Origin of the sequence: Paraburkholderia sp. BL21I4N1, from assembly GCF_002973525.1 — a bacterium.
Lineage (GTDB): Bacteria > Pseudomonadota > Gammaproteobacteria > Burkholderiales > Burkholderiaceae > Paraburkholderia.
The window spans coordinates 115,343-173,013 of the sequence record NZ_PVEN01000007.1; the positions used below are offsets into that span (position 1 = coordinate 115,343).

At 61.0% G+C, this 57,671-nt stretch carries 47 protein-coding genes (2 of these 47 running past the window's edge); 27 read left to right on the forward strand and 20 right to left on the reverse strand.

Annotated elements, in window-relative coordinates:
• Window positions 1–807, reverse strand: partial view of a GlxA family transcriptional regulator gene (locus tag B0G83_RS19450; RefSeq protein WP_105509033.1) — the 5' portion only. The gene continues 189 nt to the left of window position 1, outside the view; only the first 807 of its 996 coding nucleotides appear in the window; the start codon lies at window positions 805–807; the stop codon falls past the left edge of the window.
• Window positions 808–1,264: 457 nt separating this feature from the next.
• On the opposite strand from B0G83_RS19450, the gene B0G83_RS19455 reads away from it, so the two are divergent.
• From B0G83_RS19455 to B0G83_RS19500, 10 genes are all read left to right on the forward strand, one after another.
• On the forward strand, window positions 1,265–2,539 hold the full coding sequence (locus B0G83_RS19455) for a serine hydroxymethyltransferase (RefSeq protein ID WP_105509034.1): 1,275 nt from the start codon (window positions 1,265–1,267) through the stop codon (window positions 2,537–2,539).
• 18 nt (window positions 2,540–2,557) lie between these two features.
• Window positions 2,558–3,529 carry a dipeptidase gene (locus tag B0G83_RS19460; RefSeq protein ID WP_105509035.1) on the forward strand — a complete coding sequence of 324 codons (972 nt, stop codon included), beginning with the start codon at window positions 2,558–2,560 and terminating at the stop codon, window positions 3,527–3,529.
• Window positions 3,530–3,578: 49 nt separating this feature from the next.
• Complete coding sequence (locus B0G83_RS19465) at window positions 3,579–4,115, forward strand: DUF5943 domain-containing protein (RefSeq protein WP_105509036.1); 537 nt, start codon at window positions 3,579–3,581, stop codon at window positions 4,113–4,115.
• Window positions 4,116–4,165: 50 nt separating this feature from the next.
• Window positions 4,166–6,229, forward strand: coding sequence for an NADH:flavin oxidoreductase (locus B0G83_RS19470; protein WP_105509037.1), 2,064 nt, complete (start codon window positions 4,166–4,168; stop codon window positions 6,227–6,229).
• A gap of 2 nt (window positions 6,230–6,231) precedes the next feature.
• Entirely contained in the window at window positions 6,232–8,145 is a 1,914-nt protein-coding gene (locus B0G83_RS19475; RefSeq protein WP_105509038.1) for a (Fe-S)-binding protein, read from the forward strand.
• Window positions 8,146–8,149: 4 nt separating this feature from the next.
• A complete protein-coding gene (locus B0G83_RS19480) occupies window positions 8,150–9,343 on the forward strand; it encodes an electron transfer flavoprotein subunit alpha/FixB family protein (protein WP_105509039.1) in 1,194 nt (397 codons plus the stop codon).
• Entirely contained in the window at window positions 9,340–10,134 is a 795-nt protein-coding gene (locus tag B0G83_RS19485) for a drug:proton antiporter (protein ID WP_105509040.1), read from the forward strand. The genes B0G83_RS19480 and B0G83_RS19485 overlap by 4 nt, the downstream gene beginning before the upstream one ends.
• A 73-nt stretch (window positions 10,135–10,207) precedes the next feature.
• On the forward strand, window positions 10,208–11,521 hold the full coding sequence (locus B0G83_RS19490) for an SRPBCC family protein (RefSeq protein WP_105509041.1): 1,314 nt from the start codon (window positions 10,208–10,210) through the stop codon (window positions 11,519–11,521).
• Window positions 11,522–11,554: 33 nt separating this feature from the next.
• A complete protein-coding gene (locus tag B0G83_RS19495) occupies window positions 11,555–12,802 on the forward strand; it encodes a hybrid-cluster NAD(P)-dependent oxidoreductase (protein ID WP_105509042.1) in 1,248 nt (415 codons plus the stop codon).
• Window positions 12,803–12,935: 133 nt separating this feature from the next.
• On the forward strand, window positions 12,936–13,796 hold the full coding sequence (locus B0G83_RS19500) for a glycine betaine ABC transporter substrate-binding protein (protein ID WP_105509239.1): 861 nt from the start codon (window positions 12,936–12,938) through the stop codon (window positions 13,794–13,796).
• Window positions 13,797–13,860: 64 nt separating this feature from the next.
• Here the strand turns inward: B0G83_RS19500 and purU are convergent, their stop codons facing one another.
• Together purU and B0G83_RS19510 are read right to left on the reverse strand one after the other, a co-directional pair.
• Window positions 13,861–14,736 carry a formyltetrahydrofolate deformylase gene (purU, locus tag B0G83_RS19505; RefSeq protein WP_105509043.1) on the reverse strand — a complete coding sequence of 292 codons (876 nt, stop codon included), beginning with the start codon at window positions 14,734–14,736 and terminating at the stop codon, window positions 13,861–13,863.
• Window positions 14,737–14,904: 168 nt separating this feature from the next.
• Window positions 14,905–15,819 (reverse strand): choline sulfate utilization transcriptional regulator, encoded by a 915-nt coding sequence (locus B0G83_RS19510; protein ID WP_105509044.1) that lies wholly within the window; start codon window positions 15,817–15,819, stop codon window positions 14,905–14,907.
• A gap of 166 nt (window positions 15,820–15,985) precedes the next feature.
• Between B0G83_RS19510 and betC the strand changes: the two genes are divergently transcribed.
• The 3 genes from betC to B0G83_RS19525 all read left to right on the forward strand — a co-directional run bounded on the left by betC (window position 15,986) and on the right by B0G83_RS19525 (window position 19,932).
• Window positions 15,986–17,524, forward strand: coding sequence for a choline-sulfatase (betC, locus tag B0G83_RS19515; protein WP_105509045.1), 1,539 nt, complete (start codon window positions 15,986–15,988; stop codon window positions 17,522–17,524).
• 40 nt (window positions 17,525–17,564) lie between these two features.
• Window positions 17,565–18,518: a choline ABC transporter substrate-binding protein gene (locus tag B0G83_RS19520; protein ID WP_181156960.1), complete on the forward strand. Its 954-nt coding sequence runs from the start codon at window positions 17,565–17,567 to the stop codon at window positions 18,516–18,518.
• Between the two features lie 262 nt (window positions 18,519–18,780).
• The gene (locus tag B0G83_RS19525) at window positions 18,781–19,932 is read left to right on the forward strand and encodes a porin (RefSeq protein ID WP_105509046.1); all 1,152 of its coding nucleotides are present in this window, start codon (window positions 18,781–18,783) and stop codon (window positions 19,930–19,932) included.
• Between the two features lie 60 nt (window positions 19,933–19,992).
• Here B0G83_RS19525 and B0G83_RS19530 read toward each other — a convergent pair whose 3' ends face one another.
• Entirely contained in the window at window positions 19,993–20,784 is a 792-nt protein-coding gene (locus B0G83_RS19530) for a CerR family C-terminal domain-containing protein (protein WP_105509047.1), read from the reverse strand.
• 139 nt (window positions 20,785–20,923) lie between these two features.
• On the opposite strand from B0G83_RS19530, the gene B0G83_RS19535 reads away from it, so the two are divergent.
• From B0G83_RS19535 to B0G83_RS39455, 4 genes are read left to right on the forward strand one after another with little or no spacing between them, the layout of a single operon-like run.
• Window positions 20,924–22,066 (forward strand): HlyD family secretion protein, encoded by a 1,143-nt coding sequence (locus tag B0G83_RS19535; RefSeq protein ID WP_258167979.1) that lies wholly within the window; start codon window positions 20,924–20,926, stop codon window positions 22,064–22,066.
• A complete protein-coding gene (locus B0G83_RS19540) occupies window positions 22,059–23,663 on the forward strand; it encodes an MDR family MFS transporter (RefSeq protein WP_105509049.1) in 1,605 nt (534 codons plus the stop codon). The genes B0G83_RS19535 and B0G83_RS19540 overlap by 8 nt, the downstream gene beginning before the upstream one ends.
• Before the next feature lie 17 nt (window positions 23,664–23,680).
• Entirely contained in the window at window positions 23,681–25,144 is a 1,464-nt protein-coding gene (locus tag B0G83_RS19545) for an efflux transporter outer membrane subunit (protein WP_105509241.1), read from the forward strand.
• A 24-nt stretch (window positions 25,145–25,168) separates the two neighbouring features.
• Entirely contained in the window at window positions 25,169–25,405 is a 237-nt protein-coding gene (locus B0G83_RS39455; RefSeq protein WP_105509050.1) for an SDR family oxidoreductase, read from the forward strand.
• Here B0G83_RS39455 and B0G83_RS38210 read toward each other — a convergent pair.
• Window positions 25,339–25,767 (reverse strand): hypothetical protein, encoded by a 429-nt coding sequence (locus B0G83_RS38210; RefSeq protein ID WP_146120260.1) that lies wholly within the window; start codon window positions 25,765–25,767, stop codon window positions 25,339–25,341. The two genes, B0G83_RS39455 and B0G83_RS38210, sit on opposite strands and share 67 nt — an antisense overlap.
• 523 nt (window positions 25,768–26,290) lie before the next feature.
• Here B0G83_RS38210 and B0G83_RS19555 point away from each other — a divergent pair.
• Both B0G83_RS19555 and B0G83_RS19560 read left to right on the forward strand, forming a co-directional pair.
• Entirely contained in the window at window positions 26,291–27,466 is a 1,176-nt protein-coding gene (locus B0G83_RS19555) for a hypothetical protein (RefSeq protein ID WP_105509051.1), read from the forward strand.
• A 127-nt stretch (window positions 27,467–27,593) separates the two neighbouring features.
• On the forward strand, window positions 27,594–28,499 hold the full coding sequence (locus B0G83_RS19560; protein ID WP_105509052.1) for a hypothetical protein: 906 nt from the start codon (window positions 27,594–27,596) through the stop codon (window positions 28,497–28,499).
• A gap of 426 nt (window positions 28,500–28,925) precedes the next feature.
• Here B0G83_RS19560 and B0G83_RS39580 read toward each other — a convergent pair whose 3' ends face one another.
• From B0G83_RS39580 to B0G83_RS19590, 6 genes are all read right to left on the reverse strand, one after another.
• Entirely contained in the window at window positions 28,926–29,303 is a 378-nt protein-coding gene (locus tag B0G83_RS39580) for a response regulator (protein ID WP_105509053.1), read from the reverse strand.
• 171 nt (window positions 29,304–29,474) lie between these two features.
• Window positions 29,475–30,659, reverse strand: coding sequence for a transporter substrate-binding domain-containing protein (locus B0G83_RS19570; RefSeq protein WP_146120261.1), 1,185 nt, complete (start codon window positions 30,657–30,659; stop codon window positions 29,475–29,477).
• A gap of 81 nt (window positions 30,660–30,740) precedes the next feature.
• Window positions 30,741–32,153 carry a DUF2252 domain-containing protein gene (locus B0G83_RS19575; RefSeq protein ID WP_105509055.1) on the reverse strand — a complete coding sequence of 471 codons (1,413 nt, stop codon included), beginning with the start codon at window positions 32,151–32,153 and terminating at the stop codon, window positions 30,741–30,743.
• Window positions 32,154–32,244: 91 nt separating this feature from the next.
• A complete protein-coding gene (locus tag B0G83_RS19580) occupies window positions 32,245–33,012 on the reverse strand; it encodes a hypothetical protein (protein WP_105509056.1) in 768 nt (255 codons plus the stop codon).
• 118 nt (window positions 33,013–33,130) lie between these two features.
• The gene (locus B0G83_RS19585) at window positions 33,131–33,448 is read right to left on the reverse strand and encodes a hypothetical protein (protein ID WP_374954927.1); all 318 of its coding nucleotides are present in this window, start codon (window positions 33,446–33,448) and stop codon (window positions 33,131–33,133) included.
• A 168-nt stretch (window positions 33,449–33,616) separates the two neighbouring features.
• The gene (locus B0G83_RS19590; protein WP_105509058.1) at window positions 33,617–34,399 is read right to left on the reverse strand and encodes a DUF2092 domain-containing protein; all 783 of its coding nucleotides are present in this window, start codon (window positions 34,397–34,399) and stop codon (window positions 33,617–33,619) included.
• Between the two features lie 407 nt (window positions 34,400–34,806).
• On the opposite strand from B0G83_RS19590, the gene B0G83_RS19595 reads away from it, so the two are divergent.
• The 6 genes from B0G83_RS19595 (at window position 34,807) to B0G83_RS19620 (ending at window position 44,158) form a co-directional block, all read left to right on the forward strand.
• A complete protein-coding gene (locus B0G83_RS19595; RefSeq protein WP_258167984.1) occupies window positions 34,807–36,726 on the forward strand; it encodes an SPFH domain-containing protein in 1,920 nt (639 codons plus the stop codon).
• Between the two features lie 56 nt (window positions 36,727–36,782).
• Window positions 36,783–37,841, forward strand: coding sequence for a protease modulator HflC (gene hflC / locus B0G83_RS19600; RefSeq protein ID WP_258167985.1), 1,059 nt, complete (start codon window positions 36,783–36,785; stop codon window positions 37,839–37,841).
• The gene (locus B0G83_RS19605; protein ID WP_105509244.1) at window positions 37,838–38,974 is read left to right on the forward strand and encodes an SPFH domain-containing protein; all 1,137 of its coding nucleotides are present in this window, start codon (window positions 37,838–37,840) and stop codon (window positions 38,972–38,974) included. The genes hflC and B0G83_RS19605 overlap by 4 nt, the downstream gene beginning before the upstream one ends.
• The gene (locus B0G83_RS19610; protein WP_258167986.1) at window positions 38,971–41,031 is read left to right on the forward strand and encodes a cation-translocating P-type ATPase; all 2,061 of its coding nucleotides are present in this window, start codon (window positions 38,971–38,973) and stop codon (window positions 41,029–41,031) included. Before B0G83_RS19605 ends, B0G83_RS19610 begins: the two co-directional genes overlap by 4 nt.
• Window positions 41,032–41,097: 66 nt before the next feature.
• Window positions 41,098–43,065 carry an alkyl/aryl-sulfatase gene (locus B0G83_RS19615; protein WP_219849032.1) on the forward strand — a complete coding sequence of 656 codons (1,968 nt, stop codon included), beginning with the start codon at window positions 41,098–41,100 and terminating at the stop codon, window positions 43,063–43,065.
• Window positions 43,066–43,420: 355 nt separating this feature from the next.
• The gene (locus tag B0G83_RS19620; RefSeq protein WP_258167987.1) at window positions 43,421–44,158 is read left to right on the forward strand and encodes a hypothetical protein; all 738 of its coding nucleotides are present in this window, start codon (window positions 43,421–43,423) and stop codon (window positions 44,156–44,158) included.
• Window positions 44,159–44,166: 8 nt separating this feature from the next.
• Here the strand turns inward: B0G83_RS19620 and B0G83_RS19625 are convergent, their stop codons facing one another.
• The 8 genes from B0G83_RS19625 to B0G83_RS19660 all read right to left on the reverse strand — a co-directional run bounded on the left by B0G83_RS19625 (window position 44,167) and on the right by B0G83_RS19660 (window position 53,122).
• Window positions 44,167–44,565, reverse strand: coding sequence for a YidH family protein (locus B0G83_RS19625; RefSeq protein ID WP_105509060.1), 399 nt, complete (start codon window positions 44,563–44,565; stop codon window positions 44,167–44,169).
• A gap of 73 nt (window positions 44,566–44,638) precedes the next feature.
• On the reverse strand, window positions 44,639–45,502 hold the full coding sequence (locus tag B0G83_RS19630; protein WP_105509061.1) for a bile acid:sodium symporter family protein: 864 nt from the start codon (window positions 45,500–45,502) through the stop codon (window positions 44,639–44,641).
• A gap of 93 nt (window positions 45,503–45,595) precedes the next feature.
• A complete protein-coding gene (locus B0G83_RS19635; protein ID WP_105509062.1) occupies window positions 45,596–47,107 on the reverse strand; it encodes an arylsulfatase in 1,512 nt (503 codons plus the stop codon).
• A gap of 103 nt (window positions 47,108–47,210) precedes the next feature.
• Window positions 47,211–48,203, reverse strand: a complete 993-nt coding sequence (locus B0G83_RS19640) for a formylglycine-generating enzyme family protein (RefSeq protein ID WP_258167990.1) — start codon at window positions 48,201–48,203, stop codon at window positions 47,211–47,213.
• Between the two features lie 281 nt (window positions 48,204–48,484).
• A complete protein-coding gene (locus tag B0G83_RS19645; RefSeq protein WP_105509063.1) occupies window positions 48,485–49,702 on the reverse strand; it encodes a hypothetical protein in 1,218 nt (405 codons plus the stop codon).
• A gap of 30 nt (window positions 49,703–49,732) precedes the next feature.
• The gene (locus B0G83_RS19650; protein WP_105509064.1) at window positions 49,733–50,326 is read right to left on the reverse strand and encodes a YSC84-related protein; all 594 of its coding nucleotides are present in this window, start codon (window positions 50,324–50,326) and stop codon (window positions 49,733–49,735) included.
• 301 nt (window positions 50,327–50,627) lie between these two features.
• Window positions 50,628–51,251, reverse strand: a complete 624-nt coding sequence (locus tag B0G83_RS19655) for a response regulator transcription factor (RefSeq protein WP_105509065.1) — start codon at window positions 51,249–51,251, stop codon at window positions 50,628–50,630.
• On the reverse strand, window positions 51,248–53,122 hold the full coding sequence (locus B0G83_RS19660) for a sensor histidine kinase (protein ID WP_181156965.1): 1,875 nt from the start codon (window positions 53,120–53,122) through the stop codon (window positions 51,248–51,250). The genes B0G83_RS19655 and B0G83_RS19660 overlap by 4 nt, the downstream gene beginning before the upstream one ends.
• 1,010 nt (window positions 53,123–54,132) lie before the next feature.
• On the opposite strand from B0G83_RS19660, the gene B0G83_RS19665 reads away from it, so the two are divergent.
• Complete coding sequence (locus tag B0G83_RS19665; protein WP_258167991.1) at window positions 54,133–55,593, forward strand: class I SAM-dependent methyltransferase; 1,461 nt, start codon at window positions 54,133–54,135, stop codon at window positions 55,591–55,593.
• A 73-nt stretch (window positions 55,594–55,666) separates the two neighbouring features.
• Here B0G83_RS19665 and B0G83_RS38215 read toward each other — a convergent pair whose 3' ends face one another.
• Entirely contained in the window at window positions 55,667–55,870 is a 204-nt protein-coding gene (locus B0G83_RS38215; protein ID WP_146120262.1) for a hypothetical protein, read from the reverse strand.
• Window positions 55,871–56,427: 557 nt separating this feature from the next.
• Between B0G83_RS38215 and B0G83_RS19675 the strand changes: the two genes are divergently transcribed.
• Window positions 56,428–57,671: the 5' portion of an MFS transporter gene (locus B0G83_RS19675; RefSeq protein WP_219849033.1), read on the forward strand. Its footprint extends 244 nt past the window's final position; only the first 1,244 of its 1,488 coding nucleotides appear in the window; the start codon lies at window positions 56,428–56,430; its stop codon lies off the right edge, out of view.

Consider the following 57,671-nt stretch of genomic DNA (forward strand, 5'->3'; position numbering starts at 1 on the left):
CAGCGTCAGATAGTAATGCGTCGGCGTCATCCCCAGATGTTCGCGGAAGAGCCGCTGCAATTGCCGTTGCGACATGCCGGCGAGCCGCGCGAGTTCTTCGCGCGACAGCGGCTCTTCGATATTGTTCTCCATAAGCGAGATCACTTCGAAGAGCGACTTGTTGGCCGACCCGAGCCGCGCCACCAGCGGCATTTTCTGTTGCGCACTAGTGTCGCGCACATGTTCGACGATGAACTGCTCGGCGATCTGCGTGACGCGTGCCGTGCCGACGCGCGGTGCGATCAGGTTCAGCATCATGTCGAGCGGCGCGACGCCGCCGGTGCAGGTCACGCGATCGCGATCGATCACGAATAGCTCTTTCAGAAAGCGCGTGTCGGGAAACTCCTCCTTGAGCGCCGACATGTTCTCCCAATGAATCGCGCACGCGTAGCCGGCCAGCAAACCGGCGCGCGCCAGGGCATAAGTGCCCGTGCACAGGCTGCCGAGCACGCTGCCCATGCGCGCGAAACGGCGCAGCGCGGACAGGTGATCGGGGGTCGTCGCGCGTTGCACGTCGATGCCGCCGACCACGAACACGATATCCGGCTGGCCGACGCAGTCGACCGGACCGGTGTCGACCGAGAGGCCGTTGCTCGCCGCGACCGGACCGCCGTCGGGACTCACGATCGACCAGCGATAAAGCGTTTGCCCCGTCAGATAGTTCGCCATGCGCAGTACTTCGATGGCGTTGGTGAACGCGATCATCGTGAAGTTGGGGAGCGGCATGAACGCGAAGTGCGACAGCGACGCCGTGCGATCGGTGGACATGGGAGGAATGATTCCTTCGAATCTGTAATGTCGCGTCGCCGTGGGGAGCGGCAACTGCTGCAATTCTGAGGACTAGCGCAACTACCGTGCCATCAGGCTAAACCCTCGGTTGGCGGTGGAATGGCCTGGAACACGAAAACAAAGGCACCAGAACGGAGCCGGACAGTTGCGCTCGCGCACCTCGAGCGCGCACGACGTTCAGGTGCAGTGCAGCATGAGCGAGCGACGCATGTCGCTCTGCCGCGCGCTCGTTGTACACAACACGCTCGGCAACCCAGGCCGACTTGTCGAAAAAGGACGTGTATGGCGGAAAAGGCAAAGAACGCGTCTGAATTCGTAAATTGACGCGCGGGGCGAACGTCAAGAATAGACCCAATGCAGAGCGGCGACAGCGCGGCGCAAACGCCGCACCGGGCGGCGCTCACGGCCCTCCCGTCAACGACTTAACGGACTTTCCATGTCGAACCCGAATCCCTTCTTCGAAGAACCGCTGGCCACCCGCGACGCGGCAGTGCGCGGCGCCATTCTGAAAGAACTCGAGCGTCAGCAGTCGCAGGTCGAACTGATCGCGTCGGAAAACATCGTGTCGCGCGCGGTGCTCGAAGCGCAGGGCTCGGTGCTGACCAACAAGTACGCGGAAGGGTATCCGGGCAAGCGTTACTACGGCGGTTGCGAATACGCCGACGTGATCGAAACGCTGGCGCTCGATCGTATCAAGCAACTGTTCAACGCGAAATTCGCCAACGTGCAGCCGCATTCCGGCGCGCAGGCCAACGGCGCGGTGATGCTCGCGCTGGTCAAGCCGGGCGACACGATCCTCGGCATGTCGCTCGACGCGGGCGGCCATCTGACGCACGGCGCCAAACCGGCCATGTCGGGCAAATGGTTCAACGCGGTGCAGTACGGCGTGAAGCGCGACACGATGTTGATCGACTACGAGCAGATCGAAGAACTCGCGCAGCAGCACAAACCGGCGTTGCTGATCGGCGGCTTCTCGGCGTACCCGCGCGAGCTGGACTTCGCCCGCCTGCGCAAGATCGCGGACGGCGTCGGCGCGAAGCTGATGGTGGACATGGCGCACATTGCCGGCGTGATCGCGGCGGGCCGTCACCAGAATCCGGTCGACCACGCGCACGTGGTCACGTCCACCACCCACAAGACCTTGCGCGGTCCGCGCGGCGGTTTTGTTCTGACGAATGACGAAGACATCGCGAAGAAAATCAACTCCGCCGTGTTCCCCGGCTTGCAGGGCGGTCCGCTGATGCATGTGATCGCCGGCAAGGCGGTCGCGTTCGGCGAAGCGCTGCAACCGGGTTTCAAGACCTATATCGACAACGTGCTGGCCAATGCGAAAGCGCTCGGCGAAGTGCTGAAAGCGGGGGGTGTCGACCTCGTGACGGGCGGCACGGACAACCACCTGCTGCTAGTCGATTTGCGGCCGAAGGGCCTGAAGGGTAATCAGGTGGAGCAGGCGCTGGAACGCGCGGGCATTACCTGCAACAAGAACGGCATTCCGTTCGACGCCGAAAAGCCGACGGTCACTTCCGGCATTCGCCTCGGCACGCCGGCGGGTACCACGCGCGGTTTCGGCGCGAGCGAGTTCCGCGAAGTGGGACGCCTGATCGTCGAGGTGTTCGACGCGCTGCGCGATCACCCCGAAGGCCATGCCGCCACCGAACAACGCGTGCGCCGCGAGATTTTCGCGCTGTGCGAACGCTTTCCCATCTACTGAGCACGCCTGGAGCGAACCATGAGTACTCTGCACGACAACAGCATCATCATCGACGGTCTGAACATTTCGAAGTTCGAGCGCTCGGTGTTCGAGGACATGCGCAAGGGCGGCGTGACCGCGGTCAACTGCACGGTGTCGGTCTGGGAGAGCTTCCAGAAGACCGTCGACAACATCGCCGAAATGAAACAGCAGATCCGCGAGTACGGCGAGATCCTGACGCTGGTGCGCACCACCGCCGACATTCATCGCGCGAAGAAAGAGAACAAGACGGGCATCATTTTCGGTTTCCAGAACGCTCATGCGTTCGAGGACAACCTCGGCTATATCGAGGCGTTCAAGGACCTTGGCGTCAACGTGGTGCAGCTTTGCTACAACACGCAGAATCTGGTGGGCACCGGTTGCTACGAGCGCGACGGCGGTCTGTCGGGTTATGGCCGCGAAGTGATTCAGGAAATGAATCGCGTCGGCATCATGGTCGATCTCTCGCACGTGGGCGGCAAGACGTCTTCGGAGGCGATCGCCGCGTCGAACAAGCCGGTGTGCTACTCGCATTGCTGTCCGTCGGGGCTGAAAGAGCATCCGCGCAACAAGAGCGACGAACAGTTGAAGGAGATCGCCGACGCGGGCGGTTTTGTCGGCGTGACGATGTTCGCGCCGTTCCTCAAGCGCGGTCCGGACGCGACCGTCGACGACTATATCGAAGCGATCGAGTACGTGGTGAATCTGATTGGCGAGGACCAGGTGGGGATCGGCACCGACTTCACGCAAGGCTATAGCACGGAGTTCTTCGACTGGATCACGCACGACAAGGGCCGTTATCGTCAACTGACGAACTTCGGCAAGGTCGTGAATCCGGAAGGCATTCGCACGATCGGCGAGTTTCCTAACCTGACGGCCGCGATGGAACGCGCCGGCTGGAGCGAAACGCGCATTAAAAAGATCATGGGCGAGAACTGGGTGCGCGTGTTCGGCGAAGTCTGGACCGTCTGATTGCCGCACCGGCCTGCAGAACCCCACACGTAAAAAACGGAACCCTCACATGCAACCGCAACTGCCTATCAACGTCGATCCCGACACCGGCGTCTGGACCACCGACGCGCTGCCGATGCTGTACGTGCCGCGTCATTTCTTCACGAACAATCACACCGCCGTCGAAGAAGCGCTCGGGCTCGATGCGTATGCCGAGATTCTCTATAAGGCCGGCTACAAGTCCGCCTATTTCTGGTGCGACAAGGAAGCCAAACAGCACGGCATCGCCGGCATGGCCGTGTTCGAGCACTATCTGAACCGCCTGTCGCAACGCGGCTGGGGTCTCTTCAAGATCACCGAGGCCGATCCGTCCAGCTCGCACGCACGCATCGAATTGCATCACTCGTCGTTCGTGCTCGCGCAGCCGGGCAAGGTCGGCAAGCTTTGCTACATGTTCGCGGGCTGGTTCGCGGGCGCGATGGACTGGGTCAACGATACCGCGCCGGAGAGCGCACGCAAAGGTCCGCCGTCCCATTCGCGCGAAGCGCGGTGCGCGGCCGAGCACCACGACCATTGCGTATTCGAAGTGTCGCCGCTCGCGGCGTAGTGCCTGACTGACCAGAGCGCAACAAGCTATTCATTCCGAGGTCGATCGCGATGCGTTACCCGAACCTTTTCAAGCCTCTCACGCTGAACCAGCTGACCTTGCGCAACCGCATCGTCAGCACGGCGCACGCGGAGGTGTATGCGGAACCCGGCGGCTTGCCCGGCGACCGTTATATCCGTTACTACGAAGAGAAGGCGAAGGGCGGCGTCGGCCTCGCCGTGTGCGGCGGCTCGAGTCCGGTGTCGATCGACAGCCCGCAAGGCTGGTGGAAGTCGGTCAATCTGTCGACGGACAAGATCATCGATCCGCTCGCGCGGCTCGCCGAAGCAATGCATCGGCACGGCGCGAAAATCATGATCCAGGCCACGCATATGGGGCGCCGGTCGGCGTTTCATGGCGAGCACTGGCCGCATCTGATGTCGCCCTCCGGCGTGCGCGAACCCGTGCACCGCGGCAACGCGAAGATCATTGAAGTGGAAGAGATTCGCCGCATCATCCGCGACTTTGCCGCGGCGGCGAAACGCGTGAAAGACGCGGGCATGGACGGCGTCGAAATTTCGGCGGCGCACCAGCATCTGATCGATCAGTTCTGGAGCCCGCGCACCAACTTTCGTACCGACGAATGGGGCGGCTCGCTCGAAAACCGCCTGCGCTTCGGCACCGAAGTGTTGAACGCGGTGCGCGAAGCCGTGGGCGCGGATTTTTGCGTCGGCCTACGCATGTGCGGCGACGAGTTCCACGAAGACGGGCTCGATCACGAACAACTCAAGGAAATCGCTCAGGCGATGAGCGAAACCGGCCTGATCGATTACCTCGGCGTAATCGGTTCGGGGGCGGATACGCACAACACGCTCGCCAATTGCATGCCGCCGATGGCGCTGCCGCCGGAACCGTTCGTTCACCTCGCCGCCGGTATCAAATCGGTGGTGAAGCTGCCGGTCATGCACGCGCAAAGTATTCGCGACGCGGGCCAGGCGGAACGGCTGCTGGCGAGCGGCATGGTCGATCTGGTCGGCATGACGCGCGCGCAAATTGCCGATCCGCACATGGTCATCAAAATCCGCGACGGCCGCGAGGACGAAATCAAGCAGTGCGTCGGCGCGAATTATTGCATCGACCGTCAGTACAACGGGCTCGACGTGCTGTGCGTGCAGAATGCCGCGACGTCGCGCGAGGAAACCATGCCGCACGTGATCTCGAAGACACGCGGGCCGAAGCGCAAGGTGGTGGTGGTCGGCGCGGGGCCGGCGGGACTGGAAGCGGCGCGCGTCGCGAAGTCGCGCGGACATGACGTCGTGCTGTTCGAGAAGAACGACTACGTAGGCGGTCAGATCATGCTGGCCGCGAAAGCGCCGCAGCGTGAGCAGATGGCGGGCATCGTGCGCTGGTTCGACATGGAAACGAAACGCCTCGGCGTGGACCGCCGTCTCGGCGTCGCCGCCGACGAAAAAACCATCATGGCGGAGAAGCCGGATATCGTGGTGCTGGCCACGGGCGGTTCGGCGTTCACGTCGCAGGTCGCCGCATGGGGCATCGACGACGGGCTCGCCGTGAGTTCGTGGGACGTGCTGTCCGGCAAGGTCGAACCCGGCAAGAACGTGCTCGTGTACGACGGCGTCAGCACTCATGCCGGCGCGGGCGTCGCCGACTTCATGTCGAGCCGCGGTTCGAACGTGGAGATCGTCACACCGGACGTGAAGGTCGCCGACGACGTGGGCGGCACCACGTTCCCGATTTTCTATCGCCGGCTTTACGCGCAAGGCGTGATCCACACGCCGAACTACTGGCTCGACAAGGTCTACGAGGAAGACGGCAAGAAAATCGCCGTGATCCGCAACGAGTACACCGAGGAGCAGGAAGAGCGCGCGGTCGATCAGGTGGTGATCGAAAACGGCAGCACGCCGAACGACGAGTTGTACTGGAAACTCAAACCGGAGTCGGTGAATCTGGGCCAGGTGGACGTGCACAAGCTGTTCGCGTCCGAGCCGCAGCCTTCGCTCAGCGAAGAACTCGGTAATGGCCGCTTCCTGTTGTTCCGTGTCGGCGACTGCATTTCCATGCACAACATTCACGGCGCGATTTACGACGCGCTGCGCCTTTGCAAGGATTTCTGACGATGAGCCCCGTGTTTGTCATCACCGTCCTGCTGTGGTTGTCGGTGGCGGGTCTGGCGTTCGCACTCGTGAAACGCGCCGCCTACTGGCGCGAAGGCCGCGCCACGGCGGCGGGCGCGTACGGCTGGACCCACTTGCTGACGATCCCGAAACGCTACTTCGTCGATCTGCATCATGTGGTGGCGCGCGATCCGTACATCGCTAAAACGCACGTGGCCACCGCGGGCGGTGCGATTCTCGCGATGGCGCTGGTGTTCGTCAATTACGGCCTGGCGATCTATTCGCCGTGGCTGGATAAGCTGATTTTTCTGGCCGCGCTCGTCATGCTGATCGGCGCCGTGTTCGTGTGGCGTCGCCGGCATGGCGCGAAAGCGGTGCCGGCGCGGCTCTCGCGCGGACCCTGGGATCATCTGCCGCTGTTGCTGGGGTCGTTCGCGCTGGGGCTCGTGCTGTTCATCGCGTTGCCTGCGGGTGCGATGTCGGGCGCACTGGCTGTGGTCGTCGCGCTGCTGATTGCGGCAGGCGCCTTCACGATGACGTTCGGCGCGGCGCGCGGCGGTCCGATGAAACATGCGATGGCGGGCTTGCTGCACCTGGCGTTTCATCCGCGCCAGGAGCGTTTTGCCGAACGCAACGACAACGACGTCGTGCCGCCGACCGCCCTGAAGGTGCCGCTGCTCGATGCGAAAGACTACGGCGTCGGCAAACCGGTCGAGTTTCGCTGGAACCAGTTGCTCAGTTTCGATGCGTGCGTGCAGTGCGGCAAGTGCGAGGCGGCTTGTCCCGCGTTCGCCGCCGGTCAGCCGCTCAATCCGAAGAAGCTGATTCAGGACCTGGTGACCGGCATGGTGGGCGGCACGGACGCTAACTATGCGGGCAGTCCGACGCCGGGCATCCCACTCGGGAAACACGCCGGCGCACCGGGAAAACCGCTGATCTCCACGCTGATCGAAGCAGACACGCTGTGGTCCTGCACCACGTGCCGCGCCTGTGTGCAGGAGTGCCCGATGCTGATCGAGCACGTCGACGCGATCGTGGACATGCGCCGCAATCAGACGCTGGTGGAAGGCAACGTGCCGGGCAAGGGCCCGATTACGCTGGCGAATCTGCGCGAAACCGGCAGCTCGAACGGTTACGACATTGGCGCGCGTTACGATTGGGCGGTCGATCTGCAGGTGCAGGTCGCGCAACCAGGGCGCCGGGTGGACGTCTTGCTGATCGCCGGCGAAGGCGCGTTCGACATGCGCTATCAGCGTACGCTGCGCGCGCTGGTCAAGGTGCTGAACCGCGCGGGGATCGACTATGCGGTGCTCGGCGGCGTCGAAACCGATACTGGCGACACGGCCCGGCGTCTCGGCGACGAAGCCACGTTCCAGCAACTCGCCCGCCAGCTGATCGGCACGCTTTCGCGGTATTCGTTCGGCAAGATCGTCACGGCAGACCCGCACGTGCTGCATAGCCTGCGCAACGAGTATCGCGCGCTGGGCGGTTTCTACGAGGTGCAGCATCACACCGCGCTGATCGACGAACTGGTCACGAGCGGCAAGCTGTCGCCGCGCGCGGTTGCCGCGTTGGCGGAACGCAAGATCACCTATCACGATCCGTGCTATCTGGGCCGCTATAACGGCGAGACGGAAGCGCCGCGCCGCCTGCTGAAGAGCATCGGCATCAAGGTGGTGGAGATGGAGCGCAACGGCATGCGCGGGCGGTGCTGCGGCGGTGGCGGCGGTGCGCCGCTAACGGATATTCCCAGCAAACGGCGCATTCCCGACATTCGTATCGACGACGCCCGCACGATCGGCGCGGAGATCGTCGCGGTGGGTTGCCCGAATTGCACGGCCATGCTCGAAGGCGTGGTCGGGCCGCGTCCGGAGGTGCTGGACGTCGCCGAACTGGTTGCAGCAGCGCTGGAGTAACGCGATGAATACGCTCAAACGAATCGATCCGCGCCGGCCGTTCACGATCACGGCAGAGGGACTCAAACGCATCACGCTGGGAATGACGGCGGACCTGGCCGGGTCGTTGGATCCCATGGGTGCTGCGCCTGGCACGGTACACCGCGAGCAAGTCAAAATGCGCCGTACAACGGCCGCGCCGCAGCGCGTGTTGCTGGTGGCCGCGCATGCGGACCGTGGGGCGCTCGACGATCATGCCCGCCAGGTGTTGGCCGGCGCCGCGTTGATCGCGGACGCGCTGACCGAAGTCGTGCTGCTCGTGTTCGGTGAATTCACCGGCGACGCTGCCGCGCTCGGTGCCGACAAGCTGATCGAATTGCCGATGTTCGACCGCCGCCGTTTCGCACCGCTCGACGAACTGAACGCGCTGGCCGCCTGCGTGGCGGCGTACGCCCCCGCGCATATTTTTCTGCCCGACAACGCCACCGGCGACGGTGATCTCGGTCGCCGTTACGCAGCGGCCGCGAGGGCAAGCGTCGCAACGCATGTGGTCGAGATCGACACCGCGCATGTCGCGTCTTATGTTCGCGCGAATACCGCATTCGCCGTGCGTGCGCTGCCAGACGTGGTGCTGCTCGCGCCGAATACGGTCGAACCTAAGCTGCCTTTTGTCGGTGCGGGCGAGCGAGTCGTCTGGCGTTTCGACGGCGCGTCGGCTGGCGCGGGTGTTAGCGGCGGTGAAAACACCGTGCGCGATCTCGGCATCGAGGAAATCGACGCCGCACAACTGGCGCTGGAAGAAGCGGATTTCATCGTCTCGGCCGGTAACGGCGTGAGCGACGTGCCCGCGTTCGAGCGTCTGGCGACCACGCTGGGCGCCGCCATTGGTGCGAGCCGCGTCGCCGTGGACGACGGCAAATTCACCCGCGACAAACAGATCGGCGCGACCGGCAAGACGGTCGAAGCAAGCGTGTATATCGCGTTCGGTATTTCCGGCGCGGTCCAGCACTTGCAGGGCATCAAGGATTGCCGTCATGTAATCGCGGTGAACCTCGACGCCAGCGCGCCGATCGCCAAGCGCGCGAATCTGACCGTGATCGCTGATGCGCGGGAAACCATCGCGGCGCTCAACGAGGCCGCGGCCGCGGCGCGTAACGCGCGCGGCACGGGCGCTGCGCTATTGAATTCATCCGCTGTTGCCGAAGGAGCGCTCGCATGAAGATCGCCGTGCTCGTTTCCGTGGGCCGTCATCCGGTCAGCGGCGTGGCGCGCTACAGCCGCAACGACGCCGCCGCGCTGACGCTGGCGCTCTCGCTCGTCAAAACGCACCAGGCGACGCTCGACGTGCTGCACGCGGGCGATCCGTCGAACCCCGCGTTGCAGGAGTATCTGGCGCTCGGCGCGCGCTCGGTCGAGGTGCTTGAAACGGAGGGTTCCAACGGCGTGCAGGCCGACGCCGCGACACGACTCGCCGCGCGTCTGCGTGGCTACGACCTGGTGCTGACCGGTACGCGCGCGGAGGGCGCGTTCGATAGCGGCATGCTGCCGTATCGCGTGGCCGCTGCGCTGAACATGCCGCTAATCGGCGCGGCAGTCGACGTCGCGCTGCGCGACGGTTGCGCCGAAGTCCGCCAGTTCATGCCGAAGGGGTTACGCCGGCGCGTCGAAGTGCGCTTGCCCGCGCTGATCGCCGTGCATCCGCTCGCCAATGCGGCGCCGACCTACGCATATGCCCGTTTGCGCGAAGGCACGATCCGCCCGGTCGCCGCGTCGAGCACGGTGGATGCGGACACAACCGACGACGCCGACAACCTCGCCTGGACGACCCGTCCGGTGAGCGCCAAACCGGTGCGCCTCGCCGCCGCCGAAAAGCGTTCCGGCCACGCCCGCATGCTCTCGGCAACGACCACCGAAAGCCGGGGCGGAAGCGTCGTAATTGAAGGGAGTTCCGTCGAAAAAGCACAAGTGATTCTGGCGTATTTGCGCGAGCATCAACTCGTGGATTACTGATTTCCGGTTCGGGCCAGCATGCGACCAGGAGGGCCTGGCGCAGCGCCAGACGTGACATGCAACGGAGCACACAATGAAAGTTTCGGCAGACGTTCGCGCAATGATCGAACGCCGTAAAAAGAGTTACACGCTGGAAGCACCGTTCTATACGAGCGAGGCCATTTTCGCGCTCGATATGGAGGCGATTTTCCGGCAACACTGGATTCAGGTTGCTGTGGAGCCGGACGTGCCGGAGCCGGGCGATTACATCACGGTGGAGGTCGGTCAGGACTCGATCCTGATTGTGCGCGACGACGATATGCAGGTGCGGGCGTTCCACAACGTTTGCCGCCACCGTGGCGCGCGGCTGTGCAATACCGACAAAGGCTCGCTGGGCAATATCGTCTGCCCGTATCACAGCTGGACCTATAACCTGAACGGCGATCTGATGTTCGCCGAGCATATGGGCGACCAGTTCGATCGCTGCAAGCACAGCCTGAAATCGGTGCACGTCGAAAATCTCGCGGGGCTCATTTTCATTTGCCTCGCCGAGAATCCGCCTGCCGATTTCTCGGTGATGCGCGCCGCGATGGAGCCGTACATGCTGCCGCACGATCTGGCCGGCTGCAAGATCGCCGCTTCGATCGATATCATCGAAGAGGGCAACTGGAAGCTCACGATGGAGAACAATCGCGAGTGCTATCACTGCGTGGCGAATCATCCTGAACTGACCATTTCGCTTTACGAATACGGCTTCGGGTATCAGCGCACGCCGGCTAACGAGGAGGGCATGGCCGCGTTCGAGGAAACCGTGGCGCGCCGCACCGCGCAGTGGGAAGCGATGAAGTTGCCATCGGCGGAAATCGAACGGCTTGCCGATCTGGTGACGGGTTTCCGCACGCAACGTTTGCCGCTCGATCGGGACGGCGAATCGCAGACGCTGGACGCGAAAGTGGCGTCGAAGAAATTGCTGGGCGGTTTCGAGCAGGCCGATCTCGGCGGTTTGTCGTTCTGGACGCAGCCGAATTCGTGGCATCACTTCATGAGCGACCATATCGTGAGCTTTTCGGTGATCCCGCTGTCGGCCGGCAAAACGCTGGTGCGTACCAAGTGGCTCGTCCATAAAGATGCGCGCGAAGGGATCGACTACGACGTGAACAACCTGACCGCTGTCTGGCGCGCTACCAACGACCAGGACCGCGCGCTCGTCGAGTACTCGCAACGCGGCGCGACCAGCAGCGCGTACCAGCCGGGCCCCTATTCGCCGTTCACCGAAGGCCTCGTCGAGAAGTTCTGCGAGTGGTACATCGCCCGTATGGCGGATTACGGCGACGCGCCCCAAACCCACGACACCGACAGTGCCACACCGGCTTCGCATGGCGAAAAAGTCGTGTCTTTCATGCGCTGAGCGCGATACCGCAACCAGGAGCGGGAGAAAACAATGATGCGCGATCAGGCGACGTTTCAGGTCGGCCCCGAGTCAGTCCCAAGCCGCGCGGAGAACCGTGTCACGCAACCGCGTTTCTGGGACGCGCTGCCGGCGCGCTGGGACAGCGATAGCGACGACACGCTGGTGTGCTGCCAGGTGCGTCAGGAAACGCACGACGTGAAGAGCTTTTTCTTTCGCGCGCCGTCGGAGCGGGCTTTCGTGTTCGAACCGGGGCAGTTCATCACGCTGGAACTGGAGATAGATGGCGAGTCGGTAAATCGCTGTTACACGATCTCGTCGCCGCCCACGCGGCCGCACACGATTTCGATCACGGTGAAGCGGGTACCGGGCGGCAAGGTGTCGAACTGGCTGCATGACAATCTGCAGGCAGGGTCGCAGGTTCGCGTGCTCGGGCCGTCGGGCGAATTCACCTGCGCGCGGCATCCGGCGCGCAAGTTTCTGTTTCTGTCGGCGGGGTCGGGCATTACGCCGCTCATGTCGATGAGCCGGGCGCACCACGAACTCGGCGAAGATAGCGACATTGTGTTCGTGCACAGTGCCCGCACACCGGACGACATCATCTTTGCACGCGAGTTGGATCTGATCGCGTCGAATCAGGCGCGTTTTCGCACGGCATTTGTTTGCGAACGGCTCGGCGCACGCACGAATTGGCCTGGCGTGACCGGGTTTCTGAGCCTGCCGTTGCTCAAGCTGATTGCGCCGGATTTCATGGAGCGTGAGATTTTCACGTGTGGTCCGGCGCCGTATATGCAGGCCGTGCGCAATCTGCTCGACGAGGGCGGCTTCGATCGCGGTCGTTATCACGAGGAAAGTTTTTCGTTCGAGACCGTCAGCGAAGTGGCTGCGCAATTGACTACCGCGCACGTCGCGGATGCATTGCAAAATGCGGGCGCTGGTGCGGAGAGCTTTGTCGAAGCACGCGAGCAGGCGCTGGGTTTTGCGCCGGAAGTTGCGCCTGCAACGGTCGAAACCGAGACGCGCTTCAAGGTGAGTTTCGCGAGAAGCAATCGCGAGATCGAATGCGGCAGCGGCCAGCATGTGCTCGACGCGGCAAAGAAGGCCGGCGTGCGCTTGCCGGCGTCGTGTACGCAAGGCATGTGCGGCACCTGCAAGGTCAAACTGGTGTCCGGTGAAGTATCGATGAAACACGCGGGCGGGATTCGTCAGCGGGAAATCGATCAGGGCATGGTGCTGTTGTGCTGCAGCAAGCCGCTGACCGATCTCGTCGTCGATAAGTAAGACAAGACGCGCAGGTGCGGGTGCAAGTCGAAGTCGCGTGTAGACAACTCAACGTCGTAAAACAACGCTACCCGGCAATTCTGGCTGGCGATTCTAAATGCTCATTGGGTGGATTGGGAACGGGAGAATGGCGATGAGACTGATCAAAAAGATACTGGTGTTGAGTGCGATGAGCGCGGCGCTGGCGGCCAGCAGCGTGAGCGTGGTGTCGGCGGATACCAAACCGACCATCAAGATCGGTTACGTGGAAGGCTGGGACGATAGCGTCGCGACGACCAACGTGGCCGCGCGCGTGATCGAAAAACGTCTGGGTTATCAGGTGACGCTCGTGCCGGTCGCGGCCGGTGTGATGTGGCAAGGCGTGGCACGTGGCGATCTGGACGCGACTCTGTCGGCCTGGTTGCCGGTCACGCACGGTGCGTACTGGAATAACTTCAAGGACAAGGTGGTCGATCTCGGGCCGAACTTCAACGACGCGAAAATCGGTCTGATCGTGCCGGACAATGCCGACGTGAAGACCGTGGGCGATCTGGAAGCGAAGAAGGCGGAGTTCGGTTCGCGCATTGTCGGTATCGATGCCGGTGCGGGCGTGATGCAGAAGACCAGCGAAGCGATCAAGGCCTATGGGCTCGACTATCAGTTGATGCCGAGTTCGGGCAGCGCGATGACGGCGGAACTGGCACGCTCGGAAGCGGCGAGCAAGCCGATTATCGTGACGGGCTGGAAGCCGCACTGGATGTTTGCGAAATACAAGCTGAAATTCCTCGACGATCCGAAGAAAGTGTTCGGCGAAGCGGAGCACGTGGATAGCGTCATCAATCCGGAGCTGGAAAAGAAAGCGCCGACGGTTGTCGCGTTTCTTAAGAAGTTTCAGTGGAAGCCGGGCGAGATCGACAGCGTGATGCTGGCCACGCAGAACGGCGAGAAGCCGACCGCTGCCGCGGATGCGTGGATTAGCGCGCATGGCGATCGGGTGGATAGCTGGGTGAAGTAAGTTTAGGTTTAGCAACGAAAACGCCGCTTTTTAGCGGCGTTTTCGTTTGTCGAAGCGATTGACGCTATTGCAGCACGACGGTTCTATCGCCGTTGATAAACACGCGCCGTTCGATAAACGCCTTCACCGCCCGCGCCAGGGTGATGCTTTCGACGTCGCGCCCGGTGGCCAGCAAGCGCTCCGGACTATACGAATGATCGACGCGCTCCACGACCTGTTCGATGATGGGGCCTTCGTCGAGATCGTCGGTCACAAAGTGCGCGGTGGCGCCGATCAGCTTGACGCCGCGCGCATGCGCCTGGTGATAGGGTTTCGCGCCCTTGAAGCCGGGCAGAAACGAATGATGAATATTGATCGCACGTGCCGCCAGCGCACGGCTCGTTTCACCCGACAGAATCTGCATATAGCGCGCGAGAATCAGCAATTCCGCGCCGGACGTGTCGAACAGATCGAGCAGACGTGCTTCCTGTTGCGGTTTCGTGTCCGCCGTGATTGGCAGATGATGAAACGGTAGGCCATGCTGTTGGGCGAGCGGTTCGAGATCGCGATGATTCGAGCCGATGCCGACAATATCCATTTTCAGCTCGCCCATGCGCCAGCGAAACAGCAGATCGGCGAGACAGTGCTCCAGCTTCGAGACCATGATCAGCACTTTCGGGCGCGTGCCGACGTCGTGCATGGCCCACGTCATCCGGAAGCGTTCGGCGATCGGCTCGAACTCGCGTTTGAGCGACGCGGCGTGCAGCGTTTCGTGACTGTCCACGCCGTGGAACACGCAGCGCACGAAGAAGCGCTCGCTGAGATCGTCGTCGAACACGGTCAGTTCGTCGATATAACAATGATGCCGGTCGAGAAAGCCGACGACAGCGGCAACCTGGCCCGCCGCGCTCGGACACGCGACAGTGAGAACCAGTTGATCGGGACGGGAATCGGCGGACATGCGCTCTCCACATAGACGATAGAACGATGCCGCAGGGTGCGGCACGCATCATCGCAGTAGAGCAAATGGACGGCCCGCGCGGATAGAAGCTAACCGCCGTTGCGCTGGAACGGGTGCGCCAGGCGCAGGTTCGCGACCCGAGCCGGCTGCGCCGATCGAGTCACGCGCTCATTCCATATCGAGACCGCATTCGCCGAGCAGCCACTGGCGGAACGCGTTGATGACCGATGTCGCCGCGCGCTGCGTGACGAGCAGATAACCACGCTCCGTGACGACAGGCGCATCGAATAGTTCGACGAGTTGTCCCGTTGCCAGCAGTTCATCCACCAGCGGCGCCCAGCCCAGCGCGACGCCCTGGCCCATGATCGCCGCGTGCGCGACCAGCGTGAAACTGTTGAACGTGATACCGCGATGCGCGGCCGGTGTGTCGAGACCGTGCGCGGCGAACCAGTCCGCCCATGACAGCCAGCGCGCCGGTTGCGTGGGTTCCAGATGCAGCAGCGGCACGCCCGGCAAGTCGGAGGGCGTGCGCAAGGACGGATGCGCGGCGAGAAAGGCCGGGCTGCATACCGGCATGACGTGCTCGGGGAACAGCTTCACCACGCCGCGCGCGGTCCAGTCCGCATGGGCGTCGCCGAAAGCAATCGCAATGTCGGCCTGATCGTGCGACGGATCGAACACGCTCTGCGACGTGATGATTTTCACGTCCACGTCCGGCATCAGCGCCTTGAATTGCGACAGACGTGGCATCAGCCAATAGGTGGCGAAACCGAAGTCGGTGGAGAGCGTGAGCGTTTGCGGCGTGCGCCGCGCGCGAATCTCGGCGGTTGCGGCGCGGATCGTGTCGAGCGCATGGCGCACCGCTTCGAACAGCCGCTCGCCGTCTTCTGTCAGCGTAACGCCGCGATGGCCGCGCTCGAAGAGCGGTGCGCCGAGCGCTTCTTCCAGCTGCACGACGCGCTGACTGACCGCCGGTTGCGTGGAGCCGAGTTCTCGCGCCGCGGCCGTGAAGCTGGCGAGACGCGCGGCGGACTCGAACATCGTCAACGCCTGCATGGACGGCAAGCGATCCTGCCTCGACATAACGCCCCCTTATAGATACATAACGAATTGCCGTCTTCACAGCCGCGAATTGGACGGCAATAGTGGTGCTCATCGTGTAGCGAATGACACGTTGCGCGCAACGCCTGCCAGCGTGTTGCACCGCTTCTTGCACACACATTTGCGATTCTATTCGAGGCGCACTTCCATGCCTGACAGCAAAAAGAATATTCTCATTTTGATGGCCGATCAGATGACACCGTTCGCGCTCGCCGCATACGGCCATACACTGACGAAAACCCCTAATCTCGACCGCCTCGCCAGACAGGGCGTGGTGTTCGACTCCGCCTATTGCGCTAGCCCGCTGTGTGCGCCTTCGCGGTTTTCATTGCTGTCGGGCAAGCTGCCTTCCGCGATTGGCGCTTACGACAATGCAGCGGAATTTCCGTCGCAGACGCTGACGTTCGCGCATTATCTGCGTGCCGAAGGGTATCGCACGATTCTGTCCGGCAAGATGCATTTCTGCGGCGCCGATCAACTGCACGGCTTCGAAGAGCGGCTGACAACCGACATCTATCCGGCCGATTTCGGCTGGACGCCGAACTGGGACGACTTCGAAACGCGCCCGAGCTGGTATCACAACATGAGTTCGGTACTCGACGCCGGTCCGTGCGTGCGCACCAATCAACTCGACTTCGACGACGAAGTCACGTTCACCACGCGTCAAAAGCTTTTCGATATCGCGCGCGAACGTCATGCCGGCAAAGATGCGCGACCGTTCTGCATGGTGGCGTCGTTGACGCATCCGCACGACCCGTACGCTATTCCGCAAAAGTACTGGGACATGGTCCGCGACGAAGATATCGCATTGCCTACGCATCGCGATTCGCTCGATGAAGCGGACGCCCATTCAAAGCGTTTGCGCCACGTGTGCGAAACCGACCGCACGCCGCCCACCGATCAGCAGATTCGCAATGCACGCCGCGCGTACTACGGTGCGATTTCCTATGTCGACGACCAGTTCGGCGCCATCCTCGATGCGCTCGACCAATCCGGTCTCGCGCAAGATACGGTGATCGTCGTCACGTCGGACCATGGTGAAATGCTCGGCGAGCGCGGGCTCTGGTACAAGATGACATTTTTCGAAGGCGGTTGCCGTGTCCCGCTGATCGTTCATGCGCCGCAGCAATTCGACGCGCACCGCGTGCGGAGTTCTGTCTCGCATCTCGATCTGTTGCCGACGCTGGTCGAAATAGCGCGCGGCGAATTGCCTACCGCATGGCCCGATTCGCTCGATGGCCAAAGTCTCGTGCCGCATCTTCTCGGTACGCAAGGCGGCCACGACGAGGCAATCGGCGAGTACCTTGCCGAGGGCGCGATCGCGCCGATTGTGATGCTGCGGCGCGGGCGCTTCAAATTCATTCACACGCCGGTCGATCCCGATCAACTCTACGATATCGATGCGGATCCGCTGGAGCGCGAGAACCTCGCGGCGCGTGCGGAATACGCGTCACAGGTCGCCGCGTTGCGTGACGAGATCGCGCAACGCTGGCATCTCGACGCTTTGCACGACGAAGTCCTGCAAAGCCAGCGGCGCAGGCGTTTTCATTTCGAAGCCACGACGCAGGGCGCGGTCGCGTCGTGGGACTGGCAGCCGCACGTGGATGCGAGCCAGCGGTATATGCGCAATCACATCGATCTCGACACGCTCGAAGCGATGGCGCGTTTTCCCGCCGTTACACGTTGAGTCCAGAACGCCTTATCGATCTTATCTACAGGAAGCCGACATGATGAAAAACCTCTTCAAACAGGCGGTATCCGGCGTGGCGCTGCTCTGCGCGGCGACGAGCTTCGCGGCGGCCGCCGAGCCGCAGTCGTGCACGCAGGTCAATATGGCGGGCCCGGGCTGGACCGATATCGACGCGACCAATGCCATGACCGGCGTGCTGCTGAAGGCGCTCGGCTACAAGCAGAACGTGGCCAATCTGTCGGTGCCGATCACTTATCAGGGCTTGAAGAAAGGCCAGATCGACGTGTTCCTCGGTAACTGGATGCCGGCGCAGGCGCCAGTCGTCAAACCGTTCGAGGAAGAGAAGTCGATCGAGGTCGTGCATCCGAATCTGAGCGACGCGAAGTTCACGCTCGCGGTGCCGGATTACGTGGCGGCTGCGGGTATTCACTCATTCGCGGACCTCGCAAGGAACGCCGACAAGTTCGACAGCAAGATCTACGGCATCGAGCCGGGCTCGCCGGCCAATCAGAACATCAAGAAGATGGTCGACGACAAGGCCTTCGGACTCGGTAGCTGGAAGCTCGTCGAATCGAGTGAAACCGGCATGCTTACGCAGGTGGAGCGGGCGGTGCGCGACAGGAAGTGGATCGTGTTTCTCGCGTGGGAGCCGCATCTGATGAACACGAAGTTCAAGCTGACCTATCTCGACGGCGGCGACAAGTACTTCGGCCCACACTACGGCGGTGCGACCGTCAATACGGTCGCGCGCAGCGGCTATGCCGAACAGTGTCCGAACGTGGGACGTCTTTTCAAACAACTCACGTTCAACGTCGATCTGGAAAACGATGTGATTACCGAAGTACTGGAGAAGAAAACCGGCGTGGATGTCGCGGCGACCGAAGCGCTCAAACGTCATCCGGAATTGTTAAAGAGCTGGCTCGATGGCGTGAATACCGCGAGCGGCGCCAATGGCCTGCAAGCCGTGCAAACCGCACTCGGTGTGAAGTAATGGTGAAGATGTGGCTTCGAGGTCGCTGAGCGACAGATTCATGTCGCCTCCGGTCGAATCAAACTAAATCTGGACTCGTATTCTTGTCCCGTCGATGCCGCTTCGTCTGGTCAACGAAGTCATCGACGCCGGCCTCATCCGTTTCAGTCACAACCGGTTTCGAACTGCCCGTCATGCGAGAAGCGCGGCGCGCTGGTGTCAGCGCGCGGCATGGATCGCTTTATCCAACGAAATAAGCAGGCAAAGAGCAGGGGAGAATCAGATGAAGAAGAACAGTGCCGTCAGCCTATCCGGACTCGCGATCGCGGCCAGCGCCGTCTGCGCTTCCACGGCGGTTCATGCACAAAGCAGCGTTACGCTGTACGGCATTCTGGATGCGGGTATTACGTATGTGAACAATGCCGGCGGTGCGCATCAATTCAAATTCGACGACGGCGTGTCGTACGGCAACCGGATCGGTTTCAAAGGCGTTGAAGATCTTGGTGGTGGATTGCAGACGGTATTCGTGCTCGAATCGGGTTTTCACCTGGGTAATGGGCAATACGGATTCGGCGGGGCGGAGTTTGGCCGCCAGGCTTATGTCGGCCTGAAGAGTAATACCTGGGGCACGGTCACGCTCGGTAATCAACTCGATATGACCGAGGAATTCGTCTTTCTGTACAACATTTCCGCGTGGGCGAGCGGTTATGCGATTCACCAGGGCGACTTCGACCGGATGAACGGTGACCGGTTGCCGAACTCGATCAAGTACATGTCGAACGACTATGCGGGCTTCTCGTTCGGCGGCATGTATTCGTTCGGCAATACCGCCGGCGATTTCCATCAGAAGAGTGCGTGGAGCGTGGGCGCGCGATATGAACATGCGGCGTTCAATATCGGCGCGGCTTATACGCAGTTGAACAATCCGTTCGGTATCTACGCGTTCGACCCGTACGCGATGATCGGCACGAAGACCTTCCTCGGGCAGCCGACGGTTTCCGTCGATCCGGCGACTGGCGCGGTCACCGACTTATATAGCGCATCGTCATTTCCGGTCGACAAACAGGGCGCGTTCGCGATCGGCGCGGCTTATACCATTGGCAACGTGATGCTGACGGGTGACTTCACCTACACGACGATCAAGGGTCTGGGGCAAACCTCCCATATGCAGGTCTATGAAGGGGGCGCGTCATACACGATCACGCCGGCGTTGATGTTGTACGGCGGCTATCAGCATACGAGCTTTGAGGGTAACCACTGGAATCAGGGCTCGCTGGGTCTGCACTACCTGTTGTCCAAGCGCACGGACGTGTATATCTCGGGCGATTATCTGCGCGCGTCGAATGGCGTGAATGCGGTGATCGGCTATAGCTTCACGCCGTCCACGTCGAATACGCAGTCGGACGTGCGGATCGGGATGAAGCATTCGTTCTGACGCGAGGGATGGATTCAGATGCTCGTGAAGCTCAACGCGCGCTTCACGAAGCAGGGTGGTTTAAGCGTGCTTGCGTGACTTTGCTTTGCTCGCGGCGGGCTTAGCGGCCTTGGTGACCTTAGCGGTCTTGGCGGTTGCCAAGGCCGCGTCTTCACGTTCCCTGCTCCAGTGTTCAAGCAGCGTCCGTGTCTGTTCGCGGATCGTCGACTTCAGCTGTTCGGCCTTCTCCGCATCAATGCTCGTCCAGCCAAGCATCGCCAGCGTCGAGCGATGCGCGACGTGAAAAATCACCAGTTGCCCATGCAGGCTGAAGCTGCGGATGAGCGTCGTCGGGTCGTCGGCGGCACGCCCGGTAATGCGCGAGAGGAGCGCCGCGCTCGCATCGTTTAGCGGCTCGCGGATCTTGCAGGCGAGGATATGCGTCGCGCTTTCGGGTTCGTAACCGGCCTGCTCGCGCGCGAAAAACATCCGCCGGCCGGGTTTGTTCGCCTTCTCGAAGGTGCGGTCCGCCATTACGTCCTGAATGCCGAGAAAGGCGTCGATCAAGACTTCGGTGTCGGCGTTTTCGCGCAGCATCTTTTGTGCATGCTCGACGGCCGGCCCGAAGCTCTCCCATGCATCGTCGGCGAGCGCCTCGACGCAGGCGCGATACACCCCTTCCTTATTCTCGAAGTAGTACTGCAACGCGGGCGCGTTGACGCCGGCGCGCGCCGCGATGTCGCGCGTCGACGCGCCTTCGAAACCGTGTTCGCCAAACAGCTCGACTGCCGCCTCGATGATCCGATGACGCGTTTCTTCGCCGCGCGCATAGCCGCCTTCCGGCGAGCGCCGCAGTCTCTTTGCGGTGTTCATGCGTTGTGTTCTCCGCCTATTCCGTTGCTCTTCATGACAGCTGTAGGACACGCCTACGAGGATCCGCAGAAATATATCACTTGACACAATTTTACCGGCTGGAATAATTGTGCCAACTGGAAACAATTGGACCACTTAGATGTCAACCACCGCAGGCTCTCCTTCCCGCCCGACTCCCGCTGACGATCAGCTTACGGCCGGTGCCCGTCGCCCCAGCCGGCGAACCGTGCTGATCGCGCTCGGCGTCGTCGCGCTGATTGTCGGCGCGGTTTGGCTCGCGCGCTGGTGGACCGTGGGCCGCTTTATCGAAAGCACCGACGACGCCTATCTGCAAGCCGACAGCGTCACGGTCGCGCCGAAAATCGCAGGCTACGTCACGGAAGTTTACGTCGCTGACAATCAGGTTGTGAAGCCCGGCGATCCGCTCGTGCATCTCGACGCGCGCCAGTATCGGGTCGCGCTCGACCAGGCGCTGGCCACGATCGACGCGCGCAAGGCCGACATCGAGCGTGCGCAGGCGGATATCAAACAGCAGCAGTCGAATATTGCGCAGGCTCAGGCGCAGCAGCAGGTGGCCCGCGTGAGCGCGCAGCATGCCGGCGACGAGGTGCGGCGCTACGCGCCGCTCGTCGCGACCGGCGCTGAAACCAGTGAACGGCTGGCGGAATTGACCAGCAGCCGCGATCAAGCCAACGCCACGCTGGCCGCGAATTCCGCGGCGGTCGAGGCGGCCCGCTCGCAGATCGGGTCGGCCACTGCACAACTGGCACAGGCCCGCGCGCAGCTCGAAGCGGCCCAAGCCAGCGCGCAGCAATCGCAACTCGACCTGGACAACACCGTGGTGCGCAGCGTGCTCGGCGGCAAGGTCGGCGACCGCACGGTGCGCGTTGGTCAATACGTGCAACCAGGCACGCGGATGCTGACCGTCGTGCCGGTGCAGAACACCTATCTGCTGGCCAATTTCAAGGAAACGCAGGTCGGCCAGATGCGTGTCGGTCAACCGGTGGAAATGCACGTCGACGCGTTGCCGGGTCATACGCTGCACGGCGTGGTCGATAGTTTCTCGCCGGGCACCGGCTCGCAATTCGCGCTGCTGCCGCCGGAAAACGCCACCGGAAACTTCACGAAGATCGTACAGCGTGTACCGGTGCGGATTCGTATCGACACCGGCGCGGAGACGCGCAGCGTGCTGTTGCCGGGTCTGTCGGTCAACGTGGATGTCGATACGCGTTCGGCGCGCGACCGCGACGAACGGATCGATGCCGAGAACCATCATGGCTGAGCCGGGCGCCGCAGTGTCCAGCTCGTCCACCACGCCGCATCCCGAGGAACGCGCTAGCGTCAGTGACTGGATCGCGGTCGCCGCCGGCGCGCTCGGTGCGTTGATGGCCACGCTCGACATCTCGATCACGAACTCCGCGCTGCCGCAAATTCAAGGTGAAATCGGCGCTACCGGCACCGAGGGCACGTGGATTTCGACCGGCTATCTGATGTCGGAAATCGTGATGATTCCGCTGGCCGCGTGGCTTACGCGCGTGTTCGGCTTGCGTAATTTTCTGCTCACCAACTCGGTGCTGTTCATTGGCTTTTCGATGATGTGCGGCTGGTCGCACACGTTGCCGATGATGATTATCGGCCGTATCGGGCAGGGCTTTGCCGGCGGGGCGATGATTCCGACGGCGCAGACCATCATTCGCACGCGGCTGCCGCTCTCGCAGATGCCGGTCGGCATGACCGTGTTCGGCCTGACCGTGTTGCTCGGGCCGCTATTCGGCCCGGTGGTCGGCGGCTGGCTGGCCGAGAACATCAGCTGGAGCTGGTGCTTCTTCATCAATCTGCCGGTCTGTATCGCGCTGATGACGTTGCTGATCGTCGGCCTGCCGTCGGACCGGCCGCATTGGGAGTCGTTTTTCAAGGCGGACTGGCTCGGTATCGTCGGCCTGGCGATCGGCCTCAGTTCGCTTACCGTGGTGCTGGAGAACGGTCAACGCGAGCGCTGGTTCGAATCGTCGATGATCGTGACGCTCACCTGCGTGTCCCTCTTCGGCATGCTGCTGATCGCGGCCTCGCAAATGACCGCGAAAAAGCCGATCGTGCGTCTGAGCCTGATGCTCAACCCGAACTACGCCAGCGTGATCGTGATCGTCTCCGCGGTCGGTGCGGCGCTGTATGGCGTGTCGTATCTGCTGCCGCAGTTTCTCGGCATCGTGGCGGGTTACAACGCCGAGCAGGCCGGCGCGATCATGCTGCTGTCCGGATTGCCCGCTTTCCTGATCATGCCGGTGTTGCCGAAGCTGCTAGGTAAGTTCGATTTTCGCGTGCTGGTGATCACCGGGCTGACGTTGTACGCGATCAGTTGCATGATCGACATCGACCTGACCGCGCAGAGCGTCGGCCACGATTTCGTGTGGTCGCAACTGATTCGCGGTACCGCGCAGATGCTCGCGATGATGCCGCTCAATCAGGCGTCGATGGCCGCTGTGTCGCGTGAAGATTCGGGCGATGCCGCCGGGCTCTACAACATGGCGCGCAATCTCGGTGGGTCGATTGGCCTTGCGATCATCGGCACCGTGATCGATCGGCGCACGACGTTTCATGCCGCCACGATCCGCGAGTCGGTCAGCGCCAATTCGCTGATCGGCCAGGAAACGCTGGCGGCCAACGCGGCGAACTGGTTCACCCATACGGGAGATATGGCGTACTCGCAGATGCGTGCGCTCGGCCAGCTCGGTGCGCAGATCCAGGTCCAGGCCACCGTGATGACTTACTCGGAAACCTTCTATCTGCTCGGTATCGCGTTGCTTGCCTGCATTCCGCTCGCGCTGCTGTTGAAAACACCGCGCAGGAATGCGCCGCTGCCTTCGTCCGCTGGACACTAATGCTCTTCAATCGCCCCATGATGTCCCACCGTCTTACGTGTTTCGCACTCGCCGCCGTCACGTCGCTGTCCGTCTTGCCGGGCTGCACGGTCGGCCCGGATTATCACGGAGCGCCGCCGGTCGCGCAGGACGCCCGTAGCAGCGCCACTTTCGTGCGCACGCCGGCCGTCGGCACGACGGCGACGCCTGCGTCGAACCAGTGGTGGCTCGCCTTCAACGACCCGCAACTGAACGACCTGATCGCCGCCGCGTTCGCGCACAATCCCGATGTCGATGCCGCGAAGGCACGGCTGCGGGAATCGCGCGCGCAGTTGCAGCAGCAACGGGCCAACGAATTGCCGAAACTCTCCGGCGATGCCGCGGCGCTGCGTATGCGTGAACCAGACGTGAGCGCGCTGAGCTCGTCGAGCGGAAGCGGCGCGGGGTCAACGGGAAGAGGGCCGTTGCAGCTTTATACGGCCGGCTTCGACGCCACGTGGGAAATCGATCTGTTCGGCGGCACGCGGCGTGCGATCGAAGCGGCTTCCGCGGATGCCGAAGCGGTCGACGCCGATCTCGCGGACACACGGGTGTCGCTCGCGGCCGAAGTGGCGCAGGCTTATATCGATCTGCGCGACCAGCAGACGCGCCTTGCCTTGGCGCAGCGCCAGGCGGAAACCGAGCAGAAGAGTTTGACGCTGACGCAGCAGCGCAGGGCGCGCGGCACGGCAGCGGATGTCGACGTCGAGCGATTGACCACGCAGGTGGAAAACACGCGCGGCACGCTAACGCCGCTCGACGCGCAAGTGACCGATTCGCTCGACCGCCTCGCCGTGCTGACCGGCCGCGCTCCTGGCGCGCTGGACGCGGAACTCGCCGATGTGCGACCGTTGCCGGCGCTGCCCGCTGCGGTGGCGATCGGCAATCCGTCGACCATGTTGCAACAGCGACCCGATATTCGCGCAGCGGAGCGACGGCTCGCGTCGAGCAATGCGCAGATCGGCGAACACGTCGCGGATTTCTTCCCGAAGGTGACGCTGCTCGGCGATATCGGTTTCAGTGCGGGCGATCCTGGGCACCTGGTGCGCAAGAGCAATTTCAGCTGGATCGGTGCGCCGTATCTGCAATGGAACGCGCTCGATTTCGGGCGTACGTTGGGTAGCGTGCATGCGGCCGAAGCGTCGCGCGACGAAGCCGAGGCGCGTTATACAAAGGCGGTGCTCGGCGCGTTGCAGGACGCGAATTCATCGCTGTCGCGCTATGGGCATCAGCGTGAGCATGTCGTGACGTTGCAGAAGGTGGAAGCGTCCGCGAGTCATTCGGCCACGTTGATGCGGCAGCGGTATTCGGCGGGGGTATCGACGTTGATCGATCTGCTCGATACGCAGCGCGAAGAGTTCACCGCGCAGCAGAATGTCGTGGCGGGGCAGGCGGAATTGCTGAAGGACTTCGTTTCGCTGCAGAAGAGCCTTGGGATTGGTTGGGGGGCGCAGCAGGGGTAGGGCGTGACTTTTTGAAAAAGCCCCCTGCGTCGAGCCTTCGAAAGTCAGACGGTACTTAAGCCGCTTGGCCGCCCCGAAGATATTGCGGCCGCCGCCGCGTTTCTCGCTCCCGACGCCGCCGCTTTTATGGCGGGTAACGATCTGGTGATCGACGAGGGATGGACCCCGCGCGGCAGCCAGAAGCGAGCGTGGTCTTACTCGCCGCCCATCGAACACACCACCTTGTTGTCACTAACAACAACGCTTCCAAAGTGGGCGTAGTGGGTATTGCCGTTCCATCCGCTCTGAGGCCGAGCGACGGTCACGGCAGCACACTCGACCGGTAAATTCCCCGGCTGTTTGACCGAACCGCGAACGACGTAGTCGCCCGAACAATAGCCGCTGGTTGGAAGCCCCTTTGTGGTGGAATCCGTCACCTGGCCGCTAAAGCCGCCAATTTGTGCGTTGCCATTCGCGCAGAACGCTCTCACGTTCCCGTCTAACGGAACGGGTGATTCAAACGGTCTCGCCAAGCCGAAGGCGCTGACGGTGAGAGAGTCCACCCTGTCCTGAGTATGTCCCAGTTGCGCACCCAGCAAACCCGCCATCAGCATTGCGCAAGCGACCGTCGTTCTGTTCGTCATGAGTCGTCCCCGGGTGATGTGGTTGCATTAATAAGGATGTCAAAAAAGTTTCATACAAGCATGCGTGCTGTCGGCCAATACGAATATTTCAAATCATTACTTTTGATGCGCGTCTTTACCATTCATCGTGGTGAACCGAGCTTCTCGGCGGCCGCCTAAGTTCGGCAGCGGTGCGTTTTTCCTTTAGACAAACGGCACCAGTCATGCGAAACAAATAATCCAGCATGATTAGTAAACCGAATAAATAAACGGCGATAGTTGCGCCCGCACCATGCCTCCGTCTACCTGCTAACAATGGTAGGTATTAACGAACGTTCTTCCGGCGCTAGATTGCAAAAAAATTGATGTCGCGGAGCACCTGAAGGCGACTCAAAAGAAAGGAGACCGTCAATCATCGAGTGGGCCGCCCGGTCACACGCCGTTCCCTTTTTTCGGCGAGCGAACCCCTTCGTCACGTGCGATTTCGTCATCAGACGAACGGACTCCTTGGTCACGTGCAGTTCCCCTTACCTTAGAGGCACACATGGCAACCCCGTCAAATTTTGTCGATCTGCAGGCCGGTTTTTATAATGCGCTGGCTCAAGGCCTTGGCTATAGCAATCAGGATCCGTTCCAGATTATTCAACCCTCGCCGCCGCTCACGGGAGGCGACGACGCTGACGAACTGCTCTGGGCGTATCTGAACAATTTGCCGGTCGCTTCATTGACCCAGAACACACAGTTTTCAGGTGGAAATCAATTTCTCGCCGATTATCAAGGCGTCATGTCCGCTTTGCAGTCGGCGCCCAATAACTTCCAGTCGACCATCGGACCGGCCTGCTGGGCGGCCTACCAGCAGGCGCTGAAAGACCACGAAGTCAAAACCGGCGCCGTCGCGTTTCGTAACTGGGCGCTTTACTGCCAGCCGTGTTCCGCTAACGCCACGTCGGGCGCATCCGCGCTGGCCGCCGCCATGCTCGATCCGATTTTTGCGGCGCAGATGAACGTGACGCCGTACAAACCGGTGGGCGACGAACCCGTCACGTTTTCGCCGGGCTACTCGAAGATGCTCACGTTGCTGAAAAAGGCACCGAGCCGTTCGTTCGAAGTGAGCGCGAGCAATTGGCAGACCGACGTCTCGAAGACGTGGACCCACGGCTCCACCTCGGGCTTCTTCGGTTTGTGGGGCGGCAGCAGTTCGTCGTCGTCGATCAGCGAGAAATTCGCGTCGGGCGGCGTGTCGGTCAAAGCCTCGTTCGACAACGTGCTGCCGTTCAACGCCACACCGGGCGACTGGTACAGTTCCTCGGCGTTCGGCATGGCGTTCAACAACCCCGGAAAGGCGCCGTGGACGTCGAACAACCCGATTACCTGGGAGACGACCTTCGGCAAGAACGGCAACATGCAACGGTTCGCTTCGAGCCTGCTGATCGCCAACAAGATGAACATATCGGTAATTTCAGCAGCGCAGTACAGCCAGGAGGAGCAAAGCCAGATTCAGAGCAATCAGGGCAACGGCCTGTGGCCGTTCTATAGCTCCGGCAGTTCGGGCGGTTCCAGCACGAGTGCTTCGTTCGACAAAGACGGGCGCATGACGGTGACCATCACGAGTAAACCCAACGTGCCGATCGTGATCGGCTGCATCGTGCTGACGGCGGCCCAATACCTTGGCCATGAAGCGCTGGCATCGAAGCGCTTGATCGAGGAGTTCTACAGCTAACACTAGCCGCTGGCCGTCTCACGGTCTCGGTATGCCCGCCGTGGCGATTGCGGCGGGCATGCCGTATGGCATCGCACGGGATCCTGGCGGTTCCCGTGTTTTTTCCGAACAGGCGAGGGGAGCAATCATGACGTCGTTTGTCGATCTACAACAGCAGTTTGCCCAAACCGAGTTTGCTGCGATTGGCATCGATCCCAGTCGAGGGCAGGTGTTGCAGCCGGCTGCGGCGTTGACCGCGGACGATAACGTTTTGTGGTCGTACCTGAATACGATTCCCGGGGCGCCACCGATTTTCCAGACTCCTGGCGGTGGCAGCAGCGAGACCTTTTTCGAAGCGTATTCGGCTTTGATCAACTCGCTGATCGCCGGGACCAATCCACTCGATCCGATCAAGGCTGCGAAACAACGCCTGGCTACCTGGGGGGACAAACCCCCAACCTGGAGCGTTGGGGTTGCCGGGCTGGCCCGTCAACTCCATTCCGCCTCGACGATCAATTTTGGTTTTTCCAATGATGCCGTTGCCGACCCGGCATTCTGGGGGCTGTGGAGCAATAGTGCACCGGCATCCGGACCGAGCGTCTCGTTCGCCTCGGGCAACGTGTCGGGGCAGTTCAAATTCAAGAACGCGTTGCTGTTTGCGCCGACGCCATCGGACTGGTACGTATCGTCCGCGCTTTCGCTGGCGCATGCCACGAAGACAGGGCATCCGTGGGATCCCGATTCGCCGATCAACTGGCAGACGACCTTCGGTCCGAACGGAAATATGCAGTCGTTCGTGGGCGGTCTGTACGTCGTGTCCGGCCTGAATATTCAGTTCACATCGAGCGCGGCATTCAGTAAGGCCGATCAGCGCGCCATCAGTGAGGCCGGGGCTCAGGGGATGTGGCCGTACTATCTCGGCATGAGTAGCGCTATTACCAAGGTGCAGTTCGTTCCTCAAGGCCAGATGACAGCTTCCGTTATTAGCGGAGCGAATGTGCCTATCGTTATCGCGGCATCGGTGTTGTCTGCGGCGCAGTATTTGGGGGGATGACGACGCTGTTGATGGGGGCTGCTGCCCCCATTTGGCTGGGCGATTAAAAGACACTTGGAGCTACGATTATTTTCCGCGCGTCGAGGTCAGTGTTTGCCATCCACTTTGAACCGCCGTCTCAGCGGTCAAGGCTAGAACATCGTCCAGGGCAGGCCCGTTATTGTCAGCAGTATGCGCAGGCAGATTGGGAAAATCGGCGGCAATCTGAAATATTTTCCTCCGACCGAACTGCGGTGCGTGAAGTACCAGCGCGTTCGCAGTTAGCGGGCAGCGTAAAGGGCCATGTCGTATTCGGTAACGTCATCGCGACTGAACCGAAAGACTTCTATCTGGCGCGCGTCGTCGCCCTCGATATGTCCGCACTGTCCGTGCTGGATGTATTCTCGACTCCAAGACCACTCTGCCGGGTAATCGATGATCTTACGGTTATGGCTGCGAGCTTCGCAGCACCGCTCGCGAGATTGCGTCGAGAAGATCCGCGGCCACGAACGGCTTACTGAGTAGTTCGTCGCCGCCGGCACGGGTGACTGCGTTTCGCGTGGCAGGTCCGTCGTGCGAAGTAATGAAAACAACTGGAGGACGCGGGCGAACAAGTTGTTCATAAAGCCGCGGCCCGGATACGCCGGGAAGTTGAACGTCCAGTACCAGGCAGTAAGGAACGCGCGGATCATTCACGCTAGTGAATGCCTCAGTACTCTCGAACGCCAGTATCTCGAATCCGGATACGCGGAGCAGTCGTTGCAAAGCGCGGCGCATACCTGCGTCGTCTTCGATAACTATGATCAACTGCTCGGTATCCTTCATCGCTCGTCAATGTCCTATATCTGATTGTCGTGCGATGCGTTGTTCGACACTATCGGGGGAAAGGGCAATGCAATTGCCCTGAAGGGCAATTGCATTCAAGCCCCACGTCAGGCATGAGCGAGACGCGCGTCTTTACCGCAGCCTGGCTAAATTGGCTAAACGGTATTCAGGTCACTTTTGCGAAGAAAACCACTTTCCATAGATCTGTTCGTAGGTCCCGTCTTCGTACATGGCGAGAAGCGTTTCGTTAATGGATTTGCGCAACGCACTTCCATTGGCTACGGCGATACCGTATTTCTCGGGTCTGAATAGCGGTCCCACTACGATCAGTTCACCGTTACCGCGTCGCGCGGCCCAGTACCGAAGGGTAGGGGCGTCGTAGACAATAGCTTGCACGTCTCCCTGCGTCAGAAGTCTGAATCCTTCGTCTGCGGTGTGCACGCTGAGAAAGGACAGGCCGCGATGAGTGAGATAGTCTGCGGCGACGGTTCCCGGCACCGTGCCAATCTTCTTCCCGGGCAGGTCGTCTGGACCGTGAATGTTCGATTGCAGGCGCGCAACGGTTTGCGATGATGTGACTGTCGCGGTGAACTGTGCGATCAACACAACGCCAATAAGCCACATCGCCGGCACCAGAATGCGTTTCCCTACACCTGGCGCGTCGCGCTCGCCGTGCTCGCCGGTGGCGATAATGAGCATGGTTACCCAAATGCCTTCGCCGAGTGCCCGCCAATAGGGTTTGCAAAAAGCGGGGTCACGCCTACGCTCGGAGAGCAATACCAGGTTGGCCAGCACAAGGACAATCGCACTCGCGATGGCGACGAACTGGAGCAGCGCCAACCACGGAATCGCCAGGACACTGCTCATGAGCGAGCTTTCGCTTTGCGCCCGGACCATGATCTGCAGGCCGGAGTCGAAATAGGGGAGAGAGAAGTCTACTTTCGTCTCGCGTTCCGGGGTCATGGTGATCGCCGCTATTGCGACGTCGGCACTGCCTTGTTGCAGCGCGGTCAATAAGGCTGGCTGGTCTGGCAGGACCATCCAGGTGAATTCGGTATGCATGCGACGCGCCATTTCGTTCCAGAGATCAATGCTGAAGCCTTCCGGCGTTGCCGCCTGGGGAAGTACAAAGGGAGCAACCGCAGCAATCGCCACTCGCAGTGGACTGCTCACTCGGTTCGAGGCCGAGGTTGCCGGTTGCACGCCGTCCGCGACCCGGACGATTCCTGCGTGGCCGGTCAGGCTGTCTTGCGGCAACGGCAACGGCAACGGCGAAGGCAGGGAGGCAGCGCACAGCGTTGTCGACGTTAGCGCGAGACACACCTGCACGACGAGTCGAGAAATTCTCCCGTTCATCGCGTCTCTCCCGGATTGGGTGACGGGCCGCACCGACCTCGCGCGGATAACGGATCGAAATGGTGTGCGTCGTTCACCCCTTCACACGCGAAAATCCGCCGCCATGTCTTCGTCACTGCGCGCTTCCAGTTTGCCCGCTCGGCACGCGCGCATGAAGGTGTCGTAGTCCTTCTGGTTCTGCGCGGCGTACGCGAACGCGTACTTCGCGAGCGCTTCTGCAAAGCGGCCACCGTTGCCCAGATAGGCCGCGATTTCGATCGCCTTTCCGGCTGCCTTGGCATGGGCTCGCGCAAGCGCCCAACCGCAGATGCGCGCGTAACCCTCGAGAATCGTGCTGTTCATCCTCTCGACTTCCGCCGCTATCTTCATGTCGCGCAATTGGCGAAAATAGAAGTAGCGGCCGGCTGGTCCCGTGGTCCAGCCAAGAAAGGAGTCACTCGCGGCTTGCAGCAGGCGCTGACCGTTGACCACGCGTTCGCCCTCGTGAGCCGGATTGTCGGCGTCGAAATAGCGCGCGATGACCGACTGGCGCGCCTCCTTGACCTGCAGGAAGAGCGGCTTGCCGTGGCTGTCGATAAACAGCATCACCAGACAGAACGTACCGACACTGCCCACGCCGACAACCTTGAAGGCGATATCCTGAAGCTCGAACTGCGCGATGAGTTGCCGGCGCTCCGGTGCAATAGTCATCAGATAGCTGTCGAATGCGGCAGCGAGCTTGCCTTTCCATTCGTCGGTATCCGACCATTTTTGCTCATCGCCAAGCAACGAGTTGGGGCCACCTGGATGAAACAGAGCGGGTGGCGCGTCCTGAATCGTCCAGCGGCCATTGTTCTCGGTGGCCATTTTCCCCAGCATGCTTTCATGCGTGCGACCCGCCGCTTTCTCCATGGCCCGACGGACCAGTTGCCGCCCTTCGCTGGTGGCGGCGGCGTCGATCATCCGCTCGAACGTGACGATCTCATGCCAGAGTTCAAGCGCGCTGCATTCGGCGTAGTTATGCATCCGGTCACGGTATTCCTGCATGGCGGTCGTGACGATATCGTCGATGCTTCCCCGGTCTATACCCATGTGTTCGCCGGCAACCGCGAAACTCGCGGCGAGCCGCTTGACATCCCATTCCCATGGGCCAACCGCGACTTCGTCGAAATCGTTGAGATCGAAGATCAACTGTCGCTCGGGTGTCGCGAAGCCGCCAAAATTCATCAGATGGGCATCGCCACAAATGGGAAACCTGATCCCCGAACAGGCCGTTCCCGAAAGATCGTGAGCCTGGAGAATCGCGCTGCCGCGATAGAACGTAAAGGGCGACACGGACATCCGTCCGTAGCGCAACGGGACAAGCGCGTCAACGCGACCCGCGCTGTTTTCCCTTAACAACTGGACGGGGTCCCGATCGACGTTTCCGATCATGGCATTCTGTGAGCGCGGCGAACGTTCCCGTGCGAGTTTTCCGGCTTCCTGCCGCTCACTGATGGTCTGGACTGTGGCCATGTTGCGCTCCTCTTCGGGTTCGGATAATGCCGTGCGTGCCGCCTTTCGATGCTATTGGGGTTTTGGGGCAACGTGATTGTGCTTCGCGAAGTCAAGGTTTAGGCAGCGACTGCGCGGTGCTGATCAGGTTTTGTGGTATGACCCGTATGATCCCGTTGCGCGGGCTGTCTATGTCCGCGATCAACATGAACGAGAGAGAGATGGTGACAGGCATGATCAGCAGAAGGCGGCCTTTTCCTTGCGAATTTTCCGCGCCATAACCGACCAGCATATTGGCCAGCGTGCCGATTAAGATCAGCAATACCCATGCTGCCAGGGGCACCCGGTTCCACCATGCAGCTTGGGTGTAGCCCTGCGTGTTGAGCACGTCGTTCATGCCCGCCACGGCGAGAGCCGTGACAGGATTCGGCTGCGTCTGCGCGGCGCTTCCCGCCATGCGCCATAACCTGTTCTGCAAATTTGCCGTAGCCACGTTAATCTGCTTGATGCCTTGTTCGTCGCGTGTCTGATAAAACGCAATGCGGAGGTCCAGATAGCGCGCGAGGTCGGCACGAATCTGAGTTCCTGCACCGGCCGGAAGCAGATCGGCCCGAACGAATTCCGTGCCGATCGCATTGGCTTCTTCCTCTTCATAATTTTTTCGCTGATCGTAGCGGTTCACCGCCATCGACAGGCTGAACCCGATCACCAGCGCGAGTAGTGTCAACGTAGCGGACTGAACGAGTTTGAAATCGTCTTTTGACTCGTCGTTGATCGGGAAGCGCGGTCGGAGTATCGCAGCGCCGATCCAGCCTGCCAGTGACATCAGCACGAACGCCACGAAGAACAGAATGATTGGATGTCTGAAGAGTTGTTCCATGCATCCCTCGAATGTCAAACCTTTCGCTGGCGGACTCCGCGTCGTGTGCAGCTAGCGCAGTGGCGACTTCCAACGTTTTTTTCAGTCACGCCGTTCGATACGTCGGCTGCACAATGCGTCAATACGGAGCATTGACGACGATATATTGCGAGCCCTGCGGCTGGTACCAGCTACTACCGCAGTGCTGGTAGATCATGCCTCCGTAGTTGACCGGCGCGCAATTCGGCGGCACCGAGCGCACGATCGACCCGACTACCGCTGACGTAACGGCGACTGTCGCCGTAACGGCAGCCGCGGTAGCCACCGGATGATAGTCGTCGTCCCAGCCACCGCGATGGTCGTTCACGTTGACATTGACGTCGCGATTGACGTTGACGTTGTTCACGCTGGTGTTGCGGACGTTGCGGGTGCGGGCGTCCGCGTGCGTACTGTTCAATTGCGCACCACCGGCTCGAGGGCCGCCGCCACCGCCGCCCCGCGCACCTCGCTCGACATGGCCGGCTCCGCGCCCAGCCGCTTCGGCTTGAGGGAGCAGGGCCGGGCTGGCACTTGTGCCGGCAAGGAGCAGCAAAGCCAGGCAATGAACAAATGGAGGCCTCATGATCTACTCCTTCTTGCCGGCAACCGGAACGAGTTCGATCTTCTTCGCGCCTTTCGGTGACTGGAACGTGAACACGGAATCCTTGAATGCCGGTGAAGTCGTCCACTCCACGATAGAGATCGACTGCGGTCGCGCTTCGTCATCCCGCCGCGTGATCACGAGTTTGCGCGGCAAAGGCTTTTCGCCTGTGGTAATCCAGATTTGCCAGTCGACGCCTTTTTGCCGGAATGCGTAGTGATCGCATATGTCCCGCCCGACGAAGTCCTGGCCAGCGAACATCGCGGACTCAAACTGGTCGGTCGGCGCATCGGCTGTACCCCAGATGAACAGATCTGCAAGGGGAAACTCCACGGCGTAGCGCACACGCAACTGTTCGATCAGGGCGGACAGGTTGCCGTCGAAGGCAACACTTGAATAGAACTTTTGTTGAGGCGAATAAAGGACCGCGGTTTTGCCGTTATAAATAATTTCGCGCTCGCTTCGAGAACTCACCATCAGCGCACGAATCCGATCGGGTCGTTCGACGAAAAGCGTTGCCATCGCCGTATGCTGAAGTTTTTCGCCGTCGTCAAGAACGCGTTCGCCTGTCAGGTCGATGGATACGCTAAAGCGCTTGAGTGACTGTAGATACGAGCCCATTTTCTGAAGCGCCTGGACAGCGGCTGGATCGACGTTGGTCGCGGCGCTATTCGCCTCGCTGGCCGGGGCGGCCTGAGCCCAGACGCCGGGTGTGACTGCGAAGAGCGTTCCGGCCACGGCGACAACGGCGAAAACGTTTCTTGTCATCGTGCTCTCCCGAGTGTGAGGGACGTGCGCTCGCATCTAAACGGGTAGTGGCGGCAACGCTGCCGTGCGGCGCCGCGCGATACCTGCGAACTTAATGTAGCCACCATTTTGGCCAAAATAAAGGACTCAATTCGATGTTGCCCCTCGGGGCAACCAGATTGCCCGAAGTACCTATGGATAGCCGCGATTGCATGATCAACAATCCGATAAGCAGTGATTCTTTGCCCCAGTACGCCGTTTGTCCGCCTGCCGATATTCAGAAGCTGACCCGCGAGGCACGCGGTGCTTGCGGCAAACGCGGCCGACAGTCATTGGTCTCGTTCCGGGACGATGCGTCGACCGGCATGAAGTGACTGAACTCGGACGAGAAACGAAAACGCAAAGGTTTTCTCCATAGCGGCAACCTGTTGGAGGCGGTCTTCATGCTCCGTGGGAACACTAAAGTTACAGCGCCCATTGCCCGCTCAAAGCTGCTAACGCTGGGAAGCGCAGGCTTTGCGCTCGCCCTGATCCTGTCGGTTTTTATTTTTGCACGTGCGACGTACGGGGAATTCCGCTGGATCGCGCCTATTGCCGCAGCAGCAGTGAATCTTTGCATTGTCGCGATGGGTGCGTGGCTCACGGGCGCTCCCGCCAAGCAGACCGATCGCGTCGTCCAAGAACCCGGTACCGGCACGCGCAATGTCACGCGCCTTGTATTCTGGCGCCGGCAAGTTTCCCGTGCCTGCATGTGGCTGCGTGCCGTGTGCTGGTGGCCGTGGCTCGTTGTTCTGAGTGCCTCAGGTGCGCTGCTCCTATGCGCCGCTACCGGATTCATATTCGACCGACGACCTCTCGCTCAAAGCCCAAACGCGCGCACGGTCATGACCGTAGGTTGTTGCATGGCACTCGCGCTTGCGCTCGCCACGCTTATCGTCGAGCGTGCGTTTGCGGCTCAGGTAACGCGTAACCGCGCGAACCTATTGATCGCTGGAATGCTGCGGGCCCTGCTAATCGTCACACTCGTGGGCGCCGCATGCGCGGCGCTCGACGCATGGCAGGGTGTCGACGCGCGCTGGCTGGCAATTGTGGGCGCGTCGCTACCTGCTGCAATCGCATGCGAATTCTTGTTGCGGGTCGTGGCAAACTGGTTCACGCCGCCGGAAGTGGGCGCGGCGCCGCTCACCCCGGTCAGTAGCGCGATCGCTCGCTGGTTGACACGACCCCACGCAACGCCGGCCGAGCTGGGTGAGGCGCTGCATCGTCGCTATGGCATCGACCTGCGGCAAAACTGGGTCATTAGCAGCACCGTGCGTCTGTTGCCCGGTGCGTGCGTTGCATTCGTGGCGGCCGCCTGGTTGTTGAGCGGCGTCAGCGTGTTGCAATCCGACCAACGCGCCGTCTACGAGCGCTTCGGCGCGGCCGTTTCCGTCTGGCAACCGGGCCTGCATGTGGGATTTCCGTGGCCGTTCGGCCATACGCGGTTGCTTGAAAACGGTGCGGTCCATCAAATTGTTATCTCCAACATCGGTGGGGATGCGGGTGACGCACGCGCCGCAGCGCCGCTCGTGGCAGCAGACGCTCGCACACCAGAACAGCTGGACCGCATGTGGGACGTCGCGCATCCCTGGGAGACAACACAGGTGATCGCGGGTGGAAAGGGGCATCAGCAGAACTTTGAAGTGGTGAACGCGGACGTGCGTATCGACTACCGGATTGGCCAGACCGACGCGGCGGCTCGAGCATCGCAATATCGCTTCAACGACGCGCCTTCGCTGATCCGCTCGATAGGCAGTCGCGAAGTGCTTCGCTATCTCGCCTCGCATACGCTCGACGTGCTCGTCGAAACACGGCAGACCGTTATTGCCGACGCTATCCGTCAAGCGGTGGCGCAGCAACTCGATGCGCTCGGCAGCGGCATTGAAGTCCTGGCGGTGGTGCTCGAAAGCGTCCATCCGCCCGCGGGCGCCTCTGCCGCATGGCATAACGTGCAGGCCTCGCAGATTCGCGCCGTGGCGAGCGTCGCACAGGCGCGTGGGCTGGCGGCCACGGTTGTCGGCAGCGCACGCGAATCGGCTACCTCGGGCATCGATGCCGCCAGCGCCAGCGCGGCCGAAACGCTTTCGGCCGCGCGTGCCAGGCAAATCTCTTTCACCGCCGACATAGCCGCGCAAAGCGCCGGCGGCCAGGCTTTTCCGTTCGAGTACTACCTGCACGCCTTGCAGAAGGGTTTGCAGAGCGCGAACCTCACTGTCATCGACGACGGCCTCGTCGGTGGCCACCGCGCGACGATCGATCTGCGCGCTTACAACGCAGGCGACGCGGCAGGTGCAAAGCGCCTCTATTGATCTCGCCGACAGCTCGTGTTTGCACGGCATCGTTTCATCAAAAAGCGGAGCAGATCTTGAGCGATTCACATCTTCATCTGCATGGAAGCCATGCGCGCCACGGCCACCACCATCATGGTCACGGGCACGGCGCGCAAGTTGGCGGGAGCAAACCGGGCGTGGTCTGGCGCGCCGGTCTCGCTTTGTTATGCGTGGTGATCGCGGCACTGGTAGCCAGCGCGGTACAGGTTCACGAGGGTGAGGCCGCGGTGATCACGCGCTTTGGCGATCCGGTGCGCGTGGTGCTCGATCCAGGCCTCGCGTGGCGCTTACCTGCGCCGATCGAAACGGCGGTGCCCGTTGATTTGCGGTTGCACACGACATCGAGTGGGCTGCAGGATGTCGGCACGCGAGACGGGCTGCGCATTCTCGTTCAGGCCTACGTCGCCTGGCGCGTGCCGGGTGAAACGTCCGACGTGCGCCGCTTCGTGCGTGCGGTGCGCAACGAGCCCGACGAGGCAGCGCGGCAAATCCGTTCGTTGGTCGGCTCGGCACTGCAAACCATCACATCGGGTTTCGATCTCGCTGAACTGGTCAACACCGACTCATCACAAATCAAATTGTGGGCGTTCGAGGATGAACTGCGCCGGCAAGTTGACGCGCAACTCTATGCTACCTACGGCGTACATGCCGTGCAGGTCGGCATTGAGCGGCTTACTCTGCCGGCGTCCACTCTTGCTGCTACCGTGGAACGGATGCGCGCCGAACGCGAAACGGTCGCCGCGCAACGCACCGCCGAGGGCAAACGTGAGGCCGCGCAAATCCGCTCCGACGCCGACCGGGATGCGCGCATCGTCATCGCCGACGCGGGCGCGAAGGCGGCGGAGATCGAGGCGCAATCGCGCCGCGATGCCGCTGCGATCTACGGCAAGAGCTACGCGGACAATCCACCGCTTTACACGATGCTCCGTTCACTCGACACACTGGCGGGTGTGGTCAACGGCAATACAAGCCTGATACTGCGCACGGATGCCGCACCGTTCCGTGCGCTCGTGCAGGGACCAGCGGGGCTCAACGCGACGAATGCCGTGGCGCGCGAAAGCCTGCCTTGCGCGCGGACGCGTTGTACACCATGAGCAGCGTTCCGTTAGCCTCACGCGACCCGGCGATCGTGCAATCCGTGCGTGCGGTCTGGTGGTTTATCGTCGCTCTTGCCGCAGTCGCCGCGATCGTCTGGAGTTTTTCCAATGTTCAGCGCGTGCCGCCGGAAAGCCAGGCGGCAGTGATGCGTTTTGGCAGGGTCGTACGGATTCAGCGCGCGGGGCTGCTGCTGGCGTGGCCACGGCCGTTCGAATCTGTCGCGTTGTTGCCGGGTCCGGCGCGCGTGCTCGAACAACCCATCGCGACCCTGATGCGCGATCCGCGTGCGCGAGCGCTCGATCCATCGCCGTCGACATCGGCATCGTCCGGCGACACAACGCTGCCGTTCAACGATATGTCGTCGTGGGGCTTTCATGCGGACGCTGCCACGGGCACTAACGGCACGCCGCTTCCCGACGCGTTGGCTGGCTCCGGGTATGTGCTCACCGGTAACGTTGCCGTCGTACAGCTCGGCGCTACGCTTTTTTACCGGGTGAGTTCACCGGTCAACTACGTATTGCAACGAGGGCTGCTCGCGCCGGCGCTGGAGCGCATCTCGGCGGCGGCGGTAGCAGAGGCGGCCGCTGCGCGCGATCTCGATGCGATCCTCGTCGGCCGCCCCGAACTGCTGGCCGGCGATGCGCAGATGGCCGCTCAGCGAGAACGGTTGCGCGACAATGTCGCGCGCGGAGTCGAACGACGCTTGCGCGTCCTGGAAGCGATGCGCGCAGGCCTCGGCATAGAGGTCGTGCGGGTCGACCTGACAGCGAACGTGCCCGGCGCAGCCGTCGACGCATTCAACTCGGTGCTGAGTTCGTTGCAAACGGCCGAGCGTAATACGGCCGACGCACGTACCGCGGCGGAGACGACACGTCAGACGGCCCAACAGCGCGCCGACGAAATCATTCAGCAAGCCACTGCGAGCGCGACGGAGCGAACCTCTACGGCGCAGTCTGAAACGCAGACGATCCAGCAACTTGAAGCGGCCCTGCATGCGGGCAGTGACGGCGGATTGCTGGCCCGCACCTATCGGGAGCGCATCGCGCAGATTCTCTCGAAGGCGGGCCACGTCACCACGATCGACCCTTATGACACATCGAGTCTTGTTCTTCCGGGGAAGGCACCGTGAGCACCCACGCAGAGTCCATCGGTCGTGCAGGTCTTGGACAAGCCGAGCGCGCAGCCCCAGCGGCCGCGCCGATCGTCCCGGAGAACCTGCCTGGCATCGCGCTCGCGCCGGCGGAGCGCCGCGCGATCACATGCCGCATTGCGCTGGCGCTCGGCGCGGGCGGTTTGCTGTTGTTGTCTTTTGGCTGGCGGGCCGTGCCGGCGCAGGGCACGGTACTGCCAGACGTGCTCGCCGGCCTCGCGTCGCTGATCGTCGCCGGGCCGGTGTTTTCGAGCGCGTGGTGCAGCCTGCGCGCGCCGAGCCTGCACGGCGTGACCGATCGTCTGATCGCGCTCGCGATGCTCGCGGCGTGGGCCACGGGCGACATGACGACCGCCGCGCTCCTGCCTATCGTCATGACCTTCGGCCACGCGCTCGAGGAACGGAGCGTGCTCGGTTCACAGGAAGCGATCCAGGCGCTCGCCAGGCTGGCGGCTACCACGGCGCGCCGGCTCCGGGCTGACGGGTCCATCGATGCGGTAGCTGCCGAGGCGCTCGCGCGCGGCGATCTGCTCGAAGTCCCGGCGGGCGCGCGCATTCCCGCCGACGGCGTGGTGAAGACCGGGCGCTCCGCCGTGGACAACAGCCCGATTACGGGCGAATCGCTGCCACATGAAGTCGGTGCAGGCGCAATCGTCTATGGCGGTGCGATGAATCTCGATGGCGTGCTACGCATCGAGGTGACGCAGGTGGGCGAACAGTCGACGCTCGGGCGAATCGTCGAGTTGCTCGAACACGCGGAGCGCGTGAAACCGCCCGTCACCGAAGCGCTGGAACGCTACATGGGCGGCTACCTCGCGCTCGTGCTCGTGGTTGCCGCGCTCGTCTGGTTCGTTAGCTCCAACGCGTCGACGATGCTGGCGGTGATCGTGGCGGCCTGTCCCTGCGCGCTCGTGCTGGCCGCACCGGCAACCGCCATTGCGGGCATTGCGCTTGGCGCGCGCCACGGCCTGCTACTGCGCAACGCGGCCTTTCTCGACCGTGTCGCGGATCTCGATTCCCTCGTGATCGACAAGACCGGCACGCTCACGCACGGCGTTCTCCGTGTCGTGCACTTGACCCTGGAACCGGATGCGAATGAAGCGCGTGTGCTCGCGCTGGCCGCGACGCTCTGCGCGGGCAGTACGCATCCGGTCAGTCGTGCCGTACGGCGCTACGCGGCAGAACGCGGCCATCGCGCCAACGGCGAGGACGCGGTGCGCGAGTTGCCCGGGCGCGGCGTGGTTGCAGACGTACCGGACGGCTGCGCTGTACTCGGTAACCCGACGCTGCTGGCCGAACACGCACCGGGCATCACCGTGCCGCCCGCGCAACACGACGGGCCTCTCGCTGGGCTCATGCTCGCGGGTCGGCCGCTAGCGTGGTTCGCCTTTGCCGACACGCTGCGCCCAGACGCAGCGGAGGCGCTCGCCGAAATGCGTGCGCTTGGCTTCGCGCAACAGACGCTGCTCACCGGCGACCGGGAAGGCGTGGCGCAAAAAGTTGCGGCACAACTCGGTATCGATCGCGTAATCGCCGACGCTCTGCCGCAGGACAAGCTCGCCTTCGTCGAACAGGAACTGGCCGACGGTCGCCACCCGCTGGTCGTGGGCGATGGCGTGAACGATGTGCTCGCCATCAAGGCGGGCGCCACCAGCATTGCGATCGGCGGCCGCGGCGTGGATATCGCCGTCGCTTCCGCGGACGTGGTGCTGCTTGGCGACGATCTGCGCCGCTTGCCGGCCTGCGTGAAGCTCGGCCGTCGCTGCCGCCGTACAGCGGCGATCAATGCAGGAATTGGCGTGGCGTGGACCGGAGCGGTGATAGCCGTCGCGGCGCTGGGCGTGCTGGACGCGGTGTGGGTCGCCGTGTTGCACAACATCGGCACGCTCGTCGTGCTCGCCAACGCCGGACGTCTATTGCGCGTTGCCGAGCCGGGTTTTGGGCACGCGCCTTTGTCGGCAGAGCGCAACGATAGCGGCGACACGCAGCCGACGCGAGTTGCGCAGGAGGGCCATTCGCCACAGACATCCGTTTGAGATTCGTTGTTGGAATGACGCGAAAAAACGCCGTTGAGCACCAGCCATCACCACGTGAGGATGTCCATGAAAATCCGCTTTCTTTTGCCCCTTGTCGCAGTCCCGCTGTGCTTCGGCGCGACGCTGGCGGCTGAATCCACCAAAGACGCAACGCCTGCCACGCAACAGGCCAACGCAGACCTGCTCAAGACGCTGCCAATGAGCGACCGCCAGGACTATGCGGATGCGCAGCGCGGCTTTATCGCGACGTTGCCCGATATCAACGTCAGGACACCCGATGGCAAGACCGTCTGGACCCTGAACGGCTACCAGTTCCTGCAAGGTCAGGACGCACCGGCGAGCATCAATCCGAGTTTGTATCGCAACTCGCAGTTGAACATGAACAATGGCCTGTTCAAGGTCACCGACGGGATTTACCAGATCCGCGGTTTCGATCTGTCCGACATGACGATTGTTGAAAGCAACAACGGCATCATCGTGATCGATCCGCTGATTTCGACTGAAGTGGCGAAGGCGGGTCTCGACCTGTATTACCAGCATCGGCCCAAAAAGCCCGTGGTGGCCGTGATCTACACGCACAGTCACATCGATCACTACGGCGGGGTGAAGGGCGTGGTGAGCGAAGCCGACGTGAAGGCGGGCAAAGTAAAAATCTTCGCCCCGGATGGTTTTCTCGAAGAAGCCGTGAGCGAGAACGTCTTCGCGGGCAACGCCATGAGCCGCCGTGCGATCTACATGTATGGCTCGCTGCTGCCTCGCGGTCCTCAGGGGCAGGTGGACGGCGGCCTTGGCAAGACGACTTCGAACGGAACGGTGACGCTCATTCCGCCAACGGACATCATCAGGAAGACCGGTGAAAAACGCACCATCGACGGTATCGACGTTGTGTTCCAGATGGCACCCGGCACCGAAGCGCCTGCGGAAATGCTGTTCTATTTCCCCAGGTACCACGCGCTGTGCGCGGCCGAAGACGCCACGCATACGCTGCATAACCTCTATACGCTACGTGGTGCGCAGGTCCGCGATGCCAACAAATGGTGGCAGGCGCTCAACACCACGATCGACATGTTTGGCGCCGACATCCAGGTCGTTTTCGCATCGCACCACTGGCCGACGTGGGACAACGCGCATGTCAACGACTATCTGGCGAAGCAGCGCGATACCTACAAATTCATCCACGACCAGTCGCTGCGGCTTCTCAACATGGGCTATACGATGGACGAGATCGGCGACATGGTGAAACTGCCACCGAGCCTCGACAAGGAATGGTACAACCACGGCTATTACGGTACGGTCGTACACGATGCGAAGGCGGTCTACCAGCGGTATATGGGCTGGTATAGCGGCAATCCCGCGGACCTGCACCCGCTGCCTCCGGTGGATAGCGCGAAGCGTACGATGGATTTCATGGGCGGCGTCCCCGCCGTCACCAGGAAAGCGCGCGACGCATACGCCAAGGGCGATTACCGTTGGGTGGCGCAAGTCATGAACATGGCCGTGTACGCCGAGCCGAACAACCAGGAAGCGAAAAACCTGGAGGCGGATGCGCTCGAGCAGTTGGGGTATCAATCCGAATCGGGTCCGTGGCGCGATGTCTATCTGATGGGCGCATACGAGTTGCGCAATGGCATTCCAAAGGTGCCTGCCGTGCAGACCGCGAGCCCGGACACGATCCGCGCGATGACGCCTGAAATGGCTCTGGAATTCCTCTCGATGCATATCGACGGCGACAAGGCCGACGGCAAGGCCATTTCCGTCAATTGGATTTTCCCGGACATCAATAAGCAATACGCGGTGCGACTGGAGAATTCGGTGCTCGTTTATAACGAAGGCAAACCGATCCAGAACGCCGACGTGACGCTGACCCTGCCAAAATCGAGTCTGGACAACATCATGCTGCACACGACGAATCTGGATAAGGAAGTGGAGGCGGGGCGCGCAAAAGTGGAGGGCGATCGCGGCAAGATAACGGAACTGCTTTCGCTGACCGACAGCTTCAATCCGCTGTTCCCGATTGTGACGCCACGACCTTAGGCCTGATGTCCTGAGTGCGGCTGGTGCGGCGACCTGCGATTTCACGCGCCGTCCAGCCGGTCCTCTGGTTTAGGGAAAGCGCATGTTGAAGAGATCAAACGGTGTCTGTCGATACGGCCTTGGCCTAAGCACTTCAAAGCTCAAGCGCGCAGTGGCGTTCGCATTGTTGTTCGCTGCGAGTCAGTGTCTCATGCCGGGCAATACCCTCGCGCAAAGCGCCTCCACTTTCACTGGTCCGGATGTGCAGCGTCGCGCGAATCAGGTGTTGGCGCTGTTGTCGTTTACTGTCACGCCCGATCTTTCGGCGAGTACGCTTGGGATCCGTAACGGCGCAACCGGCAATCCGTCGCTGAATATGACCCAGTTCGGCGGCGGCTTTACGTTAAGCCCGAATTTCCCGCTTTATCTCGAGGGCGCGCTGGGCGGCTCGTGCTACGATCCCACGTTTCTCGTTTCGGACGGGCAGACACAGCGGGCGCTGCCTACGCGATGGACCAACGTGGCCGCGACGGGCGGAATCGGTTGGGACTTTCCTCTGAACGAGAAGAAAGATCTGATCATCCGCCCGATCTTCAATTTCTCTCTGGGTGAAGTGCTGAGCGATGCAAGCGCCGCGCAGTTTCTCGTCAATCACAAGACCGACCGCAACATAGATTTTATCCGCGACGGTTCGCTCAGCGCCTATGGTCTGGGCGGATCACTGATGGTCGGCTGGTATCCGCGTCAGGAGCCGTATGAATTCGATCTGGAGCTGCGCTATACGGATATTTATCTGCAGAGCTTCGGTTCTTCCAGCGCGGTGCGAGGTTCGGCCAATGCGGAGTCAACCAACCTCTATGCGCGCTGGCGCGCACCGACAGGATTGCTGGTATTGCATCGTCCTCTGCGGTACGTGCTGGAACTGTCGCATTCCACCTATCTGGGCAGCCAGGCAAACATTCTCGGTTTCAATCAGCTGACTTCGCTGGGGGCCGGCATCGAAATCGATACCGGCGCCGTGACGAAACTCTTTTCACGCCTGCGGTTCGTAGCCCGCTATGCGTTCGGTAAGGACATTACGGGTGCGTCGCTCGGGATCGCACTGAGCTTTTGAAACGGCATTCAATCGAGCACGATGGAGACCAGCGCGAACGCGCCGAGCGCTGCCACGGCGATGGCAACCCAGAAGGCGAGATTCCATTGCGGGAGTAGACCCTCGCGACGCAATGCGCCGACGCGTCGCGCGTGCTGAATCACTGCGGCGAGCAGGGCCAGGGTGCCGATCACGACCATCGCGGTTCCAACCTCGCGCGGTGACCAGGTTCCACCGAATCGACCCACGATCGGCGCACCGTTCTGGTTCGCCACGTATTCGAAAAATTTCGCTAGCGTGAAGCCGAAGCTGATCATCGACAGGGACGTGCGCAGCCATGCCATCAGCGTGCGTTCGGCAGCGAGAAAGGTGCGCTCGACCGCCAGCGCGGTTCGCGCTCGCGTTTGCAGCGTGCCCTCGTCGGGCATCAGTGGCGCGGAGGGGTCTGTGCTGGGGATTACCGCATGTTCGCGGTCAGAAGGCGAAGTCACGACATGACCTTCATAGCACGTTGGAGCAGCGCTTCGAGCGGCCACGCTGCCATTTCACGTAAGGAATGACCAGTACCGTACACAGGATCAGATACAGTGCGAGCGTGGGCGCGAACTGCTCACCGGGATAGTTCGCGGCAGAAATAGCCAGCGCAATGGCGGGATGCCGCGAGGCGGTCGACAGCGCCAGCACCGAAGCATGTTCGTGTGCCGGCCCACCGAGCCAATGGCCGATCAGCAGGCCGGCGACGATAAACGCCACGATCGCCGCTACGGTTGCCACGCTGCTGGTCGACCAGATTGCGTGCCACGTGCCGAGAAGCAGCACGAGACCGCCAGCAATCAGCAGCAGGGTGGCGATGCGGCGAACGGGCATGCCCAGGCGTGATGCGACCACGGGCATCAACCTGGCGACGACGAGCCCGGCTATGAACGGCGCGACGATCATCGACATTACGATCTTCACGATCGTGGCGGGGCCCAGGCCTCGCGGAATCGCGAAGAGCCAATCGAAAAACGCGACCGAAACCGGGACCGTGATTATCGACACCAGCGCGAGCACCACGAGCAGACCGAGGCCATAGGGCGCGATCCCGCCTGCTTTCTTGTGCTTTTTCGGCAGCAGTGGCGGAATGGGCGAGATGGCTAGCGCGGTGAGCACGACTGCAGTGGCCTGTGGCAGACTCAGAAAATAGACGCAAGCCACCACGAGCAAGGGCATCGCCACCAGCATCCCAACGAGTGAGCGCAACAGAAGGCCTGGTCGATGGACGATATAAAACAGATCGTCCCGGTTCGCCTGCAGGCCGTAGGTGAAGACTGTTCCTGCAATGGCCAACTTCAGCGCGAGAAGGATCAGAACCTTGGCATCCATGGCTTATCCGGGTGTCGTGGCAGCAACAGGGGCGGGCGACGTCAGTGAGAACGTCGCCCGGGTTGGCCACGCGCGAGGCGCGAGGTGGAGCGATCAGCGATGGCCGCCACCCGCCGCGTCCATCATCTTTTCGATCACCTGATCCACGCCGAAACTCGCCGCTTTTTGACGCGGCGGGTATTCCTTGAACGTCCGCAGGAATTCGGCCACGCCGGCCTGCGCGGGCACGAGAATAAAAGTGTGATCGAGCAGCCAGTCGTAATACGTGTTGGAGGTAATGTCCGCTCGCTCGTAGGGGTCCGTGCGCAAGTTGAAGATCTTCGGCACGCGCAGGGTCACGAGCGGCTCGGCCCAAATCCGCAAGGTGCCTGCGGCACGTTGTTCCATAAAGACGACTTTCCAGTTGTCGTAGCGTAGGCAGGCGAGATCGCCGTCATCGGTAAAATAGTAGAACCCCTGTCGCTCCGATTTCTTTGCCCGGCCGGTGAAGTAGGGCATCAGGCTGAAGCCGTCCAGATGCACCTTGAAGCTCTTGCCGTTGGCTTCGAAGCCCTTTTTCAGTTTTTCCTTGATGTCTGCTTCACCTGCGGCGTCGACGATGGTGGGCAGCCAGTCGAGATGGCTCACGATGTCATTGCATACCGTGCCCGGTTCGATCACGCCGGGCCAGCGCACGAGACAGGGAACGCGGTATGCACCTTCCCAGTTCGAATTCTTTTCGTTGCGAAACGGCGTCATCCCGGCATCGGGCCACGAATTCATGTGCGGACCGTTGTCGGTGCTGTACATGACCATCGTATCGTTCGCGATGCCCAGTTCGTCGAGGAGCGCGAGCATCTCGCCGATATGCCTGTCGTGCTCGACCATGCAGTCGTGGTACTCCGATTGCCAGCGTCCTGCCTGCCCGCGAATGCGGTCTTCGATATGCGTGCGAAAGTGCATATGCGAGGTGTTGAACCAGACGAAGAACGGCTTGTCTTCCTTGTGCGCCTTCTGAATAAATTCCTTGGCCGCCGCGATAAACTCGGTATCCACGGTTTTCATCCGGTCGCGCGTGAGTGGCCCCGTGTTGTCTATCTTCTGGCCGCCTTTGCCGTCCGACCAGCAATGCAGCACACCGCGCGGGCCGTATTTCTTGCGAAAATCCGGGAATTCCTTGGCATCCGGGTAGTCGGGCAATTCCGGCTCTTCTTCGGCATTCAGGTGATAGAGATTGCCAAAGAACTCATCGAAGCCGTGCATCGTCGGAAGGTGTTCATCACGATCGCCGAAGTGGTTCTTGCCAAACTGGCCGGTGCTGTAACCGAGACCCTTGAGCAACTCCGGAATATTCGGATCTTCCGCGCGCATGCCGAGCGGTGCACCGGGCAGGCCGACCTTGGTCAAACCTGTGCGCAAACCGCACTGTCCCGTGATGAACGAGGCGCGTCCCGCCGTGCAACTCTGTTCGCCGTAGTAGTCCGTGAACACCATGCCGTTTTCGCCAATGCTGTCGATGTTCGGCGTGCGATACCCCATCAGTCCTTTCGTGAAGATGCTGAGATTGGACTGGCCGATGTCGTCGCCCCACAAGATCAGAAAGTTGGGTTTCTTCTTGTCCGCCATGGAAATCTCCTATTCATGAAGCCACCGTCGCCGGCAGCGGATCTCGACGCGCCAGTCGTCGACAGGTCTGCGAGAGGATTGTCCTTCTGTCCATCAACCAGCTTCAGAATCGATCCGAAATAGAATCGCGAACTACACAACGAAAACCGACGTGGCAGATGGACGTGTCGAGCGGCTGCGCCATCCTGGCGGCGGGTCTGTAGCGCCTGCAGTAGTTCGGCGCGCACAGGAATGACCCGCCTTTAGTCACCTTGCGCGCGATCGCCAATTGCGGCGTGTGCGAATCGACGCTAGCGTCGCGCGATCCGCCGCGGGGGTTATCCAGCGTGCAGCACGTTTTCACGATCTTCGCGTGTTCCTGATACCAGTCGCTGGTCCACTGCCATACGTTGCCGGCCATGTCGTAGAGCCCGTAACCATTCGTCGAGAACGAACCTACGGGCGCGGTCCACTCGTAGCCGTCTTCCAACAGGTTCTGCCACGGGAATTCGCCTTGCCACGTGTTCGCCATCTGTTTGCCGCCAGGTGTGAACTCATTACCCCAGACGAACTCGGCCGCATCGAGACCACCACGCGCGGCAAATTCCCACTCCGCTTCGGTGGGCAGGCTCTTGCCTGACCAGTGCGCATAAGCTTGCGCGTCTTCGTACGTAACGTGCACGACCGGATGGTCCGCAAGTCCTTCAAGCGAACTGCGCGGTCCACGCGGATGACGCCAGTCGGCCCCGCGCATATAAGTCCACCAGTTGAAGTGATTGCGTAAGTCCACTCGACCCAGCGGCCTCGCGAACACGACCGAGGCCGGCTCCAGCATTTCGGGCAGCGCACCTGGATAGTCTTCGGGATTGGCTGGTCTTTCGGCGGTCGTCACGTGGCCGGTCGCCCTGACGAATCGCTCGAATTCGGCGTTTGTTACCGTGTGGCGATCCATCAGGAAGCCGCCGACACGCACTTTGTGCGTGGGCGCTTCCTCGGGATAGTGCTTGTCCGAGCCCATGACGAAAGTGCCAGCAGGGATGCGAACCATGCCGGCGGGTGCGTCGGCCGAGGCGGTGTGGGTCGTGTCGCCGATCGCTCCGACTGAAGGTTGGACCATAGTCAATCAGGACCTCGAATGGGTGCAGGAAAGCGATGCAGGCGGGTGCGTTGGACAGACATGCCGTGTCCCACTTGGCCGGCGGGAACCAGGCGACATAGCGAGTTTCATTATCCGGGTGCCCGCACGGTTCGGCTATCGGGGGAAAGGGCAACGAAATTGCCCTTTGGGGCAATTTCGTGAGATGGACACGGTTCTCTGTCGCGTAAATGGCTGTCGCTAACGACGTGATCTTCTGCTTTACGAACTCGCATGCAGACGGCGCGACGCGAGCGGCGAAATCAGAGTAGTGTTTTGAGCACCTTTGTCAGAATGCTGTGTAGCGGTAATTGCATGGCCACGACGAACAGCATGGGCACTATCGCTGGCACGACAATCGCGCTCAGGCCCAACTTGCCAACAGGGATTGCAAGCATGCTCCGAATCGCCTGATAGACCGCCTGCACATCAGCCACCGGTCCCAACTCGGGTGCATCCAAAATGTCCGGCGTGCCGACATCTTCTTTCAGAATCCAACGGCGATGCACGAGACGCCCGTGACGCCCGACCAGACTTCCATAGCTAAAAACGGCGTCACGTTTGACGTTGCCGAGCGTCACGGCGAGTGGCATGAAGGGTATGAGAAAGATCACGATCAGCATGACGGCAGTGGCAATCAACTCGCCCTTGATCTCGGTGACGTTCACGCCGTGATACATGACTTCGTGCGCAAACGAGGCTGCAACGACCGCAGACAGCGCAAACGCGACCGGACTGAAAATAAACATCAGGCGCTCGACAAAACCGACGCCTGCGACGCGATCCGGATGCACAGGAGCGAACGCGAGCGGGAATCGAGCCAGTTTAAAAAACAGCACGAAGATGAGGCATGCGCGCCAGAACCACGCGAGGAGCAGCATCGTAAAGAGTGGGCGGACAATGAGAATGAACCACCAGCCGCCAAAGGTGAGGGCGCCCGGCACGTCGCCGGAGTGAGCCGGCCAGCTCACGTCGTCGATCTGTTTGAGGAAGGCGGAGGCGGTGGTCCAGGCAATCACGGCGCCGGCGATGAGCACCCACGGCAAGGTGAGATTCCTGAGACGGACGACGCTTGCGGTAAGTTCGCGGAACTGCGCTAATGTCTCGCTGGTGACGAGTCCCGCTTCGACGAAGTGACGCAAGAGAGGTGGCATCAGCTTTTGCGCCACACCTTCCGCGATGACGAACAAGGGAATCGCGACCAGACAGCGCACGTGAATGCCGAAATGAGCCAGCAGCGTGTCGCCGTCGGCACCTCTCGATGCGCGACCGGTGAGCACCGCCCAGATCACGATCGGCAGCCAGCAAATGGCGCCAAAGATCAACGCGCGGCGCACGGTCCCCATTCCATTGCGCGGAATCCGGCCGAGCCGGCGTTGCAGGTGGAACGCCGGGTCGTCATGCACGAGCGACAGATCGATCCCAGCCAGATCGGCCGCCGGGCCCGGCGCGCTGGAACAGTTTTCTTCTGCGGCGGCCATGTGCGATTACTGACTTGCCCCAAAAGGCACTCAGATTTTTAGCCGTGAAACTTTCGTTCCTGCCAGGGAGACGTCGGCCATCAAGCCGGTGTTTGCCAGCACGAACGCTTCAACAGGGGCAGTAGCCGTAGTTGTATCGATTGCTCCGTTGGCGCCGACCTTCAAGAGTGCAACCGATGCATCGCCACCGGCGGACCAACCGTCTGAACTGCGGAAACTGTCCAGTGCGTCCTGGGTCATGAACAGAAAAATGATGGCCTTGGACTGAGCACCGGCCTGAAGTCCGAACGAACCAGAAACGGTGCTGTAATAGCCGGCCGTGCTGTCCGCGACGCGCAGTGATCCTTCGCCATACTGTCCACCGACAATAAACCCGACTTGCAACACCTTCGGAAACACAAGTACGCCCCGCGCTTTCGATACGAGTTCGCGTGAGCCGATAACGGTTGAATATAGCCGCGACATCGTGCCGTTCACGTCGGCATCGATCGATTGACGCTTTGACATGTCCGTTGCCGCCGAGTCGTGCGACGCGGACGACGTCGTACACGCGGCGAGTACCAGTGCACCGACTCCAACGCCAACCGATACCGCGGTGATCGAAAGAAAATCGCGTCGATGCATGGCCGTCTCCCGCAGGGTTGTCGATACTGAACGCCGTCGCCGAATAACGCAACGGCGTGCTTCGCATACTTGACACACTGGATTGTTGTCGATGGTGTAGCTTCACGCTATAGGGATTTGAGGCAATCGACTTGCCCCGGAGGGCAAGTCGTTGGCAGGGCCCGAGTTTTCCTGGCCCTTTCTTTTATTGAATTGCTTTCGACTCGGAAGGTACCGACCGAAACCGGGTTCCACCTCGCGATGTTGTCGGAATTATTCATGGAAAGTTGACCCACTCATCGAGAGAAGAGCTTGCGCTGATTCAGAACGGTACTTGCATCCGCACCAGCGGTTCAGCCAGTATCACAAGTTCGGCTAGCGAGTGAGCATGGAGTTTATTCATGAGATCTGCCCGGCAGGTTTTGACAGTTCGCTCGCTGACCGCAAGCTCAGCAGCGATCTGCTTGTTCAGCCGGCCGGCGACAATGCCGCGCAGTACCACCTGCTCGCGCGAACTCAAGGCTGTCTTAAGAGGCTGGTCATCTGCCACGGCCGGAGACGACGACGGCGTTGCACCAGCGAGAGCAGTTTCGATAGCGGCCAGAAGTGCCTGCGAGTCGATCGGTTTCAGGAGGAAATCGCTCGCACCGGCTTTGATGGCCATCACTGTTTTGGGAATATCATGGTGCGCGCTGATAAAAACAATGGGCATCTCGTTCCCCAGTTTATGCAGCGCACGTTGCAAATCAAGACCACCTGGCCCAGGCATTTCGAGATCCAGCAATAGGCACGCCTTTGACGTATCGGGTGTTGATACGAGAAAATCCCCCGCTGCAGGATAACTTTTTACGGTGTAGCCAGCGTGAGTCAAAAGGCGTGTCAACGCGGTACATATAGTAGGGTCATCGTCAACGACGTGGACGACGGCATCGACATGATCGCTCACAGGTGTCCTCCTTGCGTTTCAGGCTGAGTCCCAACTGCGGTGGTCTCGCTAACTTTGGAGATTTCCGGTCGAACAATAGACATCGCGGGTTCAGGCACGGCGGGAAGCCAGACGGTGAATGTGCTTCCGCCGCCCTCCCTGACGGCAGCCCAAACCTGCCCTCCGTGAGTCGTGACAATGGTGCGCACGATGGAAAGTCCCAGGCCCATGCCATGCGGCTTGGTCGTATACAACGAATTAAACACACGTTGTCCTGCGTCGGCCGGGATGCCATGTCCGCGATCGGCCACCGCCAGTTCGTAGCCTTTGCCCGAGACTCGTGTGGAAACACTCAATATCCGATTCGGAGCAAACGTACTCTCCATTGCATCCAGTGCATTAATGGCGAGGTTGATAAGCACCTGTTGCAACTGCACGCGATCGCCGAGCACCCAGGCGCTTTCTGTCGACATTGTTGCCTCGATGACAATTTGGCGTTGCCGGCATTCGGGACCGAGTAGTGCAAGTCCTTCGTCGAATGCTGAATTGAGATCGAGCGGATCCAGCGTGGTAGTGTGCTTCTGAAGGAGTATTCGCAGTCGTTGCACGACCTGATTCGCGCGTAATGCGTCGCGACGAATGTCGGCAAGGATGGAGTGGAGTTCGCCAGTCTCAGGGCCGCTCTTGAGCATCATTCCTGCCGCATCGGCGTTACTGAGAATCGCGCCTAACGGCTGCCCGACTTCATGCGCGATCGAAGCGCTCAACTCGCCCGCCGAAGCAAAGCGCGCCGCGCGGGAGAGTTCATCCAGTCGCAGCGTGGCTTCGTCTTCCGCGATCCGGCGGTGTCGGCGTTGCCAGAGCAACGCAGCGATAGTCAGTGCTTGCAGCAGAACGACGCCGACGGCGCTGAGCATGACGACACGGTACTCGCGCCAAAACGAAGGCGGTACGTTGATCAATTCACAATTCTCGGACAGCGCGGCGGCGGGTAGCCCGAGCTTTCCGAGCACCCCCGCGTCCGCGATGCAACGCGACGTGCTTGCAGCAGCGATGGCACGTCGCGCAGGAGTCTTGCCGATTAAAATCGATGCCGCGAGCGTACCGGCGAGGTGCCCGGTGGTTTCGAAACCAATCACCGACTCTGCTGCCATTTCATGACCGAGGTAGCTTGGGTACTCGCCGTAAATAGGCGCACCGGACGACTTTGCCATTGGAGCGACGAGCTCATAGGGGAGGTGGGTTCGGCCATTATTGTCGCGATACGTCGTCGTGTAGAGCACTGCGGTATCGGTCCCGAGCGCGGAGAGACGATGTTGCGGTTCGGGCACGGACAACTCGCTCCGGACGTCGACAGTCCAATCGTGGAATTGGCGCGCACGAGCTCCGCTGGTCGCGCGCTTTGCGAACCGCCGGTCTAGCTTTGCGGCACCTGAAACGATCACGAGCCGCCGCGCGGACGGCTGTGATGGCTTGGCTGTCGCCAATGTGCCGTCGATATCGAAATTGACCGGCATATAAGCGAATCCGGATGGAATGTCTTTTGGCCGGGAACCCGCCGCTCTGGTAATTATCATCGGTGCGCCCGGCCAGATTTTGGCGTGATAATGCTCAGTAAAATCGAATGCAACGTCGGTCAATCCAATTACATTGTCGATCTGCTTGTGTTCGCAATTTTTTTTCAATAGCGTAAGAAAACCTGGCATCAATTCGGCACTATCGAATCGCAGCTCGTGTAGCGTATCCGTGTAGAACTCCACGCCGCCTCGCGCGGCATTGGCAATAGCGCTCCGAATTGCGCGAAGCTGTTGCTGAGCAGCGGGCTGCGTGAGGTCTGCACCAGGCAGAATGACCACGCACCAGGTGTGACATGCATGTGCATACGTAGACATTCCTAGCATCAACGCCAGCAGCCAGTGCAGGGCGTGGCCACGAGCGAAAGCGCGCGGCGCACGAGCAGCCGCAGAGTTCCTCGGAGCGCATTCCTCTTTCATATGAGTTGGCGAAGATAGGCGTCGCCGTCACTATGCCGATTAATCTACAATTAGAATAGCCATTTGTAAGAAAAATGTCCTGAAAATACTATGAATAAATTGGGGCTAAATCGGTGAGGTAATTTCGCAGTGTACAGAATAAAACGTCCATTGAATTCCGGGAAATTCGAAAAAGGCGATGCTATTCGCAAAGCGCTGATTTTGGAAGGTGCGGAATGACTTGCCTAATGGACGTCATGCATGTACGCGATGCCGAGTTCAGCGGCGGGTAAGGCGAGTCGTTGGTCAAAAGTCCAAAGTCACGAACCGGGAGTCATCAAAGTTGACGCAAGCAAAGTTATCCATCGGGGCATCCACACAGCGAATTTCCCATGTGACGCTAGTCCAGATTCGATACGTAATTGGGGCTGCAAATTTGCCAGCTACCGCCGGATTGTTAGAAAGCCCAAACTGACTCGTGTGGTGGTTAGATTTACATAGCGCTAATGGTCGAGATTGCTTGCGTCGCGCTCCGCTGCAAATTGCAAGCAACATAGGATCAAAGTTAGCGTAATAATTTAACATAATATAAATTATCAACATTGTTTGTGTCTGTAGAGGCTAAGTTGTAATGTCCGCTTATAGCCAAGTTCAAATGTCCGCTTTCCAGCTCCGGTCTGCCTGCTGTGGCGCCTGAATTAGACAAGGACCTCAGGCTATGAGAGGCTTCGCGTCACGCGCACCGCGTCGAAAGATTCACTCGCGCGGCGACCGCCGCCGTGCATGGCGACGACGCCGCACAACAACCGTAGCCCTTCAAATAGATCGAGAACCAGACCGTGAGCGAGTGGGATGCCGGCAGTATCAATGCAATAACGTACACGCACGGCTATTGCGACGAACTGAATCCTTTGCGCAGCAGGCTCCCGTTGCTGCTGTCGGGTTTCGTTCCGCAGACCGTGCGCACCGCCTGCGAGCTCGGATTCGGTCACGGCATCAGCGTCAATATGCATGCGGCCGGGTCGGCGACACCCTGGTTCGGCACCGACTACAACCCGTCGCATGCGGACTTTGCGCGCCAATTGAGCGGGAGTGCCGGTTCGCAGGCGGCGCTGTTCGCCGAAAGCTTCTCGGCATTTTGTGCGCGCGACGACCTGCCGCAGTTCGACTTCATCGGCATGCACGGTATCTGGAGCTGGATTTCCGACGAAGATCGCGCGCTTATCGCCGATTTCATTCAACGGAAGCTCAATGTCGGCGGTGTCGTCTACGTGGCCTATAATACGCAACCCGGCTGGGCCGCCATGCTGCCGGTGCGCGAATTGATGCATTGTCATTTGCAGGCAAGGACACGCGACTCCGCCCCCTCTTCTCCGGCCCAGGCTGAGGCACACGTTGTCGAGGCAGTCGACTTCGTCAGGCGCGTGCTCGACACGCAACCCGGCTATGCGCTGGTCAATCCGCTGGTGGCTGAACGGGTCGATGCGTTGCGCAGCGAGAATCCTCGCTATCTCGCGCACGAATATTTCAATCGCGACTGGCAACCCATGTCTTTCTCGCAGGTCTCGGCGTCGCTTACCGCTGCTGGTTTGACCTATGGATGCTCGGCCGACTATCGCGATCACGTTGACGAGATCAATCTGAACGAAGCGCAACGCGCTATGCTGGCCGGTATTGCCGATACCGCCTTACGCGAAACCGTCCGGGACTTTTGCACCAACCGCTCGATGCGGCGGGATTACTGGGTCAAGGCCCCCCAGATGCTCGACATGGCATCCCGGCAGAAGGCACTGCGCGCACATCGCGTCATGCTCGCGTTGCCAAGAGCATCGGTCGTGCTAAAAGTGCGCGGCGCACTGGGAGAAGCTACGCTACCGGAAAGCTTGTACAGTCCGATTCTCGACGCGCTTGCCAGTCATCGTCCCACTACGCTCGCTGAGATTGAAAGCAGTGTACAAGGACGCGCAATCCCGCTACCTGTTATCGCTAAAGCAGTAACGTTGCTGACAGGGGCCGGCGTGTTGCTGAACGTACAGGATGAAGGTCAGATCGAACTTGCCCGTCCCTTATCGGAGCGGTTGAACGCCGCCATTTGCGAGTTCGCGCTTAGTCAGGCGGACGTGCAGTTTCTGGCCAGTCCGGTTTCCGGATCGGGCATCGCGACTTCCCGCCTGGCGCAGCTCTTTCTTCTTGCGCGACGCCGTCAATCGGGCGGACCGGCACAATGGGCCGAATTCGCTGGAGCGGCGTTGCGCGCGAGTCAGTCGTCGGTTGGCGGTGCGGAAACCGTTGACGCTCACCTGCCGAACGCCGACCACGAACTGCTCGAGAAAGCGAATCGCTTTGGCAACACTCATCTTCCCATCTTGCAAGCGCTGGGAATCGCTTAAGGTCGAACTTCAGTCGATGCAATATCGCTTCGCTATTCATGACATGACGACATAGCGTGGAAGAAACTTGCAGTCAGACAAACACGTTAATAATGCCGCCGATCAAACCCACCACGGGCGCCACCGCTGCAACCGCCGCGGCAACGTGGACCACGTCGCCGGCGATACGGTCCACAGTCTGAACGAAATTCGAACTGGACGATGGCGCCCGCTGGTTCGACGACGTCCATTGATTGGATGCCGCGACTGCGGAGCTTGCAAGGGAACCGATATTCACGCACACCTCCAGTGAGATCAAACAAGGTAGAACACGATGGCCGCGCGCATGAACTCGCATGACGACATTCAGTGCTTACCGCCCCGTAACACCCATTACATCGAATGAGCTTCGCTTGCCGTGCTCGGACCGCGCCTCATACGGCCCCGACTCATCAGACGCTGGAATGATATGAAACATTTTCCTTTCCGGCAAGTAAGCTGTTGTGAGAGATTTGGTAAGAAGATGGAAGTTCTTTGATAGAACTAGGAGCGCGTACGCTGCGATTTTCTCCATCTCAATCATTACGGAATCCAGATTATTAAGTTTTCAACTAACGTGCGGCCCCAACCACTTCCACGGCTCGACTGAAACGTCGGCAATGCAAAGCCACCCTCGCCTGCCCTCGCCGGCCGCAACTGTCGCTCCCGCGACCCGCGCGAGCGTCACGATACCGTCACGAAATCAACGCCACACTGCGGCTCTCTACTGCGGCTGCATCACTCACCTCGTGTTCCACTTCGCGTCGAATTGAGCATCGCCGCCGCAACGGTAATCATCTGACCAGGAGCTTACGTATGCACGACATGGCGGCTACGGACGACTTGCAAAAGGCAACAGTCAAGTCGGTTCAGGAGTACATCGACGAGCGGCCGATGTGGGCGGACGGTACGCGTCTTCCTTCGAGCCCGATGACGACAATGCAGTGGCGCATCTGGTCACTCGCCGCCGCTGGAAAGTTCTTTGAAGGCTTCGTCGTATTCATGACCGGTGTGGCGCTGCCGCTGATCTCACGCGAGTTCGGCATCGGCGCGGCACAGAACGGCTTTATCAGTGCCGCGAGCCTGTGCGGCATTCTGGTCGGCGCGGTGGGACTGGGCGGCATGTCCGATCACTTCGGACGCAAGCGCATGTTCATCGCCGAGATGATCATCTTCGTGGCGTTTCTCGTGCTGCTGGTGTTCTGCACCAATTTCGTCTCGCTCGTGGTGTGTCTGTTCGGTCTGGGCGTCGCGCTCGGTTGCGACTATCCGACCGCCCACATGATTATCTCCGAGAGCATTCCGAGCACGAGTCGCGGCAAGCTGGTGCTGGCGGCGTTCGCCTTTCAGGCCGTCGGCGCGCTGGCGGGCACGGGCGTTGGCTTTCTGGTGCTGTCGCTGGTGCCGACGCTCGACGCGTGGCGCTGGATGTACGGCACGGCGATTTTCCCGGCCCTGCTGGTCACGATCGGACGCTTCTACATTACCGAAAGCCCCAACTGGCTCCATGTACGCGGCGCGACCGAGCGTGCGGAACTGGCAGCCCGCCGATTGCTGGTTCGTTCGCCGCAATATCCGGCCGAGATTGTTCTCGCGCGTGAATTCGTCGTGGTCGGCAAGGGCGAGCACGAGAAAGGCAGCTTCCTCGCGCTATTCGAACGGAAGAACCTACGCGCGACGATCTTCGCTTCCGCGCCCTGGTTCCTGCAAGACCTGGGCACCTACGGCATCGGCATTTTCACGCCGACGATTCTCGCCACGGCGTTCGGCGCCAAACCCGATCACGTGCGCAGCATCGCCGATCTGATCCTCAACGATATCCTCGCCGCCAAGGGCGCAGCGCTGATCACGGCCTTGCTGATTATCGGCATCATGTTCGCGGTGGCACTGGCGGACAAGTTTGGGCGAATCTGGCTTCAGGTCGTGGGTTTCGTCGGCTGCGCGGCCGGCTTGCTGATCGCGTCGTTCTCCGACAGCTTCGACGGTACCGCCAAAACCGCGATGATTTTCGCGGGCTTCATGCTCTTCAACTTCATGACCAATCTCGGCCCGAACGCGCA

What these genes read in the sequence shown, in the direction of transcription:
- B0G83_RS19455 (WP_105509034.1), top strand. Translation starts at nt 1,265, where the DNA reads ATGTCGAACCCGAATCCCTTCTTCGAAGAACCGCTGGCCACCCGCGAC.
- B0G83_RS19460 (WP_105509035.1), top strand. Translation starts at nt 2,558, where the DNA reads ATGAGTACTCTGCACGACAACAGCATCATCATCGACGGTCTGAACATT.
- B0G83_RS19465 (WP_105509036.1), top strand. Translation starts at nt 3,579, where the DNA reads ATGCAACCGCAACTGCCTATCAACGTCGATCCCGACACCGGCGTCTGG.
- B0G83_RS19470 (WP_105509037.1), top strand. Translation starts at nt 4,166, where the DNA reads ATGCGTTACCCGAACCTTTTCAAGCCTCTCACGCTGAACCAGCTGACC.
- B0G83_RS19475 (WP_105509038.1), top strand. Translation starts at nt 6,232, where the DNA reads ATGAGCCCCGTGTTTGTCATCACCGTCCTGCTGTGGTTGTCGGTGGCG.
- B0G83_RS19480 (WP_105509039.1), top strand. Translation starts at nt 8,150, where the DNA reads ATGAATACGCTCAAACGAATCGATCCGCGCCGGCCGTTCACGATCACG.
- B0G83_RS19485 (WP_105509040.1), top strand. Translation starts at nt 9,340, where the DNA reads ATGAAGATCGCCGTGCTCGTTTCCGTGGGCCGTCATCCGGTCAGCGGC.
- B0G83_RS19490 (WP_105509041.1), top strand. Translation starts at nt 10,208, where the DNA reads ATGAAAGTTTCGGCAGACGTTCGCGCAATGATCGAACGCCGTAAAAAG.
- B0G83_RS19495 (WP_105509042.1), top strand. Translation starts at nt 11,555, where the DNA reads ATGATGCGCGATCAGGCGACGTTTCAGGTCGGCCCCGAGTCAGTCCCA.
- B0G83_RS19500 (WP_105509239.1), top strand. Translation starts at nt 12,936, where the DNA reads ATGAGACTGATCAAAAAGATACTGGTGTTGAGTGCGATGAGCGCGGCG.
- purU (WP_105509043.1), bottom strand. Translation starts at nt 14,736, where the DNA reads ATGTCCGCCGATTCCCGTCCCGATCAACTGGTTCTCACTGTCGCGTGT.
- B0G83_RS19510 (WP_105509044.1), bottom strand. Translation starts at nt 15,819, where the DNA reads ATGTCGAGGCAGGATCGCTTGCCGTCCATGCAGGCGTTGACGATGTTC.
- betC (WP_105509045.1), top strand. Translation starts at nt 15,986, where the DNA reads ATGCCTGACAGCAAAAAGAATATTCTCATTTTGATGGCCGATCAGATG.
- B0G83_RS19520 (WP_181156960.1), top strand. Translation starts at nt 17,565, where the DNA reads ATGATGAAAAACCTCTTCAAACAGGCGGTATCCGGCGTGGCGCTGCTC.
- B0G83_RS19525 (WP_105509046.1), top strand. Translation starts at nt 18,781, where the DNA reads ATGAAGAAGAACAGTGCCGTCAGCCTATCCGGACTCGCGATCGCGGCC.
- B0G83_RS19530 (WP_105509047.1), bottom strand. Translation starts at nt 20,784, where the DNA reads ATGAACACCGCAAAGAGACTGCGGCGCTCGCCGGAAGGCGGCTATGCG.
- B0G83_RS19535 (WP_258167979.1), top strand. Translation starts at nt 20,924, where the DNA reads ATGTCAACCACCGCAGGCTCTCCTTCCCGCCCGACTCCCGCTGACGAT.
- B0G83_RS19540 (WP_105509049.1), top strand. Translation starts at nt 22,059, where the DNA reads ATGGCTGAGCCGGGCGCCGCAGTGTCCAGCTCGTCCACCACGCCGCAT.
- B0G83_RS19545 (WP_105509241.1), top strand. Translation starts at nt 23,681, where the DNA reads ATGATGTCCCACCGTCTTACGTGTTTCGCACTCGCCGCCGTCACGTCG.
- B0G83_RS38210 (WP_146120260.1), bottom strand. Translation starts at nt 25,767, where the DNA reads ATGACGAACAGAACGACGGTCGCTTGCGCAATGCTGATGGCGGGTTTG.
- B0G83_RS19555 (WP_105509051.1), top strand. Translation starts at nt 26,291, where the DNA reads ATGGCAACCCCGTCAAATTTTGTCGATCTGCAGGCCGGTTTTTATAAT.
- B0G83_RS19560 (WP_105509052.1), top strand. Translation starts at nt 27,594, where the DNA reads ATGACGTCGTTTGTCGATCTACAACAGCAGTTTGCCCAAACCGAGTTT.
- B0G83_RS39580 (WP_105509053.1), bottom strand. Translation starts at nt 29,303, where the DNA reads ATGAAGGATACCGAGCAGTTGATCATAGTTATCGAAGACGACGCAGGT.
- B0G83_RS19570 (WP_146120261.1), bottom strand. Translation starts at nt 30,659, where the DNA reads ATGAACGGGAGAATTTCTCGACTCGTCGTGCAGGTGTGTCTCGCGCTA.
- B0G83_RS19575 (WP_105509055.1), bottom strand. Translation starts at nt 32,153, where the DNA reads ATGGCCACAGTCCAGACCATCAGTGAGCGGCAGGAAGCCGGAAAACTC.
- B0G83_RS19580 (WP_105509056.1), bottom strand. Translation starts at nt 33,012, where the DNA reads ATGGAACAACTCTTCAGACATCCAATCATTCTGTTCTTCGTGGCGTTC.
- B0G83_RS19590 (WP_105509058.1), bottom strand. Translation starts at nt 34,399, where the DNA reads ATGACAAGAAACGTTTTCGCCGTTGTCGCCGTGGCCGGAACGCTCTTC.
- B0G83_RS19605 (WP_105509244.1), top strand. Translation starts at nt 37,838, where the DNA reads ATGAGCAGCGTTCCGTTAGCCTCACGCGACCCGGCGATCGTGCAATCC.
- B0G83_RS19615 (WP_219849032.1), top strand. Translation starts at nt 41,098, where the DNA reads ATGAAAATCCGCTTTCTTTTGCCCCTTGTCGCAGTCCCGCTGTGCTTC.
- B0G83_RS19620 (WP_258167987.1), top strand. Translation starts at nt 43,421, where the DNA reads ATGACCCAGTTCGGCGGCGGCTTTACGTTAAGCCCGAATTTCCCGCTT.
- B0G83_RS19625 (WP_105509060.1), bottom strand. Translation starts at nt 44,565, where the DNA reads ATGCCCGACGAGGGCACGCTGCAAACGCGAGCGCGAACCGCGCTGGCG.
- B0G83_RS19630 (WP_105509061.1), bottom strand. Translation starts at nt 45,502, where the DNA reads ATGGATGCCAAGGTTCTGATCCTTCTCGCGCTGAAGTTGGCCATTGCA.
- B0G83_RS19635 (WP_105509062.1), bottom strand. Translation starts at nt 47,107, where the DNA reads ATGGCGGACAAGAAGAAACCCAACTTTCTGATCTTGTGGGGCGACGAC.
- B0G83_RS19640 (WP_258167990.1), bottom strand. Translation starts at nt 48,203, where the DNA reads ATGGTCCAACCTTCAGTCGGAGCGATCGGCGACACGACCCACACCGCC.
- B0G83_RS19645 (WP_105509063.1), bottom strand. Translation starts at nt 49,702, where the DNA reads ATGGCCGCCGCAGAAGAAAACTGTTCCAGCGCGCCGGGCCCGGCGGCC.
- B0G83_RS19650 (WP_105509064.1), bottom strand. Translation starts at nt 50,326, where the DNA reads ATGCATCGACGCGATTTTCTTTCGATCACCGCGGTATCGGTTGGCGTT.
- B0G83_RS19660 (WP_181156965.1), bottom strand. Translation starts at nt 53,122, where the DNA reads ATGTCTACGTATGCACATGCATGTCACACCTGGTGCGTGGTCATTCTG.